The following is a 57,671-nucleotide window of genomic DNA, read 5'->3' as shown; positions in this document are numbered from 1 at the left end:
ATTCTATACTGGCCCTGACAGATGAGGCCGGTGAATACCCGGTATAGCCCCGGAACGCCTTCACCGGCTCAGCACGGACAACTTCAGGAGGATAGGATCATGGCCGCAATCGATCAGCAGGGAACCTCTACCGCGCAACGCAGAGAGCAAGGGCAGCAAGCGGCGGCGCATCGCGTCGTGATCGTCGGCGGTGGGGTCGGCGGCCTTGGGCTCGCCACGCGACTGTCCGAAACGCTCGGACGCGCCGGTCTCGCCCAGATCGTGCTGGTGGATCGCTGGCCGACGCATTTCTGGAAGCCCTTGCTGCATGAAGCCGCGTCGGGCCAGCTCGATCCGGCCACGCATCAATTGCAATACGCAGTGCAGGCACAACGGCATGGCTTCGAATTCGAACAGGGCGAGCTCGCCGCGCTCGATCGTACGAACCGGCACATCACACTGAATGCGCTCCACGACGCCGACGGCCGCGAAATCCTGCCGTCACGGCAGCTTGCATTCGATACGCTGGTGCTGGCCATGGGCAGCGTCACGCAATATTTCGGCGTGCCCGGCGCGGCCGAACATGCGTTACCGCTCGAATCGGTCGCGCATGCGGAAGCGTTTCGCCGCAAGCTGCTCGACGCCTGTCTGCGTGCCAACCATGCGCGACGCGCACGGACCGCGCAGGCGGACACGCCGGTGTCGATCAACATCATCGGTGCTGGAGCGACGGGCGTCGAACTCGCTGCTGCGTTGCGCGACACGGTGCGCCTGCTGAACCGCTATAGCCCGTTTTCTCTCGACCCCGTGCGCGACTTCCGCATCCGTCTGATCGAAAGCAGCGAGCGCGTGCTGCCCGCCCTGTCCGAAACGATCTCGGCGCGTGCGCAAAAGATGCTCGGCAGTCTGGGTGTCGACGTATTGAACGCCACGCGCGTCACCGAAGTGCGCGCCGACGCCGTGCTGACGAATGAAGGCACACCGCTCGCCAGCGACATCGCGATCTGGACGGCCGGCATCGCGGGGCCGCCGGTGTTGCGCACGCTGGACGGCATCGCGGTGAATCGCAACGCACAGGTGCAGGTGAGCCGCACGCTGCAATGCACGAACGACGCGAACATATTCGGACTGGGCGACTGCGCGGCCTGCCCTTCTTCTGAAAACGCGGACGCGTTTCTGGCGCCGCGCGCGCAAGTCGCGCATCAGCAGGCGCTGTTTCTGGCGCGCGCGCTGAAGTGCAGAATCGGGGGCGAGCCCTTGCCGGAGTTCGTCTATCGCGACGCCGGCACGTTGGTCGGCTTCGGCCGCGAAGGCACGATCGGCAGTCTGAGCAACAGCTTGCTGACGCAGCCGGTGTTCGTCGACGGCTGGCTGGCGACCGCCGTCTACAAGCTCATCTATCGCCGCCACGTGATGACATTGACCGGCTTCGCACGCATGGCGCTCGATTCGGCGAGCCACTGGTTGCGTCGACGCGTGCATCCGGTGATCCGGCTCCATTGAAATTGGCAAGCGCGGGCGGCGTCTTTCAGATTCCCAGATTCAGAAAACACCGCCCGCGCAACGCTCAATCGAGAAACTCCGTCGCCCGCTTGCGCAGCACCGCGCCGAAATCGTCGAGCCAGCCGATCGACAGGCGCCAGCTCTGCCAGTACAGATCCACATCGATATGCTTGCCGGGCGCCACCTCGACCAACTCGCCGCTGGCAAGATGCGGCGCGATCATCCGTTCGGGACACATGCCCCAGCCCATTCCCGTCACGCAGGCGCGCAAAAAACCGGCGACGTGCGGAATCCAGTGCAAGGGCGGATCCAAATCGGCCCGCGTGATGCGGCGCATGAAGCGCTTCTGCAACTGATCCTTCGGGTTGAAATCGACGCACGGCGCGCGCCGTAACGACTCGCGCGCGACGCCGTCGGCAAAATGACGCTCGCGAAACGCCGGCGTGCAGACCGCCAGATAGCGCATCCGCCCGAGCCGGGTCGAGCGGCAGCCCTGCACCGGCTCGGCCTGCGTGGTGACCGCGCCTTGCACGCTGCCGTCGCGAATCCTCTGCGCGGTGTGGTCCTGGTCGTCGATCACCAGATCAAGCAGCATCTCCCGTTCCACGCAGAACTGCGCCACTGCGTCGATGAACCAGGTGCCCACGCTGTCGTCGTTGACGGCCACGCGCAGCGCCGGCCACGGTTCGACCAAGGCGCCGGGCAGTGCCGGCAACCGGCCGGTCAGCTCCGCTTCCAGCAACAGCACGCGTTCGGTATGGCGGCACAGCAGCGCCCCCGAGGTGGTCGCGACGCACGGCTGGCCGCGCTTCACGAGCACGCTCCCCACCCGCTCCTCCAGCAGCTTGACCCGCTGGGAGACCGCTGAGGGCGTCACGTTCAGTTCGCTGGCCGCACGGTCGAACGAGCCGTGCCGCACCACGGCGGCCAGCGCGTCGAGCAATGCATAGTCGAGCATTAGCGTTCCTTAATCGGCATTAAGTAAATTAGCTTCTCTTATGAGCAGCAAAACCGCAGACTAGTCTCGTTCGCTTTCCCCGTCTACTGGATCGATTATGAATTGGCTGTCTTTTTCCCACGGTGCCGCCCTGTGCGCGTCGCTGATCGTGACGATCGGCGCCCAGAATGCCTTTGTGCTGCGTCAGGGCATCATGCGCTCGCACGTCGGCAAGATCGTCGCACTGTGCGCGCTGTCCGATTGCATCCTGATCGGCGCGGGCGTCGGTGGCGCGTCGGTCCTGGTGGAACGCTATCCGGTGTTCGTCCACGCGATGCTGTATATCGGGCTTGCCTATCTGGCGTGGTTCGGCATCAACGCGCTGCGCCGTGCGGTACGTCCGGGACATGCTGTGCTGGACGCCAATGCGGGCGGCGCCGCACCGGGCACGAGCGCAGCAGCACCCGTGCAACGTGCAATGCCGATCATCCTGATGACGCTGGCCTTCACGTGGCTCAATCCGCACGTGTATCTCGACACCTTCCTGCTGATCGGCACGGCCGGTGCGCGCGAACCGGACGGCGCACGGGTGGCGTTCGCGCTCGGCGCGATGGCGGTGAGCGGAATCTGGTTTATTGGTCTGGGTTACGGTGCCCGCGCGTTGGCGCCGCTGTTTCGCCGCGCGACGGCGTGGCGCGTGCTGGATGGCGCGATCGGCAGCATGGTATTGCTGCTGGCGGTGACGCAGTTGCGGTGATTGCCGGCAGGCGCCCTACTTCTGCACCTGCTGCATGCCGAGCAGATCCTGCACGAGTTGCGCCGACACGTAATGCGGCCCATCGAAGAGATAGGTCCGGTAACCGCGATACGCGAGCAATTGCGGCGACAGTTCAGCAGCCGTCGCCGCGCGGAACGCGCCGCCCTGGGCGGGACGAAATGCCTCGGCGATGATCCGCACACGGTCCTTGCCGAGCCGCGCCGCCAACGCATCCGCATATTCACGCGCAGCCGCCGGGCCACGCGCATAGACACCGCAGCCATCCTGCAGAAACACGCCGACATCGCGCGGCAGCCAGCCGTCCAGCCACGCTGCCAGCGCCGCACCGCCGATATTCGAGTTGTCGTAGACACTGATCCACAGCGGCCGCGAGAGCTTCTCGAGCAAAGGCGCGAGCGCGGCGGCATCCTTCCAGGTTGGGTCGACTTCCACCGGAAAGTAATAACCGTCGATGTGAACCGCCGGCCGCACGGCCGCCAACTGCTTCGATTGTTCGATCAGTTGCGCCGCCTGCGCACGGGCTGTGGTTTCGTCGAAACGTCCGGCGAGACCGACGATCACATTGCGCGCCCATGGTTCGCCGGCAATCCGCGTCCAGTCCGGCAAGCGTCGGGCTATTTGCATAGCGGTGCCAGGCAGAAACGACGTGCCGTCCACCGCTGTCCATTGCACGAGCAGATCCGTCACGCCGAGGCGATTCCAGTCGCCGTGCGGGTCGACATGATCATCGTCGATCTGCCAGACCACGCCCTGCGCCAACGCGCCGGCGTCGCTCGCACCAGGCGCCGAGCAGCCGTACACGAGCGCTGCGCACGCGCTCGCCGCCAGCAGCGCGCGGCGGCGCGGCGAGACCGGCTCGCCCTCCCGGGTCTGAACCTCGTGTGAACTACGCATTGTGCTGGCGCTGTGCTTTGAAATGAACGTCACGATAATCCTGAGCAAGTTGCGCGCGATCGATCTTGAAGTTGACAGATACCGGCAAGGACCGGCACGCGAGCAATTCTGACGGGATCATATACGACGGCAGGCGCGCGGCCAGCAGCGTCTTCCAGTCGTGCAACGCGTCGGGCAGCCGGCCATCGTCGTTGCCGGTTGCGACGAACGCGACGATCCGCGCGACCGAGCCGTCCGGCCGCCGCAACGGCACGGCTGCGGCACTCGCTGCAGCGGGCAGCGCGCGCAGGGCCGCGTCGATCTCCATCAATTCGATCCGGTAGCCGCCCATCTTGATCTGATCGTCGATACGTCCGTGGCAGAACAGCAGTCCGTTGCCGTCGATCGCGCCCAGATCGCCGGTGCGAAACGCCCGCTGTCCGTTGTGGGTGAACATGCGTGCCGCGTTCAGGTCTTCGCGGTTCAGATAGCCGCGCATCACATGTGCGCCGGCGATGCACAATTCGCCAGCGTCGACGAACACCTCGGCGTCGCGCTTGGCATGGCCGATCGGCAGGCGCGCGTGATGCGCGAGTACCGTATCGTCGACGACGATCCAGGTGGTCGCTACAGTCGCCTCGGTTGGTCCGTATGTGTTGATGATCCGTGCGGCCGGGAAGCGCTGGCGCAATTGGCGCGCGAGTGCGACTGGTAGCACTTCGCCGCAGAACAGGAAGGTCCTGAGCGCCGGCAAGCCGTCTTGCGAGAACTGCGGATTGAGGAGTTGCTGTTGCGCAAACGATGGTGTCGACACCCATGTGGTCATGCGGTGACGTGCGAGCGTGGCGAGAAACGCTGCGCCCTGCGTCGTCAGTGCACGCGAGGCGAGTACCACGGTGCCGCCGAGCGCGAGGGTGCCGAACACTTCGTACATCGACAGATCGAAGCTGAAGGGTGCCTGATCCAGGAACACCGGCGCGTCGCCGAGCGCGAAGTCGGCCGCCATCCAGTCGGCCAGCGCGGCGACGCTTTCGCGGCCAATCTGGACGCCTTTGGGTTCGCCGGTCGTACCGGAGGTGAACAGCACGTATGCGAGGTTTTTCTCGCGCAATACCGGCGGTGCTGATGCTGTCGAAGTCGAAGTCGAACTCACCGCCCCCTCTACCGCCTCAAATTCGACCCACGCGCCGTGCCCGTTCAAACTCACGAAGCGGCCGTCGCGCGCGTCGAAGTAAGTCTGCGCGCCGAGCGTGCTCGCGATGCGCTGCATCCGTTCATCCGGATAGATCGTATCGACAGGCACGAACGGCGCACCGAGCAGCAACGCCCCCACCATCGCCACAAAAAATTCCGCTTCCTTGTGACCGCGGATGATCACCGGCACATCCGCAGCGAAACCGTGTGCGCGCGCCTGGCTGGCCCACGCGTGGGCTTGTTCCTCCAACTCGTGCCAGCGCAATGCGCGATCGGCACCGATCACCGCCCACGTGTCCGCACGAACATCGACATCGGCAAAGCAGTTCGCGCTCAGATCGAATCGCATGGCGCGCCTAGCGATTGGCGGCGATGAATGCGCAAAGCGCATCCACGGATGCCAGGTGCTCGGCGATCTCGGTTGGCGGAATCCGCACGCCGAATTGCATCTCGACGCCCATTACGATTTCGACGGCCAGCACCGAATCGACCAGCCCCGTTTCGAGCAGCGGTTCATCACCGCGCACGAGGCGCAGCACGACGGATTCGACCAGCGCCGCCACGTCGGCGTGCAGCGTTTCGTGTTGAGTCATTGTGTACTCCTTGCGCAAACGTCGTTCCGGCAATCAGAACTGGAAATAAAGAAAACGCACTTCGCCATGCAACTGCGCGACGCAGAACACCAGCACGCCGAACATCGCGACGGTCCAGCGCAGCGAAGGCCGCCATGTCAGCGCAGCGGGCAAGCCTTCGACCGCGCGATCGAGCGCCGGCGAGAAGCGGCCCATCAGTTGATGTGAATTCGGCGTGCACCAGACGATCGCCAGCAGCGCGACGATCTGCAACGCGAGCGTCGAGCGGCCCGCGACAAGATGCAGCCATTCGCCAAGGCCCATGTTCGCCGTGCTCCAGGCGGGCCAGTCGAGCGCTTCGATACCGCGTAGACCGGCCATGCCCTGCAATAACGCGAGCGCATCGCCAACGCCATGTGCCCGGAAAAATGCAAACGCGACCAGTGCGGCCACGAAGGTCAGCAGGACCTTGCCCGCATGGCGAACGCGTGCTTTGAAGCTCAATGTGAACGCCGCGGCTGTTCCTGCTGTTCCTGTTGCCCGTGCCGTCCCCGCTGTAACTACTCCAGCTGCCGGCGCAGCCGCCGCCCGCCACGCGCGATAAGCGTGATTCACAGTGAGATACGACGCATGCAGCAAGCCGTAAATCAGATACTGCAAGCCCGCGCCGTGCCAGATGCCGGCCAGCGCCATCGTGTAGAAAGTCGGCACGGCCACCGTCGAGAGAAAGCCGCCCGTCGAGCGTTGCGCGAGGCGCCCGATCGGCAGGCCACGCAACGCACGGCTACGGTTGATCCGCATTGCCAGCGGGTAGTACAGGTAAGCCGTGAGATAGCGCGTGAGCGTCATATGCCAGCGCTGCCAGAAGTCGATGATGCTGGCCGCCTTGAACGGCGAATTGAAGTTCAACGGAAAACGCACGCCGAACATCTTCGCGAGGCCCACGGCCATATCCGAATAACCAGAGAAGTCGAAGTAAAGCTGCAACGCGTACGCGAGACAGGTGCCCCACGCGGCCAGCCACTGCAACTCGTGCGGCGCGGCGAAGCCCGCGTCGGCGAACGGTGCGATGGTGTCGGCGAACAGCAGCTTCTTCGCGAGACCGATCGTGAAGACGAACGCACCGATCGACAGATTTTCCGCGCGCAGCTTATACGTGGCCGGCTGCGCGAACTGCGTCATCATTTCCTTGTGATGCAGGATCGGCCCCGCGATCAGATGCGGAAAGAACGTCACGAACTGCACGTAGCCGAGCAGGTCGCGCTCCTTGACGATGCCCGCGTTGCAATCGAGCAGATAGCAGATCTGCGTGAAGGTGAAAAACGACACGCCGAGCGGCAGGATCATGTCCTGCATGCCGTGCGCGAGCCAGTCGGCCGGCGCGACCCCGCTTGCGTGCACGAGCGCGGTGAGCAGCGTCGCCAGATATTTGTAGCGCACCAGCAGCGCGAGGTCGGCGGTGATCGCGAGACCGAGTAACCAGCGGCGGCGAACGGACTGCGCAGGCGCCGCGACAATCGCACAGCTCATCGCGTAGTTGAACGCGATCGACCCCACCAGCAAAGCGACGAACGCCGGATTCCACCAGCCGTAGAACACGATCGACGCACCGCAGAGCCACGCCGCCGCGGCGCGTGGCATGCGCTGGCCGAGCAGGTAGTAGCCGGCCAGCGCCGGCGGCAAGAACAGCGTGAGGAAGATGAATGAATTGAATAGCATCGGGATCAGTCCTGCCTGGCTGGTGCGGGAGCGGTGCCGACCGGCATCGACAGCGCGTCTTCCGACATTTCCCAGATCACCACGCGCACACTCTTCGGCCACGTGGCACGCTCGCGCCAAACCGCCTGCATCGCGCGATCGAACTGGCCGTCGTCGAGGCTGACGTTCCACACTTCGCGGCCGAGCTGCTCGCCGAGGCGCTCGGCAAACGCGCTGCGGCGCGAAAACGAACTGCCCGCGAGCAGCACATCGGCGGCGGGACCGTCGTCGAGCAGGCCGCCTGTGCGTTGTGCCTGTAGAGTTTCAGCGGCGACGACATCAGGCGCTGGCCGCCACGCATCCGGCACGTCATTCAGATTGGAGAGCGTGAGCAAATCGCCGATGCGCGGCGCGGGTTGCGCCGTCGTGTGCGTGAATGTGGTGTCGCCGGGTTTACCGAGCAACGGCAACACCGCGGCGCCGACCACCTGTGCAGCCGCTTGCGCACCACGCGCATTCCAATGCACATCGGTACGGAAAAACGCGGGACGTGCAGCTTGCAACGCCGGCATCAATTCGACGTGCGTGACGTTGCTCGCGGTCAACGCGCGATTCCATACATTCAGACGCTGCGTCATCCGCGCGTCCTGCCGCAGCCCGCACAGCGCTTCGCTCTCCACGCGCGCTTTGTCGGGCACCGTCACCACCACCAGTTGAATCCCGGCGCTGCGTAGCGCATCCGCGTAACGATGCAAGGAGGCGATGCGCGCATCGGTCAGCGCGTCACCGCCATCGGCGCGTTCGACAGAATCATGTCCCGGCTGCACCGGCGCGCGCAGGCCGTCCGCATAGAACAGCCAGCCGGGACAGCCCTCGCGTACCTGATGCCCGAGGTCGCCGAACAACCGGTAACGCGCCGCGGCTTGCCAGCGATGCAGCGACCGCGCATACGGCACGTCGATTGCACGGTCGAGACTGCGGCCGAGGCTGCCGTCACGCCAACCATGCGCATCGAACGACGCGCCGTCGCGCGACTGCATGACAAGCGAGGCCAGCGCGCCTGCACAACCGAGGCCGAGCAACAGCGCGACCAGCCACGCGACGTGCCGATGCGCGCGAGCGAGCGGCCCCGGCGCCGCCGCAGCAGCGTGACCGTGCGCCGCACCGGTGTCGTTGCCCGCTGCGCCTGCCGCTGTGCGACCCACCGTACGCGCCGGCGTGCGTCCAACTGACTCGCTCATCAGGCGATAGCCTTGGTCAGGCGTGCGAGGAACGCATCGTCGGCCATGACCGAGGCTGCGTCCCACTGCCCGCCCGCGCTCGGCAGATTCATCATCTGCCCTTCGTTGAATTGCCAGACGATCGCTTGTGGCGGATTCACCTTGAAGGCCGGCGCTTCCACATAGTTGAGCAGCGTCTTCCACGGACCGGTGTCGCCGAAGGTCCACGTCAAACCAACCGGGCGATCGATTGCGTTCGAGAGCTTCTGCGGAAAACCGAGGTACGGCTGAACCATGCTGTTGCCGACCACCTGCACGACCGGCGGGCCACCATCGACGAGATCCGGCGACGCCACTACCGTGCGCACGATGAAGTGATCCTTGCCGACCGTTTTCTTGCGCTCCGGCGGCAGCAAGGTCGCGAGGTCGCCGTAGCGGACTTCCTCGTTCCACTTGCCAAGCCGGCTGCCCGCGCCCGCGGTGCCCTTCAGCGGACCGGCCGCCATGAGGCGTTTGGCGACACGCGCGGCGACCGCTTCGGCGGAATGGCCGCTCCAGTGGTAATCGGCGCGAATGTACTTTTCCTGCGAAGCATCGATCGCAGCGATCGCGCCGTCGCCATCGACTATCTGCAAGCCGAGCGAAGCGCCGTGCGCGCGAATCGCGGCATAGCGGCTCGCGACCCCTGCGGACATCGCGGTGCCGTCCGGCAGATTCTCCGGGCATGAACGGGCTTTTAGCGGCGCGATCACGATCACGCTATGGATGCCGCGCGCCGCAAGCTGATCCGTCGCCTGATGAATCAGATCGACGGCTTTCAGACACGCGGGCGTTGCGTGATCGGTGAGACTTTCCCAACCGGGATAGAGCCACAGATTGCGGCCCTCGATCACGCTGGTCGACGCCGCGGCAAACGCGCGGCGCGGCAGCAGCGACAGCGCGCCGCCGAGCGGGGCCGCGGCCAGGGCGAGCAGCAGGCGGCGGCGAGTGTTGTTGAGTGGCCCGGCCTGAATGGACGGTTGGAAGAGCGAACGGCAGGAGTCGGTCATGTCGTGTTCCCCGGACTGATTTGAAGCATCTCTCATGTGGCACAACATCGGCGGCGCGCGCTGAAGCGTGGCCCGCGTTGCGATCTTCTCTTGGTGTTCCCGCTACTTCTTACTGCTATTTCGTGTTGCCAATGCGTACCGCTCAATTCGCGGCCGGCGGCCACGCGAGCGCATCGCGTGCGCCGCTCAACACCGGCTTTGCGGCATCGCCGGTGACGAACAGGCTGTAGCTGTCACCGGCAGCGAGCGCAGGCAACGGCAGCACCGCGCTCGCCACCGCGCCGCACTGCCCCACCAGCTTCGCGCTGACCGGATTGATCGAGCGCGCGTCCTGCGCGCCAGCGGCCACTTGCGCGAACACCGTCGGACCGTTGCCGTCCACACCGATCTTCGCGCTGCAACCGGGCGCGAAATTGAACGCGCGCAAAGTCGCCTTCAATCCATCGACCCGCTCATAGCGGCCGGCGATCCGCGTCGCATGCCACCCCTTTGCATCATGACGTAGCGCGACGGTGACGGCGTCGCCTGCACGGGTCGTCGCATTCGCCGTCGCATTGCCCGAACCGGCGGCATCGGCCAGAGCCTTACCGTCGACCGTGACGCGTGCCGACGTGCCTTCCGTCAGCACGCTAAAGCGCGTGACCGCGCCCGGCGCGAGCGTCTGCGGCGCTTCGCTGCCGGCAAGCGCAACGCGCACCGCCTGCGACGATGCGTTCAGCACGCGCAGATACGACGCGTTGGCCGGCGGCTGCGGTCCATACAGACTCGCGACATCGTCAGCAGCCGCGTACGCCACGCCAGCCGACAGAAGCGCGGCTGAGGCCACGGCCGCTGCCATCACCGCTGCCACCTTCGATTTACCCAAGCGGTCTCTTTTCATTTGATTCGTCCGGAGTCAATACGAGTAGATCGCGCCGAAGAACACGCCGCGCGCACGTTCGTCACCCGTGATCTTCAGGCGGTACTGCACCGACAAATCGACATACGAGCGCGGTGCGTCATATTTGCCGTCGCGGAACCAGTAACGCGTCGAAACCCCCACGCCGGCACCGAGCGGAATGCTGTGGTTGACGCTCGAGTCGTAGTCCGCGCCGATCACCGCATACGGGAACACGGTCCACTTCGGGCTGTAACGGTCCATGCGGAAGGTGCGGCCCAGTTCGAGATTAGTGGTCGCGTAGACCGATCCGGCGTTCAGATAGGTGCCCGTTTCGGCGTAGACCTGCGCAGTCCACCACGACGGCACGTCCACCCGGCGCTCGGTGCCGTAGCCACCCGAATAGGCGAGCCGCGCGAGCCAGTCGGGATTGACCTGCGAGCCGATCGGAATGATCCGTTCGAAGGCGACGATCGCGTCGATCTGCGAGAACGGCTTGGCGCGCGCGCCGACGGTGGCCTGCAAGGTATCGATGCCGCTCGCGCCGCCGTTCTTCACGCCGAAACTTTCATAGCCGCGCGCGTAGAGTTCGAACATCCGGTCGCCGAGACTGCCGAACGGACGCCAGTAGGCTTCCACGCCGGCCTGCCAGTTGTTCGACGTGCCCGGCGTCGGCGACGACGCGTAGCCCGGCTGCATGCCCGCGCCGCGATAGTTGAGCGAGGCGTCGAAGCCCCAGTTGCGCGTGGCCTCGGCGTGGGCGCTGCGCATCTCGTTCAGTTGCGCCGGTGTGGCCGGCGGCGTGTCGTCCGTTGGCTTCGCGCTCGCGTCGATGGCGCGCTCGAAGTACTGCGCGGCTTCGCGATTGCGGTGCGCCTGGACCGCCGCATAGCCCGCGTCGGCGGCGGCGCTGGCCGGCATGGTGCCGGCCTTGTCGGCCATGCTGAAGCGCTGGTACGCGACCTTGTTGTTGCCGGCACGTTGCGCGATATACGCGGCCGTCATGTCGGGCATGGCGTCGAGCATGCCGGCATCGATCATCTTTTGCGCTTCGCGCGTCGCGGCAGAATCGTCGCCGACCGTGCTCAGCGCGTTGATCAGTTCCACACGATGCTGCGGATCGTCCGGGGCTGCCTTGACCGCTTCGCGTGCATAGCCGACCGCGCCGGTTTTGTCGTTCGCGGCCGCGGCGGTCGCCGTGGCGCGCGCCGCGGTGAAACCGGGATCGGCCGCGTAGACGTCGCAGCTTGCGCCGAACTGATCGACGACGCAGTCGATGATTGGGCGCCGGGCCGGATCGAATGAAGGCATCGGGGCGGCTACTGCGTTGGCTGCGTTGGCTGCGTTGGCTGCGGTCGTTGCGTTCGACGCATTCGGCCCCGCCAACGCATGCGCCAACAATTGCCGCGCCTGATAACGGCGCAGCGCGATCGGCGGATCGGTGTCATCGCGATTCGTCTTCAGAGGTGCCAGCAGATCGAGTGCGCGCTGCGGTTGCCCTTCGGCGATCCACACGTCGGCGATGATCACGCGCGCCACGCGCTGGTTGCGCTGGGTCGCGTCATTAGCCTGCAGCGCTTTGGCGAAGTCCGCCTCGGCTTGCGCCGTCTTGCCCTGCGCGGCCAGCGTGTAGCCACGCAGCGTGAGCGGCATGATTTCCGTATCGTCGGCGGCAATGGCCGCACTCGTCGCCGCTTGCACGCCTGGCAGATCGTTCGCGGCGAACAGCGCGTCGATCAACTGGATGCGGTAGCCGACCAGATCCGGCGCATAGGCGACCGCCTCACGCGCGAGCGCGGCAGCCTCTACGTAGTCGCCCTTCTTGCGCGCCGCGAACGACGCACCGGACGACTTCGGCGCCAGACGGCTGCCGATGAAGCTGCGCCTCACGCGCAGTTCGTCGTTGTCGCCGAAGCGCTTGCTTGCATCGAAATCGGCGTTCCATGCATCGGTGTCCTGACCGGCCGCGCTCGCCGCGTCGATCAGCAGCAAGCGCAGGCGCAGCAGATCGGGACGCAACGCGATCGCCTCGTTCGCGTACCTGACCGTGCCCGAAAAATCCTTCGCTGCATACGCCTTGTAGGCCTGCTGCGCGGCCTTCAACGCAGCGCCCGTCAGCGCGTCCGGGTCGCCCGGTTGCTGGCGGCCGGCGCGGGCGACCGCGCGGGTCGACACGTTCAGCGCGTCGATCTGCTTGCGACGCGAGACCAGCGCAGGATCGCGGCCGATCTGTGCGATCGCGTCGCCGAGCGAGCGGCTTGCTTCGTTATAACGGCGAAGCGCAGCGAGCGCGTTGGCGAGCAGCACGCGCAGCGATACGACGTCGGGGCGCTGACGAATCGCCTCGCGCGCCCGCGCGATCGCGCCGGTGTAGTCGCCGCGCCCATAGGCCGCATACGCTTCTTGCGCCACCCGATAGGCGGCGCCGCTCAACGGCAGCGCATTTTGCTCGGATGGGGCCGCCTGAGGCGCGGCCGGCTGCGGCGCGACCGCTGCGCTCTGCGCATACACCGCTGCGCTGCTCAAGCACAACGCGCCGACCACCATTGCAGCGGTGACGCCACGCAACGTGAATGCGGACGCCGCAATCGGAGTCGCAGTTGGAGCCGCAGTTGGAGTCGCAGTCGAAGCCGTAGTCGAAGCCGTCGCTGAAACCCTAGTTACAGCGCACGCGAAAGCGGACGCCGCCGTTGAGCCAGAAGCCGAAGCCACCAAAGAAGCGCGCCCCATCCACACACGCCGGGTGAAAAAAGAATCGCTCATTCGGATGCCGCCAGAGCGCCCTGAAGGCGGCGCTGTTGCTGGATTACGTTTTCGAGTGCGGCACGCGAGATCACACCGCGCGCCACCATGTAGTCGCCGATGCGGCCATGGCGATCCGGGCGGTAGTCCTGCATCGCCGCTTCGAAAGCCTCACGGCGGACGTGACCATGCTCGATCAGCAGATCGCCGATCAGCGGTACGCTGCGTGCCGGCACAGGCTCGGCGCCGCCGGCCGGCGATGCGCCCGCTGAAGCACCTTCCACCCCACCCGCCGTACCCGCCTGCCCGCTCTCGCCCGCCGGCGCCGCGATCTCGACGCCGCGCAACACGCGCAGCCCCGCGGCGATCTCGCCCTCACGAACGATCTCCTGCACGACCTGCCCCCCCACCAGCGCGCTCAGTTCCGCGAACACCGGTTCGGCGAGCGGACTCGCGCTCAGCAGAATCGTGCGGCCGCCCGCGGCGTCGGCCTGCGGCAACACGCGGTGGCGCACGATCGCTTCGAGCGGCAAGCGCTTCGCATCGTCCTTGATGCGTTCGAGCGCCACGCGGCCACGCGGCAAATCAGACTGGAAGGCAATGGCTTCCGCGAGGGTTTCCTCGTCGAGCCAGCCCTTGGCCATCAGCACGCGACCGAGCGGCGCTTCACGCGCATGGCTTTCGCCGAGCGCCTGTTCGAGTTTGTCCGGATCGATGGCCTGCCACGACAGCAGCAATTCCCCAAGACGCTGACGGCGATTGTTAAAGCCGTCGGCCGATGGAAAGTCATGCATGGTCTTGTCCCATGCCAGCCGCTTGCCGGTCACGAGATGCGTGAGGAACATCTTCCACGCACGCGAGACAGCCATGAAGTTGATGAAGTTGCCCACCACCATGCGCGGCACGGACAGCACCCCATGCTCCCAGCCGTACAGACGGGTCACGAAATAGATCCGCTGCACCACGCGCAACAGCAACGCGCAACCGTTGGCCCACAGCAGCGCTTGCAGCCACGGCGAATCGGCGAACGGCGAAGCGATCAGCTCCGGCATCCAGCCGAGCAGATCGGCGCCGGCGAAGAGCAGAAACTGGATCACCAGCGCATACGCGATGATGCCGACGAACGCGGTAACGATGCCTTTGCGGTCACGGAACAGCAGATAGCGATTGGCGAGCGAGCCGCTCCAGCCGGTCTGCTTCCACCCTTGCAAGCCGATGCCGAGCGTCCAGCGCGCGCGCTGCCGGTAAGCGGTGCGGAACGTATCGGGGAAGAATTCGCGCACGCAGAGCGGCATCGTCACGGTAATGTCGCGCTCGCGGCCAAGGCCGAACCACGCCTTGCGGCGTGTGGCGAATTGCACCGCAAAGCGCGCGAAGATCGACTGCATGCCCATCTTGCCGAGGCGCGCGCCGACGTCGTAGTCCTCGGTGAGGCTCTCGGTGTTAAACGGCTGGTTGTCGGTTTCGGCGTTCAGCGCGAGTAGCGCGCGCCGCGAGAAACACGTGCCGACGCCCGCCGAAGGCACCGAGCCGACCAGACTCTCGCGCACCACCAGATCCTTCGCGTGCCATTCGGCGAACTCGTCCATATAGGTGCCGGCCACGAGTTCGAACCAGTTGCGCTCGAGCGAGGCTACCGGCAACTGGATCATGTCCTTGCGCGGCAGCAGGTAATTGAAAAAGCGCAACTCGACCGGATGCAGCACATCCTCGCTGTCGTGCAGCACCACGCCGGCGAATTCGACGCCCGTTTCGGCCTCATACCTGAAGATCGCCTGGATCACCCAGTTCAGACAGTCGGCCTTGCAGGTCGGACCGTCGTGCGGCACTTCCACGCGTCGCAACTGCTTATAGCGGCGGCGCATCCGCTCGACTTCGGCGATAGTCTGCGGGTCGTTCTGATAGGTGCCGACGAACACCACATAGTTGCGGTAGTCCATCACCCGCACCATGTCTTCGATCATCGCCGCGACCACGTCGTACTCGTGCCACGCGGGCACCATGATCGCGATCGGCTGCTCGTCGCGCTGATACAACTGCGCGCTGGTGAGCGGCTTGTAGGCGCGCTGCACCGTGAAGCGGCGATAGAGCGTGCGGGTCCAGTACCAGAGGTCGATGAACAGATCGTCGAGGCTGGACAGCAGGATGATGAACGCCACCAGCGCCGCGCCGTATTCGAGCCCATGGTAATAGTGGGCTACCGCGTAGCCCGCATACCATTTGATTAGCGCGAAGCTCACGACTTGTCCTGATTCCTGCGGCGCGCCACGCTGGCCACCAGCAGCAACACGATCAGCAAGCCGACGAGGCCGGCCGGGATGCCCCAGCGTACCCAGCTCTGCATGAACCACGGGCCTTGCACGTCTTCTGCATCGACCACTTCGCCCGGATGACGCGTATCGAACTGGCGTAACGTGCCGCTGCCGTCGACGATCGCGACGTCGCCACGCGACAGTTGCAGCGACGCCGGCAGAATCGCCGCCGTGTCGCCCACCGTGCGATACACGATGCCCGATACGCTGCCCGACTTGACCGCTTCGATCACGCCGACGCGGTTCAAACCCGAAATATCCGCCAGCATCTTGCCGGATGCATCGGTGAGCGACAGACGGTCTTTCGACAGATGGGCGAGGCTCTTCTCATCGGCGAGCGTGACGTCGGCCGCGAGGAAGGCGCCCTTCGGGCTCGCCGCTTCGCCGTCGCGCGCGACGCTGAAAGTCGCACGGGTCGGTGCGATGCCGCTCGCGTTCGCCAGTCGCGCAACGCGCGGCAGCACTTGCGTGGCGTCGTTCAGATACGAGGCCGGCACAATCACATTCGCTTCCGACGCGAACCGCGCCACCATGCCGGTGAAGTCATCGCCGACTTTCGCATCGGCGAGCGTCAGATGGCTGCTCGGCAGCACGGCGATCGGATGACCCTGGCCGCGCGCCTGACAGCCGCCTTCCGGTTGACGCTGAAACACCACGCGCAGCAGGTTGTTCGGGGCGAGCGCGTAATGCGGCACGCGCGCGGCGATGCGCTGCGGTTTGCCGTTGGCGGTCAGCAGTTGCGAGCCGATCAGCACGTCGTTGAAATAGATCGAGGCGGTTTGCGCGGTGTTGTTCGGCGTCGGCGATGCGGCCACGTCGAGCACCACGGTGCCCGGTAACTTGCCGTTGCCCGATGCCGCGCCCAGATCGAAACTCGCGTCCCAGGTGGCGCGGCCCTGCACGTCGAGCGTGCGCGGCTGGCCGCCCAGCAGCGACAGTGCGATTTCGTCGCCGCGCGTGTTCGGTGCGGTGTCGATCTGATGGACCACGAGACGGCTCGTCACGTCGATCGGACGCCACGAGCGCGCGAGGACCGCCACGCCGTCGTTATCGCCGATCACGATCGCGGTCTGGCCACCGAGGTGAGCAAGGCGTACTTCGCCCGAGGCGAGCGACCTCGCGATCGGATCGATCGCACGGGTGCGCCATGCATCGAATGCCTCGCTTGCGCCCGGCGCGGTGCCGACGACCTGTTCGCGCAAGGCATCGAGGAAAGTCTTCAGCATGTTGCGCACCGTGTCGTCGGCGACGATCACGTCCGGCGCGAACGCCGAGCGCGGCGTCAGCGCAATCAAGGCGCCCGCTTCCGCCGGGTTCGCCAGCTTGTGCGAACCGCCCGCGGCCAACGCCGCAAAAGCCGGAACCGCGCGCAGCGGCGCCGGCACCTCGATGTCGCTCAGATCGACCGTGTCGCCCACCGCCGGCCACGTCCGCGTTGCCGGCGTGCGGCCTTCGCGTTGCAGCAGCGCTTCGACGCGCCAGCCTGCATCGAACGCCGGTGCCGCGAGCGTGCTCGCGCCGAGCATCACTACCGGCTTTTGCGGCAAGGCGCTCCACGCGCTGCGCAGATCGACGACCGCATCCGGATCGTAGCGATAGGTCAGGCGCGAAGTCGGCGCGATACGCCAGACGTTGCCGATCGCGGTCTGATCGGTACAGATGTTATCGCTGAGCACCGACGACCAGTCGAGGCCCACGCGCACGAAACCTCCCGGCCGTGCCGCGCCATCCACACCAAGACTCGCCGACGCATCGCCCTGGTCCTGTGTTGGGCTGCGCGAAAGCACCGGTGCGCCGTCGAGCGACACCAGCATGGTCGTGCGGCCGCCGTTGCCGCGCAGATAGCTGCCGTCGATCTGCAAGGCCGCGTCGCTCAAGGGCACGCCGGCCGGCACCGGCAGATACAGTTCCTGACGGCCGTCCGGCGCGCGCAACACGACCGGATCGCGCATTCCCAGTTCGGCCAGCGACACCGTGCGCGTCGCGAGACGGCCGCTGCCGAGTTGCGCGAGGCTGCCGGCGACATCGGCCGGCTGTTGAGCATGGGCCGTCGAGGCGAGCAACAGCAGCACGGCAAGGGCGTTCAGGCGAGGACGCGCGAGGCGGCGCATTGGCGTATGGGAGGTCACGTTGTCTTTTCTCTTAATTAGCGCGCAAACAGTGAAGCTGATTCGCACTGCATGGATTGTCTGGAACTGCGGCCCGCGCGGCGCTATTGCACGGCTTCCGCGCGCTGCACATTCGGAACCTGCCCCGTCCCACCGATGCCGCCACTCACGAATTCGTCGAACGGGCGCCCGGTCAACGCCGAAACGATCCGTTGCGACGCATGGCCGTCGCCGTATGGGTTGACGCGATGCGCGAAATCGTCGCGCTCGCCCGCGTCGTCGAGTAAGCCCGTCACCGCGCGTACGATCGCTTCGCGCTCCGTGCCGACGAGGCGCACCGTGCCGGCCGCCACCGCTTCCGGACGCTCGGTCACGTCGCGCATCACCAGCACCGGTTTGCCGAGCGCGGGGGCTTCTTCCTGCACACCGCCGGAGTCGGTGAGAATGATCGAGGCGCGTTGCATCAGACGCACAAAACCCAGGTAGTCCAGCGGATCGATCAGATGCACGTTGCGCGCCGTGCCGAGGGTTTCCTGCACCGGGCCGCGCACATTCGGATTCAAATGCACCGGATAGACGATCTGGACCCTGTTGGTCCTCGCCAGATCCGCGAGTGCCGCGCAGATATTCGCGAAGCCCGCACCGAAGCTCTCGCGGCGATGGCCCGTGACGAGCAACACCGGCAGCGCGCCGTCGAGGAACGGCAAGCGCGCGTCGAGCTCGGCGCGCAATGCCGCGTCGTTGTCGATGCGCGCGGTGGTGAGGTTCAGTGCGTCGATCACCGTATTGCCGGTCACGATGATCTTGCCGTGCAGCGCTTCGTGCGCGAGGTTCGCTTTCGAGCTCAGAGTGGGCGCGAACATCAGATCGCTCATTACATCGACCACGCGGCGGTTCATTTCTTCCGGCCACGGCTGCATCAGGTTGCCGGTACGCAGCCCCGCTTCGACGTGACCGATCGGAATCCGCCGATGAAACGAGGCCAGCGCCGCCGTGGACGCGGTGGTCGTATCGCCGTGCACCAGCACGCGATCCGGCTGAACGGTTGCGAGCACGTCGTCGAGCGAAGCAATAAGGCGCGACGCCAGACCGTTGAGCGTCTGGTTGCCGGTCATCAGGGCGAGATTGTGATGCGGCTTGATCTGGAACAGATCGAGTACCTGATCGAGCATCTGCTGATGCTGGCCTGTGACGCAGACCACCGACTCGATGCCGGCGTCAGCTTCCAGTTGTTTGACCAGCGGCGCCATTTTGATGGCTTCCGGCCGCGTGCCGAAAATCGACAGAATCCTCGTTGGCATATGCCCTCGATCTTTATTTGAATGTTTTATTGGCGGCAGGCAATGCGGAGCACGCGTTAATATCGCGCCCCGATATTTACCGATCCGACTTGCCCGTCGCCGATAATTAGCGGCAGTTCCCATATACGCCGGGAACGAATCGATCGGATGTAATAACTGCCGACTGGATTCACTTGAGCGTCGTTTGAACGAGCGGCCATTGATGGTGAATCGATGCGCATTCTAGCGCGTATTTCCGCCTATCTCACAATGGATTTTGCCTATGTGGCACGTCCGCGGCGGCGCCTCGCAGCCGGGAAACGGGATTTTTTGCCGACGAAGCCGGGTGATTAAGCCAGCGCAAACGTTTTCCGAATGTTTATGAAAGCGTTAAATTCAGGCTAATCATTTTCAAAATCCGTAAATGTTAAATCAGAATTAACATTTACTCCGCCTCATTCGCTCAAGTGGAATTGCCCGCTGATTAAGGCTGCGCAAACGTTATCGGCGGATTCGACGTGGTGCGGGCAATATCATGAACGACTCGTTCAAATTGACCGTGCGTCTCACTTGCTGGATTCGCGTTCGATTCCCGCTGCCAGTTCGGCGATCTGCGACTCCGCAAATACGCGGATGCCGTGTTGTTGCGGCAACGCGACAGTAACGCCGGTAGCGGGATGGGTTTGGTTGTTGAACGCGCCAGATCAAGCCAATCACGAGCCGAGCGAATCGGCATCGATCAATCGCTTCATAAGGGTTCCGAATTATATGAGGCGGCGGCAACACGACCAGGCACGTTTCCGGCACGCGTTCGAAGATCATCAGTTGATTGCGTTTCAGCTCACGGATCAGAAGCGCCCTGTTCGTCCCGCTGCTGGGCACACGTATTGCTCCATATCGCTCGCCGGCAACAACCCGTCAAAGCACGCAGTGCCCACAACGAGTAGCCGTTTTCAACTTCGATCCAGCAATCCATCGGTGGGAGGCCCCATGCTTCGATACGCAGTAATCTTCTTCATCATCGCGATCATCGCCGCGGTATTCGGCTTCGGCGGCATTGCCGCAGGCGCAACGGAAATCGCCAAGGTCCTGTTCTTTATCTTCGTGGTGATCTTCCTCGTCACCTTGCTGATGGGCGTGATGCGACGCTGACCTCCGCATCGAACAGGTAGGAAGAAACACCCGCACCGGTGCGAGGATCAGCAGCGGGTTGCAATACTTGCCACACGGTATTGCAATAGTTGCTGCCCGCATCGGGGGTTTTATCGCCAGCCCACCCACCTCACGCCGCGCGCGCGATCCTCGTCGGCACAGTCAACCTATGCGACCAGTTCGCGAGCGTGCGCGTCGCCACCGGTGGTTTGCTCAAGATCGCGCTGTCGTAGTGCTTGCCGTCAAAGCGCACGAAATCGACAATGCGAAACCCCTGCCCTCTGTAAAACGCAATCAGGTGTGCAGCCGGCTGCGGCGTATCGAGCGCGAGCTCCGCATAGCCGCGCGTCGCGGCCCAGTGGTCGGCGAAAGCGATCAACAGCGTACCGATGCCACGCGCCTGCCACACCGGCTCCACGCCGAACTGACGCAAGCTGGCAATATCGTCACGCCGGTAGAGTTCGCACGACGACTCGCGGTCCGGTGCATATAGCGTCATCGTGCCGACAATGCGTCCTTCGCAGACCGCCACGTAGCAATCGCCGCGCGTCGCGCGTGAACGTGTCGTCTCCACCGTTTGATCCACACAGGTGCAATTCAGCCCCATCGCACCGAGCCGTGTGAAAGCGCGATGCAGCAGCGCGGTCAACGCGACATACGAATCGCGCGACGGATCGAAGCGGCGCAGTTCGACACGGCCCACGCCGTGACACACGTAATCGATACGGACAGATTGCTGCGTCGTTGCACGTCGCTTCACGTTGAGCACCTCGCGCTATCAAGATGCACGAAGTGTAGATTTCGCGCGTAGGCGTCTCAAGAAAAAATGTCGTAAAAACTCACATGGGATGTGCGTGCCAGCATGTTGCTGGCACAGCTTGCCCACGCATTACGCCGCCGGCACCACAAGCGGCTCGCTCTCCCGCAAACCAAGATGCAATTCCTCGCAGAGGAACGTCTGCAATGTCTGCACGGCGGCCGCCTGCGCACCGGAGACCGGGCGCATGAAGAGTCCGAAATCGGCGGTCGGCGCATCGGGCAATCCATCGGCCTGACCGAGCACGCGCATCGACTCCGAGCGGATATTGCCGTCTAGCAGCACCGACACGCCGAGCCCCGCTTCCACGGCCGACTGCACTGCCGGCAAACTGGTGCTGGTGCACACAATGCGCCACGCAATCCCCGCGCGCCGCAGCGCCGTCAACACCTGTTGCTGCCACAGACACGCGCCGCCGAACGCAACCACCGGCAGCACGGCACCATCGTCGCGGCTAAACCCGCGTGCGCCGACCCAGAAGAGCGGCTGCGTCCACGTCAGCAGCGGCACCGAGTCGACCAGCGCGGGGTCCCCCACCACCACGTCGAGGCCGCCGTCCGCAAGCCGGTTCGACAACGCGGAACTGGTATCGACGACGATCTCCAGCGCCACCTGCGGATAAGCGATCGAAAAACGCCGCAGCGCACGCGGCAAGCGACCGACCGCGATGTCTTCCAGCATGCCGAGCCGCACCGTGCCGGACACCTGCCCGGCGCTCAACGCCCGCCGCGCATCGGCGCCCGCGCCGAGGATCGCGTGCGCGAACGGCAGCAGCAGATGTCCCGCTTCCGTGAGTTGCACGCCACGCGGCGAGCGGTCGAGCAAACGCTGCCCCAACTCTTCCTCGAGCCGGCGCAATTGCATGCTTACCGCCGCCTGAGTACGCGCAAGGCGGGCCGCCGCCACGCCCACCGCGCCGGTTTCCGCCACGGTGACGAACGCGCGCAGGAGACTGCTGTCGAGATCTCGGGTCATCACGTTTATTGAAGTGGTCATAAGAAATATCAACTTATCTTAATACCGCCTGCACCGATAAGATAGCTTCCACCCCATCCGAAAAGCGGTCACGAGGCCAAGATGCAGGACACCACCATCAAACCGGCGCTGAATCCTGTGCCAACGCCAGCTCCAGTGAAGCCCGTCAGTGCCGCAGCCGGCGCAGCGCTCCTGTGCGTGCTGTCGATGTCGAGCGTGCAGTTCGGCGCCGCGCTCTCCGCGCCGACAATGGCCGAGTACGGCTCGCTCAGCACCACCTGGTTGCGTCTTTGCTGGGCGGCCGTCGTGCTTGCGTTGCTGGTGCGCCCGCGTTTCTTCACCTACTCGCGCTCGCATTGGCTCGCGGCCGGTGCGCTGGGGGCCGCGATGGCCGGCATGACGTTGTGCTTTTTCGCGGCGCTTCAGCGGATTCCATTGGGGCTCGCCGTCGCGATCGATTTTCTTGGACCGCTCGCCGTAGCGACTTTCGCGGTGCGCCGCGCGCGAGCACTACTGTGGCCGGCACTGGCGATTACCGGCGTGCTGCTGCTCTCGCGTGATCGCGCCGGCTGGATCGGCGAACCGCTCGGCGTGCTGCTCGCGTTCGGGGCCGCACTCGGCTGGGGCAGCTATATCGTGTTGATGAAAAAGATCGGCACGGTGTTCGCCGGCCTCGAAGGATTGTCGGTGTCGCTGATCGCAGCGGCACTGGTCGCCACTCCGTTTGGCTTTGCGCAAAGCGGCATACACATTGCCGCGGGACAGATCGCCGCAACAGCGGGCCTCGCGTTGCTGGTCCCGCTGTTACCTTATGCGCTGGAAATGGTGGCGTTGCGGCACATGCCGGCCTCATCATTTGGAATCCTGATGAGTGTCGAGCCCGCGATCGGCGCGCTGGCTGGCTTCGTGGTGCTGCATCAGCCGATGGGCGTCTTGCAGATCGCAGGCACGCTGCTGGTGGTTGCGGCGAGCGTGGGCGCCGTGGTGGCGACACGCTGAACAGCGTTGAACCGCTGCGTGTGCTTGCGCAGCGCTCAGGCGATATTTTCCGCTTCGTAAAGACGCCGGCCCGCTGCGTCCTTCGCGCCGAGGACCGGCTCGATTTCGATCGGCCACTCGATGCCGATGTCGGGATCGCTCCACAAGATGCAGCGCTCGAGTTCCGGGAACCAGTATTCAGTGGTCTTCCACAGGCATTCGGCGACATCGGACAGCACGACGAAACCGTGTGCGAAGCCCGGCGGCACCCACATCTGCCGATGATTGACCGCGCTCAGGTGTTCGCCGCTCCACTTGCCGAAGGTCGGCGAATTGAGCCGCACGTCCACGGCGACGTCGAACACCTCCCCCACCACCACGCGCACGAGCCGACCTTGCGGCCGATGCACCTGATAGTGCAAGCCGCGCAACACGCCACGCACTGCCCGTAAATGACGGTCTTGCACGAAATTGAAACCTTGCGAGACGTCGTCGGTAAACTCATCCGCGCTGAAGCTCTCGAAGCAGAAGCCAAATTCGTCGCAAAACACCTCGGGCTCGATGAGTTTCACCTCCGGCAATGCTGTCGCCATTACCTTGTTGCCCATGGCCACTGTGCTCGTAAGAAGCCCGCCAGGAGAAAACGCGACCGCCGACGCGCGCACCGGTGCATACGCCGTTGCACACCCCGCTGCACACGCACCCATCCGCTCTGAGTCGCACCCTGAGTCGCACCCTGAGTCGCACCCTGAGTCGCACCCTGAGTTGCACCGTCTGCACGGCGCCTGCTCAAGCTTACGCCTCGGTCGCCACCCGGCTGCGCGCGCGATATTCGGTGGGCGACAGCGCCATACGCTTGCGGAATATCTTCGCGAGGCGGTCGCCGTTGCCGGTGCCGCTGCGGCGCGCGATCTTATCGACCGGTAATTCTGTTTCGGTCAGGAAGTTGCAGGCAATACGCAGCCTCACCTGGAGCAGATAGTCAGAAGGCGTGACCTGCATTTCATGCTTGAAGCGGCGCAGAAAATTGCGCTCGCTCATCGCCGCCACTTGCGCTGCGTCGGCAACCGACACCGGACGATCGCAATTCGCCTCCATCCAGCGCGCGGCGGCACGGATTTTCTCGGCGACGCTGAGTGTGCCGCCTTCAGCCTGCAGCGGCACCCAGGTGGCGGCCATGCCCGGCATCACCCGATCGGCGACGCTGCGCGCGAGTTCCGCACCAAGATCGCGCTTGATGAACATCAGCGCGCTGCGCGCGCAGTCGTTACGATCGTTGGCGGCGCTGCGCACGGCATCGGCCGTGGCGCTGCCCAGATAGCGATTCACCTGCAGACCGTCATGCTCCGCGGGACCCGCTGCTTCCAGAACGAGACGGCCCTCGCCGATCGTCTCGATCGCACGGGTTCGCGTTTGCACCGATCGCAACCAGCCCAGCAAGCGTTCGTCGAGTGCGGCCTCATGTGCGCCGTAGCCGCCGGCGATGAAGAGCACGTCGAAACCGCTGCCATAACGTGTGTCGATGCGGTCAGTCCAGATCCGCGCCGACGAAGAACTCGCAACGCTGCCTCCGTCCATCGACAGAAACTGCACTTCGTAAGGCGGCTCTTCGCCAGCCCGCGAGCCCGAGAGTTCGTTGGCGGTCTGGAACATCTCGACCACTGTGCCAGGCCCGAGCAGCCAGAAGCCGTCGAACAGCAACACGCCGATTCGCCGCGCTGCACTACGCACGTTTAGCGTCGGCGTATGTAACCAGGTAATCCTCGCAGTATCCAGATGCAAGTGCGGCATGATCTTTCCCCAAGCTGTCGTACATTGTGGACCCCGCTGCCCCGTCTGCCGGACGATATGGACGAATTGAATTACGGCGGATGAAAACCACCGGCAACGCCGCTTAACGGATTATGCGTGATGTTAGCCGAATGCCGCGCCATAGTAAATTTGAAAAACAAATCCGCATCGAGAAATTCAATGTATGACGAAAACCATTATTATGTGTTTCATATGACTTTCGGCACATGAGCCGGCATAGCGACAGGCCATAGCGGCCTGGCGACCGCCCGAAGACCGCAACACCTTGCACAGAGCCGCACTCAAGCCTACAGCGCCGTTGCGGCAACTCATCGTGAAGCGTCGAATTCGCGACGGCGATTCACCGAAATCACATACGAAAAATGTTTCAAACGTGAACTCGAAACCTCGCAAATAATGAACATTCAATCAGGCTTTATTCGCAAATCGGGAATTTATCGACAGTGCCAATGTGGCAAACCGCACATTTATTGAAACATTCAAGATTAAGCATTTCGACCCTGCATTCTCATTCGATTAAAAATGTTTCTATATTGAAACATCCGGCTTCTTATACGTATGACCAAATGCGCTTGTCATCGGCCTGCATCCCGGGAGAACATCAGACGATTCCATGCTGCAGCGCAAATCGTGCCAGGCGGTTTCCTTAAACAAAGTTTCATCCCTTGATCATGCTCTTTAAGACTTGGTTAAGAGAGGCGGCGCCATAATTTGCGTACCGTAAGAGCAGCAAGGAGCAAGAGATATGTCGCGCCCCATGAGCATCGAGAGAGTCAACGAATACGGACACAACGCGGTTCGCATCGCCATCGAGGACCGTGCGGTACTGCTCGAAGCGGCCGATCTGGATGCCGTGATCGAGCACCTCAGCGCAATGCGCGCCACGATGCGCCCGGAAGTGCCGAAGGAACCGCTGCGCACACATCAGTACGTGATTGAAATCGATCCGTGCTGGCACACCGAAAAGCATCCGCTGGACGACGGCGCCGTACTGTTCCTGCGGCATTCCGGTCTGGGCTGGGCCGGCTTCGCGCTCCCCACCGAGAGCCTCGCGAGGCTGCATCACGCGTTGACACAGCAACTGGAAGCCTCGCTCGAAGTACACGGCATGCTCAACTGAATCGGCTGAATCAGCCGATTCGCGAACGCTGGGCAGTACAGCGCCCGCGCAAGCAGTGAATCAGCCGGCCGGCTGAAGGCCGTGCCCGACACTGACGACGGTGGTACCCACGCGCGGCGTGAGCAGCGTAGCCCTATCGGCCGTTCGTCAACTGGCCGCTTTCGCTCGGCTGCCGCCGTGCGCGCCGCTCGTCACGCTTGCGACGCAGTTCCACGAGCCGCCGCCTACTGTACGTTAGCGAGGCGACCGCATGAAACGCGACCGGGGCGAACACGAGGCCAAACAGCGTGGCCGCCAGCACCCCGCCGAACACACCGGTGCCGATCGAGCGACGGCTTTCCGCGCCCGCACCGCTCGACACCACCAGCGGCACGACGCCCAACAGGAATGCTGCCGAAGTCATCACGATCGGCCGGAAGCGCGCGGCGGCCGCTTCGGTCACGGCGCGCGTCAACGGCAGGCCGCGGCGATACAGATCGCGTGCGAACTGCACGATCAGAATCGCGTTCTTCGCCGCGAGGCCGATCACCGTAATCATGCCAACCTTGAAGTACACGTCGTTTGGCATGCCCCGCAGCAGCATCGCAGCGATTGCGCCGATCACGCCGAGCGGCACGACCATCAGCACGGCAAGCGGGATCGCCCAGCTTTCGTACAAGGCAGCGAGCGCCATGAACACGGCCAGCAGCGACAGGCCGATCAGCAACGGCGTGAGCTGTGCCGCCGCGGTTTCTTCACGCGCCGCGTCGACCCAGTCATACGAGACCCCGACCGGCAGCGAAGCAGCGAGCCGCTCCATCTCCGCCATTGCCGCGCCCGAACTGTAGCCGGGCGCAGCGTGGCCGCTCACGTCGAGCGACGGATAGCCGTTATAGCGCGTCAGCATCACCGGACCGATGCTCCAATGACGTGACGCAATCGCGGATAAGGGCACCATGCCGCCGGACGAGTTCGGCACGGCGAGCGCCATCAGATCGTCCTCGGTCATCCGCGTGGCGGCGTCGGCGGAAATCATCACGCGGCGCATCCGGCCACCGGCAGGAAAGTCGTCAATATAGGTCGAGCCGAAGGTGCTGCCCAGCACATCGGTGATGCGGTCGAACGGCACGCCGAGCGCATACGCTTTCGCACGATCGATGACGAGTTCGACGCGCGGCGCATCCGGCAGATTCTCCGAATGCACGGAAGCCAGCACCGGGCTCGCCTTGGCCTGCGCGAACAGTTGCTCGCGCGCTGCCTTCAGCACATCCAGCCCGACTCCGCCGCGATCTTCAAGCCGGAACACGAAGCCGTCCGAATGCCCGAGTCCCGGCACGGAAGGCGGCAAGTGCGCCTCCACATTGCCGTCGAGAATCTTGTCGAACTTCTCGTTGAGCCGCTCGCGCAAGGCCATCGCATCGGTATTGCGCTTGCCCCAGTCTTTCAATTCGACGAAGCCCATCGCCACGTTCTGACCGCTACCGGTAAAACTCCAGCCGATCACACTGGTGACGTGCGCGACGGCGGGTTCGGCGCGCAGGATCGTTTCCATTCGCTGGACCACCGCGAGCGTACGCGCCTGCGTCGCACCGGCCGGCAATTGCACCATGACCTGCAGTTGGCCTTCATCTTCGCTCGGCAAAAAACCACCTGGCATCTGCCAATAGAGCGCGGCGCACACGCCGACCAGCACGGCATAGATCGCCAGCATCGGGCCGATACGGCGCAGCGTACGCGCGGTCAGCCCGCGATAGCCGCTCGCGGCCCGGTCGAAAGCGGTCGTGAAGCGGCTCGCCGCTCGCGCCGCGAAGCCGAGCAGGCCACGACGGGCATCGCGTTGACTCACCGGGTGCTTGTGCGCTTTCAGCAGATTCGCGCATAGCGCGGGCGTCAACGACAACGCCATGAACGACGACACCAGCATCGACGCGATCATCGACACCGCGAATTGACGGTAAATACCGCCAACACCGCCCGGAAAGAACGCCATCGGCACGAACACGGCGGTCAGCACCGCGGTCACGCCGACGATCGCGCCGCCGATCTGCGTCATCGCCTTACGGGTGGCCTCACGCGGCGGCAGGCCCTCCTCTTCCATCACGCGATGCACGCTCTCCACCACCACGATCGCATCGTCGACGAGAATCCCGATTGCCAGCACAAGACCGAACATCGTGAACACATTGATCGACAGGCCGCAGGCGTACATCGCGAGAAACGCGCCCATCAGCGTGACCGGAATCACCACCGTCGGCACCAGTGTGTAGCGCAGATCGCGCAGGAACAGCCACATCACGAAGAACACCAGCACCACGGCTTCCGCCAGCGTGACGAGCACCTCGCGAATCGCAATCTTCACGAAATGCGCGTTGTCGAACGGAATTTCGACGGCAACGCCCGGCGGCAAGCCTTTCGATAGTTCGGCAAGTCGCGCGCGGATCGCGTTGGACGTCTCGAGCGCATTGCCGCGCGGCCCGAGTTGAATACCGACAGTCGCCGCGGTCTTGCCGTTCAGGCGGGAGTAGAACGAGTAGTTGTCGCGTCCCAGTTCGACCCGCGCGACGTCCCGCAAGCGCACCGCCGAGCCGTCTGGCAGCGCCTTCAGCACGATCTGGCCGAATTCGGCGGGCGAGATCAGTTGTCCCTTCACGCTCACCGAGGCCGTCAATTGCTGCCCCGGAACGAACGGTGCGTCGCCCAGCGTGCCGGCCGTTACCGTGGCGTTCTGCGCAGCGATCGCGGCGTTCACTTCCGCGGCGCCGAGGCCGTACTCGCGCAGCTTCATCGGATCGAGCCAGATGCGCAATGCTTCGTCGGCGTCCCACAACTCTGCCGCGCCCACGCCCGGCGCGCGCTTCAGTTCGCGCAACACGTAACGGCTCAGGTAGTCGCTCAATTGCACGGAATCGCGCGAGCCATCCGTGGATGTCAACGCGACCAGCATCAGAAACGTATTGGCCGCCTTGAAAACGCTGATGCCCTGCTGCACGACCTGTTGCGGCAAGCGCGGCTCGACCTGCTTGAGACGGTTCTGGATGTCGACCAGCGCGAGATCCGGATTGGTGCCCGGCGCGAAGGTTGCGTCGATCTCGAGATTGCCGAGGTTGTCGCTGGTCGTTTCGTAGTACAGCATATTGTCGGCGCCGTCGAGACTCTCCTCGATGATGCTGCCGACGTTGGCATCGACCACTTCAGTGGCAGCCCCCGGATAGATGGCGCTGATCACGATGCGCGGCGGCGCAAGACGCGGATACTGCGCTACCGGCAGTTGCGGAATGGCAAGCGCGCCCGCCACGACAATGGCGAGCGCAACAATCCATGCGAAAACCGGGCGGTCGATGAAGAAAAATGGCACGCAAGAAATCCGTTCAGATTGTCTGGAGACGCGGCGCGTCAACGAGGCGGGCCATATGCAGCATGTCGGCCAGTATGCCGTCGCGCAATGCAAAACCGCGCGAGCGGCCTTCTTCGACAAAGCCGAACTTGCGGTACGGCGGGATTGCCGGCCAGTTATCGGCCAGATCGATCAGTTCGGTCATCAGCGCACTACCGATGCCGCGCCGGTGCCATGCGTCGTGTACACCAATGCCGAGCGACGCGCGCAGCGTCAGGCCCTCGGGCAAGCTCTCAGAATTTGATTTTGTTCTTATGTCTTGATTCATAGGCTCATAACGTCAATTCGAATGACCTCGTCAGAATGCCGGGTAATTGCATGCCGCCCGTGGCACGCTCGCCCCATGTCGAGTCGCTCAATAGCAATTCCGCTTGCGCGCCGAGTTGTTCAAGTTCACTACCGAGCACGCGGTACAGGCTATCGTCGAAACGCATGGCTTCGAGCGGCGCGACGATCTGCCCGTTCTCGACCCAGAAGGTTGCAAAGCGCGTCATGCCGGTCAGGCGGCAATTCATCCGGTCCGAGAAATTCACGTACCAGAGATTGCCGATGTAGAGACCGGTATCGAGTTTCGCCAGCACGTCCTCTTCCGGCAGATCGCCCGCTTCCATCGAGAGCGCCGCCGGCGACTCGTTCGCCAGCGCGCCGTTGGGCGTCAAACCGTACTCGCGCGCGCTGCGCGCATTGGTCAGGCGTTCGGCACTGCGGCCGGCCTGAATCAGCGGGACGCTCTCGCGCAAATAGCCGTCGTCGTTGAAGCCGGGTGTAATGCCGAGATTCAGATCTTCGCTGATCGTGACGCGCGGGTCGACTACGATTTCTCCCACATGCAGCTTGTACAACTCACTGCGCGACGTGGCCTGGGCACGTGCGGAGAAACCGCTCCATGCCGCCACGCCAAGCAGTTCCGCGAGCGCTGCGGGCGCGAGATACGAACGATAACGCCCCGGCGCCAAGGTGCGCGGCGTGCGCGCGAGCACCGGGAGACGCGTTGCGGCCTGCTCGACCTTGTGCGCGAAAACAGCGTCGCTCCAGTCGTCGCCAGCGTATGTGGTTTTGATCGCGCGACCGCTCGGGTCGTATAGCGACCAGCTAAAATTGAAGTTATCGACTTCGTACCAGCCGCGGCTGCCCCCCGTGGACGCGAAACCGCGCACGATCGTGCCACCCGCGTAAAAGCCCACGAAATCCAGCCCTTGCGCGCATTCGGCAACGGTGCGCAACAAGCTGTCCGGCTCCGGCAGCTTGCCCGAACGTTGCGTGGTGCGCTGCCATTGCGACGTGTCGAACAATAGATGCGGATCGTCCGCCGCACCGCGCAGGCTTTCACGCAAGGTGGCGAGCGCCGCGCTCACGTCGTCCAGGTCCTGTTGCAGATCGCCGCAGACGGTCAGCGTCGAATAAGCCTGGCGCGCGCCGTCGATCAAACGCAAGGTCAGCTTGCCTTGCGACACGCTGCCGATCTGCCGCACCTTGCCCGAGTTGAAGCGGATGAAGTCCGACTGTTCGCCGGCAAATGAACTCAGCGTGATTTCCGCGCCTTGCTGCAAGCGTTCGATGGCATCGGCCAGCGACGTGAAATGCTGCTGCCAGTCGATCGACGTAGCGGCGCGCGAGGACATGAATTGACTCATCAGGCGCCTCCAAACACGTCGATATCGCTGAACACGCAAGCCGGCGAGGCATGGCCGACCCGAATGATCTGTGCCGGTTCACCCTTGCCGCACATGGATGTGCCGTACACCTCGCGCGTATCCGCATTCCCCACCGCGTTCAGGCTGCGCCAGAAATTCGCCGAAATGCCGCGATAATTCGGCTGTTTGACGACCTGGGTGAGCTTGCCGTTTTCGATCAGTTGACCGAACTCGCAACCGAACTGGAATTTGTTGCGATGGTCGTCGATCGACCAGGAGGTGTTGGTGCGCATCAGAATGCCGTGTTCGATGTTGCCGATCATTTGCGCCAGAGAACTCTCGCCGGGCTCGATGTTCAGATTCGCCATCCGGTCGATCGGCGGGCGGTTCCAGTTCGACGCGCGCGAATTCGCCACGCCCGCCATATGCGCGCGTTGCTGCGAAAGCGCGCCGCCGAGCGGACGTTCGAGCACGCCGTCGCGGATCAGATATTGCTTTTTCGCTTCAGTGCCGTCGTCGTCGAATGCGTACGCGGCGGCTTCCTCGTGCAGTTCCGGGTCGAAGGTCACGTTCAGTAATTCCGAACCGTAGCGGTACGAGCCGAACATTTCTTGCTTGACGAAGCTCCAGCCGGCAAAGTTGCGCTCGTCGCCGAGAATGCGATCGAGTTCGAGCGGATGGCCGATCGATTCGTGAATCTGCAGCATCATCTGATCGGGCATCAGCAGCAAATCGCGCTTGCCTGACGGGCAATTCGGCGCGGCCAGCAATTGCAGCGCTTCGTTGGCGACACGCGCACCCGAGCCGTCGAAGCCGAAGCGCGCCAGCACTTCCATGCCGCCCTGCCCCAACGTGCCGTAGTTGCCACCGAGGGTACGCACCTGCGTATCGCCGTCCGCGTGGGCGGCCACGCTCAATTGCGGCATCACGAACTGGAACTGTTGATCGATCCGCACACCGTCGCTGGTGATGTAGAGCTGATCGGTATGCGTGATCTGCACGGCCGCGACGCGTTCGACAATGCGTGCATCGAGATTTGCGCCCGCGCACTCCACGCTCAGGCGGTCCAACCATTCGGCGCGGCTTGGCAGCGCAAGCTGCGCATTCGGCGACACATAGTGGCCGCTCACGGCAGGACGCACCACCTCGCGATGGTCGATCAACGACAAGGCTGCGCTCGCTTCAGCACGGGCCGTGGCGAGATCCAGCGCTTCCTGCAAGCCGGCGGCACTCAGATTCGCGGTGGCCGCATAGCCTGCGCCCGCGCCCACCCATGCGATCAGCATCGCGCCGCGATCACGCACCGTGCGCATAGGTTGCGCGATGTCGTTGCGGATCTCGTGATCGTCGATCTGTTCATCGACAATGCGCAGTGACCAGAACGCCGCGCGGCTCGTAAGCGACCCGGCGGCTTGCGCCCAACGTTCGTCAATCATTAACGGTTCCCGTAGGAGTCTTTGCCGCACCCGCCGGCGACACGATCAGCGACGACGCGAGCAGCGACTGGGTATAAGGATGCGACGGCGCGTGCAACACATCGAGTGTGTCGCCGGCTTCGACGATGCGTCCTGACTTCATCACGATCACACGATGCGCCATAGCTCGCATCACCGCCAGATCGTGCGTAATGAACAAATAGCTTAGCTTGTACTTTTTCTGCAGATTTGTCAGCAGATTCAGCACCTGTTTCTGGATGGATACATCGAGCGCACTGGTCGGTTCATCGAGCACCAGCAATTCAGGCTCGACCGCGAGCGCACGCGCAATCGCTATACGCTGGCGCTGGCCGCCGGAAAACTCGTGCGGATAGCGCAGCATTGCGTCAGCGGGCATGCCCACCTCTTCCAGCAAGCCACCCACACGTGCGCGCCGCGCCTTGGCGTCCATGTCGGGCTGATGCATGGTCAGGCCTTCGCCGATGATCTGCTCCACCGTCATTCGTGGCGACAACGAGCCGAACGGGTCCTGAAACACGACTTGCATGCGCGAATACAACGCCCGGCGGGAACGCGCCGTTTTCAGCGTGGAAAGCGGCAAACCGTCGATATGGATATGCCCGGCGGCCGGTTGCTGCAGACCGAGCACGGTCGCCGCCAGCGTCGATTTGCCCGACCCCGATTCGCCGACGATGCCGAGCGTTTCGCCGCGCCGCACGCTCAGGTCGACGTCGTGCACTGCGCGGAACGTAGAGCGCCCGAACATGGAGCGCCAGCCCTTCGCAGAGGTGCTGTAGTCGACGGCGAGCCCTTGCACTTCGAGCAAACGCCGCGCATCCGGCTCAACGGGCTCCACCGCACGTTGCGGCTCGCTGTCCAACAGGCGCTTCGTGTAGGGATGCTGTGGGTTGGAGAACAGCGCTTCAGTCGTATTGGTTTCGACTAGCACGCCCTTTTCCATCACCGCGACGCGCTGCGCGAAACGCTTCACCAGATTCAGGTCATGCGTGATCAGCAGCACGGCCATGCCACGCTCGGCCGCTTCCTGCTCCTGCAACGCGATCAATAGATCGACGATCTGCTGACGCACGGTGACGTCGAGCGCGGTGGTCGGTTCGTCGGCAAGCAGCAGACGTGGCCGGCACGCCAGCGCCATGGCGATCATCGCGCGCTGCCGCTGGCCGCCGGACAGTTGATGCGGAAAACTGTCGATGCGCCGCTCCGGCTCGGGAATGCCGGTGCGCCTGAGCAACTCGATGCCGCGCTGGCGCGCCGCGTTCGGCCGCAAACCTTCGTGCAGGCGCAAACTTTCGGCGATCTGCTTGCCGATCGTGAAGAGTGGATTAAGCGCCGTCATCGGCTCCTGAAACACCATCGCCACGTCGGCGCCGCGCAGACCACGCATCTGCTGCTCGGTTTTCTGCAGCAGATCTTCACCGTCGAGCAGCATGCGGCCGCTCAGATCAGCGTGCTCGACCAGACGCAGAATCGACAGTGCGGTGACGCTCTTGCCGGAGCCCGATTCGCCAACAAGGGCGACGCGCTCACCACGCGCGATCGAGAGGCTGAGTTCATGCACCGCGATCTTGTCGCCGAACCGCACGGAGAAGCGATCGATTTCCAGCAACGGCCGGTTTGGTTTGGCTTCGCTCATCGCGGACCTCCGCCGAAGGCCGAACCACGTTTGCGCGTATCGAGCGCATTGCGCAGCGCGTCGCCCATAAAGGTCAACAGCAGCAGCGTAATCACCAGGGCGGCGAAAGCCGAAATCGAAATCCACCAGGCGTCGAGGTTGTTCTTGCCTTCCTGAAGCAGTTCGCCGAGGCTCGGCGTGGGCGGCGGCACGCCCAGCCCCAGGAAGTCGAGACTGGTCAGCGACAGAATCGCCGCGCTCATGCGGAACGGCAGAAACGTGATCACGGGCGTCAGGCTATTCGGCAACACATGGCGCCACATGATCTGCCAGTTCGAGAGACCCATGGTGCGTGCCGCCCTCACATAATCCAGCGAACGGTTACGCAGGAATTCGGCGCGTACGTAGTCGGAAAGCACGAGCCAGCCGAACATCGAGAGAAGAATAAAGAGCAGCCATAGCGTGGGCTCGAAGATCGACGCGAAGATGATCAGCAGGTACAGGTCAGGCATCGAGCTCCATATCTCGATCAGACGCTGGCCGATCAGATCGGTGCGGCCGCCATAGAAACCCTGCACCGCGCCGGTCAATACGCCGATAAGAACGCCGGACACCGTGAGCGCGAGCGCCATCAGCACCGAGAGCCGGAAACCGTACAGCAGCCGTGCAAGCACGTCGCGTCCGTACTGATCCGTGCCGAGCCAGTTGCTTCGGGTGGGCGGCGCCGGATACGGATGGGCGGCGAAGTAGTCGATCGTGTCGTAATGGAAATGATTCGGCGGATAGATCGCGAAGTTGCCATTCGATTCGAGCCGCGAACGGATATACGGATCGAGGTAATTCGCACGGGCCGGAAAATCGCCGCCGAAAATCTTCTCCGAATAGTCTTTGGCGATAGGAAAGTAATAGTGCCCGTCATAGCGGACGATCAACGGACGATCGTTGGACAGCACCTCGCCGAACAGGCTGATGACGAACAGCGACACGAAGATCACGAGGCTCCAGTAACCGAGCCTCTGCCGCTTGAAACGCAGCCATGTGCGCCGCCGGGGAGACGGCGACGCCACGTGCGCCGCGCCGGACTGATCAGCGGTCCAGGCGGTTGAATTGGATGCGGGGGTCGACGAGGACATAGCAGACGTCAGCAATGAGTTTGGTTACGAGGGCGATCAGCGTGAACAGAAACAGCGAGCCGAGCACGACCGGATAGTCACGGCGAATCACCGAGTCATACGAAAGTTGGCCCATGCCGTCGAGCGAGAACAGGGTTTCGATCAACAGATTGCCGTTCAGGAAGGCGCCGACGAAAGCCGCCGGCAAACCAGTCAGCAGCGGAATCGCGGCATTGCGCAGCACGTGTTTCCACAGCACGTCGCGCTCCGGTGCCCCTTTGGCGCGTGCAGTCAATACGTATTGACGTCCTATCTCCTCGAGGAAGGTGTTCTTGGTCAGGATCGTGACGATCGCGAAGTTGCCCACCACCGAAGCGGTAACCGGCAACACGATGTGCCACAAATAATCGAGTAGCTTGCCGAACGCACTGAGGTCGTTGAAGTTATCCGAGGTCAGGCCGCGCATCGGAAACACCTGCCAGAAGGTGCCGCCGCCGAACAGCATCAGCAGCAGCACGCCCAGCACGAAGCCGGGAATCGCATAGCCGGCAAGTACCAGCACACTGGTCACGGTATCGAAGCGCGAGCCGTTGCGCACCGCTTTCGCAATGCCCAACGGCACCGATATCAGATAGGTGAGCATCACGGTCCATAAGCCGAGCGTGATCGACACCGGCAGCTTCGATTTGATGACCTCCCACACGCTGTCATGCTGATAGTAGGATTGGCCGAGATCGAAGGTCGCATAGCGCTTGAGCATCAGGACATAGCGCTCGAGCGGTGGCTTGTCGAAGCCGAATTGCTTCTTGATCTGTTCGAGTTGCTGCGGATCGACACCCTGGCTGCCGTGATAGCCCCCGCCACCCGACCCCGCCTCTCCGCCACGGCCAGCGCCGTGGCGGAGTTGCGTCATCACCTGTTCGACCGGCCCACCCGGCACGAACTGCGTGACGACAAAGGTCAGCGTGACCACGCCGAGCAGCGTCGGCACCATCAACAGCAATCGTCTGAGAATGTAGGCGAGCATGGTGTTCCTCAGTGGGCCGTTGCCGTGGCTGAACTCGCGGATTGCGCGGCCTGGAGTTTCTGTGTCGCTTGTGCGCCCGGCGCTTTTACGTACCAGTAGTCGATGACCCAGTCTTCGTACTGGTAGGAATTCGGCACGGTCTTCGGGAAGCCGAGGGTAGTCTTGTAGCCAATGCGCGCGCCCGGCGCGTAGTACTCCGGAACCAGGTAAAACGAATAGATCAACACGCGATCCAGCGCACGGGTCGCGGCTTCCAGATCGTCGAGATTGGTGGCGGTGAGCGCGGAGTGAATCAACGAATCGACCGCCTTCGAACGGATGCCGGGATAGTTCTCGGAGCCGACTTCGGATGCCGCCGCACTGCCGAAGCGGCGCGTCAGTTCTGCGCCCGGAATCGTGACCGGCGGATAGATGAAGGTGGTCATGTCGTACTCGAAATTATCCAGACGCTTCTGGTACAACGCGCTGTCGATTTCGCGCATATGGGCCTGAATGCCGAGCATGCCGAGCGCCTGCATATACGGCAGGATCAGTCGATCCATGCCGGGCTGGTCGTCCATGATCTCGATTGTCATCGGCGTACCTTTGGCGTCGCGCAACGCACCGTCGCGATAGTGCCAGCCAGCTTGTGCGAGCAGATCGCGCGCGACGCGCAAATTACCGCGCAGGGAATTCGGTGGAATCGTGTCGGGTTGTTTGAGCATGGGACCGAACACTTCTGGCGGCACGCTGCCGCGCAGCGGTTCGAGCAGCGCCAGTTCCTTCTCACCCGGCATACCGGTTGCGCCGAACGGACTTGCCTCGAAGTAGCTACTGGTGCGCCGGTATTGACCATAGAACATCATCCGGTTCATCCAGTCGTAGTCGAATGCCAGCGTCAGGGCATGGCGCACGCGGGGGTCCTGGAACATCGGCTTGCGTATATTCATCAGCATGCCCTGCATCTGCGCGGGACCGTCGGCGAATTCGCCTTTCTTCAGCAGTCCGTTGTCGAAGTTCTTGCCGACATATTTGCGCGCCCACTGCGTCGCGCTGTATTCGACGACAACGTCCGCATCGCCCGCCTTGAAGGCTTCGAGTTGCGTGTAGTGGTCGCGGTACAGGTTGAACGTGATGCGCTCGAAACGGAACATGCCGCGTCGCGACGGCAGATTCGCCGCCCAGTAGTCAGGGTTGCGGCGATACGTGATCTGCTTGTCGTTTTTGCGTCCCTCGATCAGATAGGCACCGCTGCTGATCGGTGGCATGGAAGAGATCTGGTCGAATGGCAGACGCTTGCCGTTGGGCTGCACGCCCCACTTCGGAGAAAAGATCGGCAGGTCGCCGGCAATCAGCGGCGCATCGCGTTCGGCATGCTTGAAATCGAAGCGGATCGTGCTCTTGTCGATCACCGTCGCGCTTTTGATGATCGAGAACTGCGCGTTGAAAAGCGGCGACGCCTGCGGACTTGTCAGCGTGTCGTATGAATATTTGACGTCCGCAGCGGTGATCGGGTCGCCGTTCGAAAAGCGTGCGGCAGGATTGATATGGAACGTCGCTGACGTCAGATCCGGCGCCACCTCTACGTCGTTCGCGATTAACGGATATTCGGAGGCCAGCTCGTCCCAGCTACGCTGCATCAGCGTGTCGAACATCAGGTTGAGGATGTCGGGCGCGGGCGCTCCACGCACCAGAAACGGGTTCAGCGAATCGTAGGTCTGCAGTTCGTTATAGTTTTCGAAACTGAGCGAGCCCGTGGCCGGCGCGTCGGGATTCGCGTAGTCGAAGTGGCTGAAATCAGCCGGGTATTTAGGCTCGTCGTATTGCGCGATCGAAGGCTTCGCCTGCACCGAAGCCGCATTCAAACTCAGGCACAAGCTCAGCGCGGTCAGCCATGCGGCGCCGGCCGTCAGCGCCGGCTGGCGCGAAACCGACCACACGGTGCGTGGCAGGCGAAACTTCACAAGTCTCATCTTCGGAATGCGTCAGAACGCGCCGGCCTCAAGCCGCGCGCGGTAAGTCGAATCGGCGCGGGCGGCGGCTTGACGCCGCCGCCTGCGTAGTTTTTCCCGCTAGCGCTGCGCTGCGGCTTACTGGTCGTCGTCGTTCGCCGTGATCTTAAACGAGCATTGAGCACGGGGAACTCCAATATACATCTCTAACAAAATTGAGCCGCTCCGGCACCGATGACCGGAAGCCAGAGCGGCCGACCGACTAGACAGACTGCGGGTGAATCGCAAACATCAAAGGCTTCAGAAGCGGTACGTTGCACCGACCTGGAAGAAGCGGCCGATGTTGGTATAAAGCGACTGGTCGTAGCCCGTGATATCCGGGGTGGCCTGCCACTCGACGTCGAACGGCGGCTTGCGATCGAAGATGTTGTTGATGCCGCCGTAGATCGTCCAGTTCTTGAAGCCGCGATACGTGGCCACCAGGTTGAACTGGCTGTACGACGCCACCGACAGCGTGCCGCCGTCGCCGAATTCCGCCGCTACCGCGTTGGTGTACGGGCCCGTGTATTGCCAGGTCAGCGTCGTGGTCAGCTTGCGGTAATCCCAGCTCAGGCTCGTGTTGCCCTTCCAGCGCGGGTTACTGGCACCGAACGGTTGCAGCAGCGCGAGGTTGTTGCCGGCGAAGTCCTGCGTCGGCGCGCCCGGGGTGTTCAGCTTGAAGTGCCACACGTAGACCCAATCGCCTGCCAGCGTGAACGTGCCGTACTTCGTACCGACCGACTTGCGGAAGTTCATGTCGAAGCCGTCGGTGTCGAGCGAACCGAGGTTGATGAACTGTTCCTTGATGTAGGCCACGGTACCGTCCGGATTGCGGATCACGGTCGACGGGTTGTTCGCATCGATCACCGCGTTCGGATCGTTCGTGCCGATCACGCCGTCGATGTGAATCTTGTAGAACGCCGCACCGATATCCGTCGACGAATCCGGCGAGAGCTGGAAGCCGATGTTGTAGTTCTTCGTATGCTCAGGCTGCAGCGCCGGATTGCCGTTGACCTGTTCCGTCGTGAAGTGCTTGGTCGGCACGCCGCTCGGGTCGTTCGGGTCGACCAGGTTCTGGTGGGCCAGATACGTTGCCTGCGAGTTCTCGACCAGCGTCGGCGCACGGAAGCCGCGGCTATACGATGCGTAAGTCGTGAGAGACTGCACCGGCTGGAAGCGCAATGCGAAGCTCGGCGAGAACGCACCACCGAAGTCGCTGTAGTGGTCGTAACGGCCCGCCTGCGTGAACGTCAGGTTCCGGATGATCGGAATATCGACCTGATAGTAGACGGCGGCCACGTTGCGTTCGCCGTCGACCGTCTGCACGTTGGCCGGCGCGGTAATCCCAAGCGCGCTATCAGTGCGCGAGTTGATCAGGTTGCTTTCGTGACGGAATTCCGTACCGAAACCGACACCGACCGGGCCGCCCGGCAGATTGAACAGGTTGCCCGTCGAGGTCTTCGCCGTCACGCTATCGAGCTTGGAGATCGCCTGCTCGTAGTCGTTCTGGAACACACCGTTCAAGCCGTTCGGCGTGGACGACGGGTTCGAGAAGTTGAACACGCCGTTCTGCAGAATGTTCTCGACACCTGCAACATTCAGCGCGTTGCGGTAGGTCGTGTCGACCGTGCTCTGCGAATGGCCGTAATCCGCGGACCAATCCCAGTCGCCGAACTTGGCGGTGGTGAACGAGCCCTTCACACCGGTCATCGCGCGCCAGAAGGTCGACACCGTATCGGCCGAAACCGTGTTCGGGAAGGTGTAGTTGATCTGCGCCGGTGCGCCGAACGGGTTGTACGGGTTGGTTGCCGAGACGGTGCGGTTCAGTGGCAATGCCGAGCCGGTGGCGGGATTGAATGCGTTGGTCTGACTGCTCAACACAGCCGGACCTTCGTTCTGCACCGTTTCGTTGCGGCTCACCCACAAGTCGCCATAGGCCTGGATGTCGTCGTTGATCTTGAACGTGCCGCGCACTTTCGCGTTCAGGCGCGTCGTCGACGGGACCAGCGAGGTCTGGCTGGCTGGATTCGACTTACACTCCGCGCCGCCGTCCGCCGACACGCTGCCCGGAGGGCATGGGCTGAGTGCCGTCTTGGTGCCGTCCGGCGCGGTCCAGTACGATTGCTGATTCGGGCCGAGCGGGCCGGCGAGGCCGCCAGGGAACTGACTGAAGTCCTGATTCGCCGTCATGGAGCGATCGGCGAGCGAGGAGCCGCTATCGCGGTAGTAGCTCGCTGCAGCGGTCACGTTGAAGCGGTCGCCATTCAGATCGCCGATACCGCCGAGCACGCCGAAGTTGCCCTGCGCGTCGCCCGGATGCTGCGCCTTGCCGAGCTGGCCATCGATCTGCAAGCCCTGGAAGTCCTTCTTCGTGATGATGTTTACAACGCCTGCAATTGCATCCGAACCATACACCGAGACCGCACCGGTCTTCACGATGTCGATGTGGTCGATCATGTTGAGCGGGATCGAATTCACGTCGAAGAACGTGTCGGTGAAGTTCACCGCCTTGCCGTAATTCGCCACCCGTTGCCCGTCCACCAGCACTAGCGTGTACTTCTCGCTCAGACCGCGCAATGCAATGCCACCCCCGCCTTGCGCGGAGCTGTTCATGTTCGTTTGGCCCCAGCTGCTCCCTGAGTTCACGGACGTGCCGCGCAGGAAGTCGGCCACGGTCGTATAACCGCTTTGCTCGATTTCCTTTGGCGTGATGGTCTGGACTTCCGTGTTGCCGACCTTGTCCGACGTGCGGATCAGCGAGCCGGTCACTTCAAATTTCTTAAGTTGCTGAACCCCTTTGCCCGCAGGCGTCGCGGTGTTGCTATCCGCGGACGGTGTTGCGGCGGTGCCCGATGCCGGAGCCGCAGCCGGCGTGCTTTCCGTAGTCGTCGCGCCTGCCTCGGTTCCTGCCGTGGCCGGCTGGCTTTGTGCAAACGCCGGTACGGCGATTGCGGCCAACGCCAGTTCAGCCCAGATTATTCTTTTGATGGCCAGCGCCAATGCCCTTTGTTTCATTTTTCCCCTTCTCGCTCGTCAATTAAGGCCACTGCTGTGTGTGTGAAGAGAGGTCTTGTGAACCTCCCCACTCGATATACGGCGATCTTGCGCCGCGCTCCGTTAAAGCTGCCCCGTCCTCCCATTGCCCAGCAAACCGGTCAACTGCGCACCGGTTTGCAAATACAGACAGGAAGACGGGACACTTCAGATACTTCAATATCGGACTACTTATTTATTACAAACGAAATGCGCAGCGCTTTCTAATTGTTTTCACTTCTACTACCTCGGGCTCGGACCATTGGGCAATACACTCCCAACCGGACTCATTTCCGACTCACCATAAGTAATGCTTACAAATACGACGTGGCCGCTTTCGACGAAAGCATGAAGCAAAGGCACCTAAAACAATCTTGGTGTGCCCACCCACACAACCACCGCTTCTTCGCGAGCGGTATTGCACCAGGCGTGAGGCACGGTTGACTCGTAATGCGCGGTGTCACCCGCCTGCAATACGAACGTTGTACCTTCTAACGTGAGCGATATCTGGCCGCTCATCACGTACAAGAACTCTTCCCCTGCGTGCGTCGTGACTTCCGACGGGTTCTGCCCCACCGGCATCCTGACGAGAATCACTTCCAGCTTGCTGCCAACCGACAGGTTCGTCAGCCGTCCAAAAAGATTCGCGGTTCCGTCGAACCCGAAGTACTTCAATTCACTGCCTCTGCGCACCGACTTGTCTTCAGTTGGTGTGTCGACGAAGTACTGCACAGTGACGCCTAAAGCCCGCGCAATGCCCACTAGCGATGTGATCGACGGCGTTGCATGTCCTCGCTCGACCTGCGACAGAAAAGGTTTGGAAATTCCCGCAGTGGTTGCCACTTCATCCAGCGTGCGCTTGAGGCGTTGGCGAAGCGCGCGGATTTTGTTTCCTATAGAGACTGCAACGTGTGCCTTGTTATCGAGTGGCAAAACCATAGCAAGACAGAATCCCGTAGTCAAAATTAGTTTGATAAAACCAAACTATGTTTCGTTGAGTGCAACATCCTCCCTGGGACATGTACCGTATGTCTGGCCGGTTGCCGCGATGCATGGCTCGATCGCTGCGATCGCCGCGATACTTCCGACCTTGCTGCGAACTGGGCGATGGTTGCGCACGCAACCATCGCCTTCAACTAGCGCAGGTCTGCGTTCCAAACGGTGAGAATGTGCCGCCCGGTTCGACGCAGCGGTACCTCGGCAGCAGTTCGCAAAATCGGACATATCGGGAACAGGATGCCGTTACTTCGACGCCACCAGCACCCACAAACGGGCGAGGTCGGCCGAACCGTCGGCACCCTTCACTGCGCGGAAGGTTTGCACTGCACGCGCCTTATCGCCCGCCATGTAGTACGCCTCGCCCAGATGCAGTTGTGCCTGGTCCGGATGATCGATTCCGCCCTTTGCGATCGCAGCGTCCATGGCGCTCAGGCCCTGCTTCGCTTGTCCCGCAAAGACCTGGTTGAAGCCAACGTTGACCGGCGCGACGGGGTTCGCGGGATCCGCTGGTGCTTGCGCCCGTTTCGCGGCGAGTGCCTGCAGCCGCTTCTCGCGATCGGCCTGCGCATCGTGGCCCAGAACGCCTGACGCAAAGCCTTGATCGATGACCTGCTTGCCTTCGGCCGTGGTGCCGGCCACGATTGCGAGCTGTGTCATTTCCATGTAATCGTCGGCGGTACTGAGCGAGCCCGTCGCACGGCGCAGACGGAAGGTGTCGATATCCAGTGCCGACGAATAGCCGGGCTTGCTGCGAATCGCGTTGAACAGATCGTCCCAGTAAGACTGCTTCGGATGATAGGCAACCAGCTTTTCGAGCGTGCTGCGGTACGTCGCATCATCTTTCACGCGTTGCGCGCACGTGCCGAGCAATTGCAGTTGCGACTCGTCGGGCGCGTGACCGGCGCGCACTTGCGCATCGACACCCGGCTTGAGCAGGCTCACCACATTGGCGCAATCGTTTGACAGGTAATAAGACTGCACGAGCAAAGTGCGCATGTCGGGATCGCTGCCGCCCGACTTCAGATAACGTTGCGCGACCTTCGCAGACTGTGCGTAGTTTTTCTGCTGGAAGTAAATGCCTGCAAGCGCCGCCGTGGTGCGCTGCTCGTCAGCACCGGTCAGGCGTCCTGAACCCAGCAAAGTTTCGTAGGCCTGGGCAGCCACACCGGATTCACCGGCTGCCGCTGCCGCGGCGCCGCGCATCTCCTGAATCATGTAGCTTTCATAGGGCGTTTTGCCCGGCACCGCGTCGGCCTGATCGATCTTCGTCAACGCGTCCTTGTACTTGTGCGCGCGATACAGATCCTGCGCGGCGTTCAGCGGCTTCGCCACGTCCGGCCGCAGCGTGTCCGCAGCATGAGACGTGACCGGCAGCACGACGAGCGCGGACAGCCCTCCGATAGCGGCCGCGATGACGGCGCGCTTGAAGCGATGATGGATCGTTAGCATTCCACTTCCCTATTGCATGTACTGCTCGTTGCCGATCAGGCCGATTTTCGTCGCGCCCAGTCGTTGCGCGGACGCCATCACCTCCGCGACATCCTTGTACGGCACCAGCTTGTTAGGCCGCAGATGAATTTCCGCCTGAACCGGTTCGGCCGCCACCTGTGCAAGCCTGGATTCCAGCGCCGCGCGGTTAGGCACCGGCTGGCCGTTCCAGGTCGTGGTGCCGTCGAAGTCGATATCGATCTGCACCACTTCAGGCTGCGTGATCGGTGGCGGCGGATTGCCGACCGGCAAGTTCATCTTGATGGCATGCGTCTGAATCGGAATCGTGATGATCAACATAATCAGCAACACCAGCATCACGTCGATCAGCGGCGTGGTGTTGATATCGACCATCACATCCGGTTCGGAGCTGCCACCACCCGAAGATACGTTCATTCCCATGATCACCTCCTGTCGACCAGAGTTGGCGCTTTAGCTGTCGACCAGAGTTGGCGCTTTAGCGCTTACTCTGGTCCCATGCAAAGCTCTTACTCTGGTCCCATGCAAAGCTGTCGACCAGAGTTGGCGCTTTAGCGCTTACTCCGATCCCATGCAAAGCTACCCCCCGCGCGCGGGCGGCTCAGTAATAAACGAAACCTTGGCAATACCGGCGCGCTCGCACGCAGTAATGACCCGGCCGATGAATTCATAACGCGCGCTCTGATCGCCGCGAACGTGCACTTCCGGTTGCGGCGTCATGACCGACACGGTTTTCAGGCGTGTCAGCAGCGTAGGCCCATCCACCTGCTTCTCGTTCCAGAAGAAATCGCCGTCGTGGTTGATCGCAATGACGATACTTTTTGGCGTGGTCTGCAGCGGCTGGATCGTCTCCTTCGGCAGTTGCACCGGCACCGTATGCGTCACCACCGGAATCGTGATCAGAAAGATGATCAGCAGAACCAGCATCACATCGACAAGCGGCGTGGTGTTGATACTGGAGATGACCTCGTCGTTATCATCCTGCCCAACGCTCATAGCCATGACAGACTCCGCTTATTGGACCAGCGATGCTTCACGAGCCGAAGCGCGTGCCGAGCGCCGGCTGCCGGCGAGCAGGACGGTGTGCAGTTGTGCGCCGAACGCACGAACACGCTCCATCACCGACTTGTTGCGGCGAACCAGGAAGTTGTAGCCAAGCACTGCCGGCACGGCGACGGCAAGGCCGATCGCGGTCATGATCAGCGCCTCGCCCACCGGGCCCGCGACCTTGTCGATCGAAGCCTGGCCGGCGATACCGATTGCCGTCAGCGCGTGATAAATCCCCCACACCGTACCGAACAGACCGACGAACGGCGCGGTCGAGCCAACCGTGCCCAGGAAAGCCAGGCCGTCTTGCAGACGGTTCGACACGTTGGTGATCGCACGCTCGACCGATGTATCGATCCACGTGTTGCGGTCGACGGCTTCGAGCAGTGCTTCGTCATGATGCTCGCCTGCCTCGATGGCCGTTTCGGCGATGAAGCGGAACGGCGACGATTCGTCGAGCAGCTTCGTGCCTTCAACCAGCGACGGCGCGGTCCAGAGTTGTTCGTCGGCGCTCTTCGCACGACGGTTCGCGCGGAACTGCTCGAGGAATTTCGTGATCATGATGTACCAGCTACCCATCGACATGAGCACCAGCAGAATCAGCACGAAGCGTGCAACGAAGTCACCGTTCTTCCAGAGCGCGCCGAGACCGTACGGGTTGTTGACGGTTTCGGACGTAGCCGGCGCCGGTGGCGGCGTTGCTTCATCTGCGGCCGGGGCGGCCGTTTGCGGTGCGGCGGTGGTGGCAGCGGCAGCGGCCGACGCGCTCGCGTCGCTCGCTTGCGCGTGGGCCATTTGCGGTGCCACAAAGGTATCCACCGTGGTTACGGCGAACAACATGGTTGCCGCCAATGCGGCGAGAGTACGCTTCTTCATGCCTGCTCCAAGTTCATTAGTACAACTTCTAAACCAAGACTGATAAATCGCTACCGGTACCGAACAGCCCGTGGGTTTCAGTTCAGGTTAAACGAGAACGGAACTTGCACACGGACAGCCTGGCCTTGGGAAACGCACGTGAACTGCTTGACCGCGTTGAAGGCCGCACGATCCAGTGAGGAATCGTCCGCCGACTTGGCAACACGTTCATTCGTAATATGGCCCTGCGGGTCGACTACAAATTCAATCAGCACATCACCCGTCACGTTGTTCTCCTGCGCTTCCTTCGGGTAGCGAATCGACGAACGGATCTGATCCGAGTTCGGGCACACGACCCCTACTTCAGCGCTCACGGGCTTGCTCGGCGCAGGCGGCGCCGGCGGTGCGGGGGGCGCGACAGCGGGCGCCGATACGACCGGTGCGGCCTGGTGCGTGATGGTCGGCTGGGGCGGCGCTTGCACCTGCACTTCCGGCGGCGGCACGAACGGCGGCGGCGGCGGTGCGAACTTCGGCGGCGGCAATTGCACGGTAGGCAACGGCGGCGGCGGAGGCGGCTTCACCGGCTCGATGATCTTGGTTTCGATAGGATGCTGGATGACCTGCACGACCTTGGTGGCAAGGCCATTGATGAGTGCATAGATCAGCACGATGTGCAGGAGCAGAACAACTGCGATGCCGCCGAAGCGGCGTACTGGATTTTGCTGCTTGCGCCCAAACTCACGCGGGCGTCCTGGCCTCTCCATACGGGCCGTTGCTGCCGGAAATTGCCCTTCGACTTTCGTACCCACCTTTACTCCTCCGGCGTGAACCGTCCATTTCTGTCACTGCAGTGCGCTTACATACGGCAAACAACGTTCACTTCAGACAATCACACTCATCACCCATGTCCTTGATTTGCAGTCCAAACTTTGTGCTGCAATGCCCAACCCTGGTGCAATGGCACGGGTACGGCTGTGAGACACCACGACGGCACTTCACACCAGGCGAACGCCCATCTAAGTAGAACTACTAATGGATAAAATTCGACCCGCCCATTTCGGTCTGGCATGAACATGCTGAAGACAATTTGATCGAAGCGCGCTGCGGCTCGTGAACTTTTTGCGCGTTTGTCACCTGCATTTCATGGGAGGCAACAATAGCAGGACAAAAAATACGGGGTCAAACTTTTTTTGATGGGAGCATACTAAGTTTAGAGAGAACACTCTAACTATTGCCCTATTCGCGTCGCTCTAAAAGAATAAGCGCGTGTCGAACAGATGCGAGCGCGCCTTTCGTGGCTCGCCAATTGGGATGCAGCCGCTATTGCGGGCTTCCATGGCACGCGATGAACTGCTGACGGGTTACTGGCGATACGTGGCGCAAAAGCCTGCTGGGTGTGCGTTGCGCGAGGGCTGCGCGGCAACCTAGACGGATCCCGAACAGGTCACCCAACGTACGTTTCAAGCGCTGACCAGAGGTCTGCGTCAAGGGCGGGAAGATAGCAGAAGAAAAACACTGTTTCCAAATCTTTTTAGCGGTATTTACGACACTCTAAATATACATTTCAATTACGCCATTTATATAATTACAAATTAGTTTCAATCAATTACATATAGCCGACGTTGACGATAATGCCCGACTCGGGCATGCCGGGCGTCTCGACAACACGCGTCCATGGAACCCCAGTGGCCAGTTGGCTTAAGCGTGACCCGCCACGTGCTGCTCTCCAGACCGGACGAACAAACCGGAGCGGCGCAAAGCCGACTGCGCCGCTCCGATGCTTCAACCGTTGGTTCCTTCGCTCGCGACGACTGCGGTGTCGTTCCGCGTACGCGCGAGCACGGGACGCAAGGCCGCACCGGTGTGACTCGCCGCAACACGGGACAATCCTTCGGGATCCGTAGCAGCGACAATCGTGCCACCACCCACACCACCTTCCGGACCGAGGTCAATGATCCAGTCCGCCTCGGCAATCACGTCGAGATCGTGTTCGATGACGACGACACTATGACCACCATCCGCGAGACGATGCAGCACGCGAATCAGCTTCGCGACGTCGGCCATATGCAAACCGACAGTCGGTTCGTCCAACACATAGAGCGTGTGCGGCGGCTTCTGACCACGCCGCGTGATGTCGTCACGCACCTTGCTTAGCTCGGTGACGAGCTTGATACGCTGCGCTTCGCCGCCCGACAAGGTAGGCGACGGCTGACCGAGCGTCAGATAGCCGAGCCCGACATCTTTCATCAATTGCAATGGATGCGCGATGTTCGAAATCGGCGCGAAGAACTCGACGGCTTCGTCGATTTCCATGGTCAGTACGTCACCGATATTCTTACCCCGCCACGTAACCGCCAGCGTCTCGGGATTGAAGCGCTGCCCGTGACAAGCGTCGCACGGCACCTTCACGTCGGGCAGGAAACTCATGCCGATGGTGCGCACGCCCTGCCCTTCGCAAGCGGGACAGCGTCCTTCGCCGGTGTTGAACGAGAAACGCGATGCTGTGTAGCCACGCGCGCGCGCTTCGAGCGTGCCGGCGAACAGCTTGCGGATCGCATCCCACACACCGATGTAGGTCGCCGGACACGAGCGCGGTGTTTTGCCGATCGGCGTCTGATCGACTTCGAGCACACGGTCGATGGTTTCCCAGCCGGTGATCGCATCGCACCCTTGCCAGGCATGTGTGACGTTCAGCGGCGCTCGCGGCGCCGTGCGCGCCAGCACGCTTGAGCGCCGGTTCGCCGCCGGCTGGGTCTCGGCCGCCGCACGCGCACGCCGTGTGGCCGGCGACGACAGCACCGAGCGCCCCACCGCATCCAGCAGATTGGCCATCAGCACGTCGCGCGCGAGCGTCGATTTGCCCGAACCGCTCACCCCTGTCACCGCCACCAGCCGTGAAAGCGGAATGCCGACGGTGACGTTCTGCAGGTTGTGCAGCTTGCCGCCATGCACCGTCAGCCAGTTCTCCGGCACCGCGGCGGCGCGCTTCGTCGGCGCGGCCACCTCGCGGCGCGGCTGCAGCGGATGCACGATCGGATTGGCGAGAAACTGCCCGGTCAGCGAATCGGGCTGCGCCGACAGATCGGCCACGCTGCCCTGCGCGACCAGCGTTCCGCCGCGCTTGCCCGCGCCCGGCCCGATATCGATGATGTGATCGGCACGCCGGATCGTGTCCTCGTCATGCTCGACCACCACCAGCGTATTGCCCTTTTCGCCCAGCTTGCGCAAGGCATTGAGCAGAATCTGGTTGTCGCGCGGATGCAGGCCGATGGTCGGTTCGTCGAGCACGTAGCACACGCCTTGCAGGTTGCTGCCCAGTTGCGCGGCGAGCCGGATGCGCTGCGCTTCGCCGCCCGACAGGCTCGGTGCCGCGCGATCGAGGCTCAGATAACCGAGCCCGACTTCTTCCAGAAATTGCAGGCGGCTGCCGATTTCGCTGACCACGTCGCGCGCGATTTCCGCGTCCCGACCGCTCATCTCCAGGGTGTCGATCCATGCACGCGTATCGGACACCGTCCATTGCGCTACGTCGACGATGGCCTGCTCGCCGAAGGTGACTGCGCGTGCAGTTGGGTTCAGACGCGTGCCGGAGCAATCCGCACACGGTTCGTCGACGAGGCCCTCCGGTTCCTGCTCCTCGGAAGGCAAGCTCTGCTCGCGGCCGCGGTTGTCGTCGACGATCACGGTGTCGTCGTAGGCCGCGCGTTGTTCGCGCGTCAGTGCGAGGCCCGTGCCGACGCATGTCGTACACCAGCCATGCTTGCTGTTGTACGAGAACATGCGCGGGTCGAGTTCGGGATAACTCGTGCCGCATACCGGACAGGCGCGCTTGGTGGACAGTACCTTCACCGCGCCGAGTTTCGCCGTGGGACGGCCGCCGCTGATCGCGTCGTGCAAACCGTCGAGCGGCGCCAGCAGATGCATGACGCCCTTGCCGATTTCCAGCGTCTGATCGAGCGCCTGCCGCAGTTCCGCTTCCTTATCCGGCGATACGACGAGGTCGGTCACCGGCAACTCGATCGTGTGCTCGCGGAAACGATCGAGCTTCGGCCACGGGTCCACCGGCACGAACTCGCCGTCCACACGCAGATGCGTATTGCCGCGCGCTTTCGCCCACTTCGCGAGATCGGTATAGACGCCCTTGCGGTTCACGACCAGCGGCGCGAGGAAACCGACGTGCTGCCCTTTGTGATCGCGCAGCAATTGCGCCGCAATCGATTCGACGCTTTGCGACGTGACCGGCGTGCCGTCGTGGATGCAGTGCTGCAGACCGAGCTTCACATACAGCAGACGCAGGAAGTGCCACACTTCGGACGTAGTCGCCACGGTACTCTTGCGACCGCCGCGCGACAAACGCTGCTCGATCGCGACGGTGGGCGGAATGCCGTACACCGCGTCGACCTCGGGTCGACCGGCCGGCTGCACGATGGACCGTGCGTATGCGTTTAGCGATTCGAGGTAACGGCGCTGGCCTTCGTGGAACAGAATGTCGAAGGCCAGCGTGGACTTGCCCGACCCGGAGACACCAGTAATCACGTTGAATTTGCCGTGCGGAATATCCACATCCAGCGATTTCAGATTGTGCTCGCGCGCATTGACGATGCGCACCACGTCCTCGCCTTCGATCGCCCGCCGCGCACGCGCCGCGCTCAACGCCCTTTGCAACGGCACACCCTGCGATTCCGGTTCGGCCGCCGCGTTCATGGCGCGGTCGTATTGCAGCAATGCCTCGCCGGTATGCGATTCCGGACAAAGTTTGACGTCTTCCGGCGTGCCCGCGCACAGCACCCTGCCACCGCCGTCGCCGCCTTCGGGACCGAGGTCGATCAGCCAGTCGGCAGCACGGATCACGTCGAGATTGTGTTCGATCACGATCAGCGAATGTCCGCTCGCCAGCAGCTTGCCGAACGCCTGCATCAGTTTGGCGATGTCGTCGAAATGCAGGCCGGTGGTCGGCTCGTCGAACATGAACAGGCGTTTTGCGACCGGCTGCTTCGCGCTGCGCGCGGTGCGCGCCTGTGCTGATTCCGCGAGGAAGCCGGCGAGCTTGAGCCGCTGCGCTTCACCACCGGATAACGTGGGCACCGGCTGGCCAAGCTTCACATATTCGAGACCCACGTCGACGATCGGCTGCAGCACGCGCAATACTTCGGCATCCTTGGCGAAGTAGGCGGTGGCTTCGCTCACCGTCAACTCCAGTACGTCGGCAATGCTCAACGCACGCGCCGGTTCGCCGCGCTCGATTTTCACTTCGAGCAGCTCCGCGCGATAACGGCGCCCATCGCAATCTGGGCAGCGCAGATAGACGTCGCTCAGGAATTGCATTTCGATATGCTCGAAGCCCGAGCCGCCGCAGGTCGGGCAGCGCCCATCGCCGGAGTTGAAGCTGAACATGCCGGGGCCGTAACCGCGTTGCTGCGCGAGCGGCGCCTTGGCGAAGAGCTTGCGGATTTCGTCGAAAGCACCGACATAGCTGGCCGGATTCGAGCGCGCGGTCTTGCCGATCGGCGACTGGTCGACAAATACCACGTCGGTGACCTGGTCGGCGCCGGTCAGGCTCCTGAACGAGCCGGGCGTTTCGGTGGCGAGACCGAAATGCCGCGCCATGGCCGGATACAAAACGTCCTGCAGCAAGGTCGACTTGCCGGAGCCCGACACGCCCGTCACGCAGACAAGCCGCTGCAGCGGGATCTCGACCGTGACGTCGCGCAGATTGTGTTCGGTTGCGCCTTCTAGCACGATGCGCGGCGTGCTGTCATCGACCGGACGTTGTGACCAGTGCGCCGCGTCCGCCACATGTCGGCGCCCACCCAGGTACTCACCAGTCAGCGTGCCAGAAGAGCGAATCGCCTCAGGCGCGCCGTCGTAAATAATCGAACCGCCCCGTTCGCCTGGCCCCGGACCCATGTCGATCAGCCGATCCGCCGCGAGCATCACCGAGGGATCGTGTTCGACCACCACCAGCGTATTGCCCGCATCGCGCAACCGATGCATCGCCTCGACGATCCGGTTCAGATCGCGCGGATGCAGGCCGATGCTCGGCTCGTCGAGCACGAACAGCGTTTTGGTCAGCGACGTGCCGAGCGCCGTGGTCAGGTTGATCCGCTGCACCTCGCCGCCGGACAGCGTGCGGCTTTGCCGGTCGAGCGTCAGATACCCAAGGCCGACGTCGCACAGATATTTGAGGCGCGTGCGTACTTCGGCGAGCAACAGCTTGAGTGCGTCGTCGAGCAAGGCGCTAGGCAAGCTGATCTCGTCGAAGAAACGCCGGATGCGCTCGATCGGCATCAGCATCAGATCGTGCACGGTCAGACCCGGCAAGGCTTCGAGTTGTGCACGCTTCCACTCGACGCCACGCGGCATGAAGCGCTTTTCGGCCGCCAGCACCTCGTCCGCATTCTGCTTGCTGCCGAGGCGCCACAACAGCGATTCCGTTTTCAGACGCGCGCCGCCACAGGTCTCGCACGGCGTATAGCTGCGGTACTTCGACAGCAATACGCGGATGTGCATCTTGTACGCTTTCGATTCGAGATACTCGAAGAAGCGTTTGACGCCGTACCAATGGCTTTGCCACTTGCCGTTCCAGTCCGGCGAACCGTTGATGACCCAGTCGCGTTCGGCGTGAGTCAGCTCGCCCCACGGCGTGCCGCGGCGGATATCGGCTTTCGCCGCGTAGCGCATCAGGTCGTCCTGGCATTCTTTCCAGGCCGGCGTTTGCATCGGCTTGATCGCGCCGTCGCGCAGCGTCTTGCGCGCGTCGGGAATCACCAGACCGAGGTCGACGCCGATCACGCGGCCGAAACCGCGGCAGACTTCGCACGCGCCGTACGCCGAGTTGAACGAGAACAGCGCCGGCTGCGGATCCGCGTAACGAAGGTCGCTCTCCGGGCTGTGCAGACCGGTGGAGAAACGCCAGATTTGCGGCTCGGCTTCTTTGGCTTCCGGTGCCTCGGGCGCGGCCGGCAGCACGTAAATATTGACGCGGCCGCCGCCGCGCTTGAGCGATGCCTCGATCGCTTCGACCACCCGTTGCTTGTCGACCGAACTCAACCGGAAGCGGTCAGCCACCACGTCGAGCAGCTTGCGCTTGCCGGTGGGTGAGTCGACTTCGCGCTGCGCCTGTACACGCGTGTAACCGCTCGCGGAGAGCCATTGCTCCACTTCCTGCTCGGACGCTGTCTCCGGCAACTCGACCGGGAACGTGACGACCAGCCGCGGATCATGCTCCGCGGTGCGCTCGAGCAGTTCGGCGTAGATCGTTTCGGGCGTGTCGTGGCGCACCTGCAGCGCGGTCTTGCGATCGAACAGTTCGGCCGCGCGCGCGTACAGCAGCTTCAGGTGATCGTTGAGCTCCGTCATGGTGCCGACGGTGGAGCGTGAACTGCGCACCGGGTTGGTCTGGTCGATTGCAATGGCGGGCGGTACGCCGTCGACCCGGTCGACTTGCGGCCGGTCCATGCGATCGAGAAACTGCCGGGCGTAGGCGCTGAAGGTTTCGACGTAGCGCCGCTGCCCTTCCGCGTACAACGTGTCGAACACGAGGCTCGATTTGCCGGAGCCGGACGGCCCGGTGACGACTGTCATTTCGCCGGTTCGTACATCGAGATCGACGTTCTTCAGGTTGTGCTGGCGCGCGCCGCGAATGCGGATAATTCCGTTAGATGCCAATTTTTCCGACCGTCTGAATGAGTGGACCACCTCTCACGGACGCCTCGCGACCGCGCAAGTTCGGGATACCAGGCTGGCGGAACGACACGCCAAAGGCCGGGTTGTAGGGGGATACTATACTGTATATTTATACAGGTGCGACCTGAAGGTCGCTATCGCAACTGTCTTGCCGATAGCAATCGGACAAGACCTGCTGTTCTGCCAGCAGTAGCCTACTCGATCGTGCGTCGCCGGTAACGGCGGGGTGCGGAGCATCGAGGACACCAACCGGGGTCGAGAGACCTAGTCCGAGCCGTGAGGCAGAGGCGACACCTGCAAGCATCAATGCGGGAGCTGGAAGGGCTCGGGTGGCATGGTTAATGAAAGTGAATTCTCGCAAGCGTCGTGAATACAGTCCAGCCAAAGACGCTGTCAGGCTGAGGGCAAAAGCTATGCGATCGGGTGCGGACAGTCTGTTATGGACGCACGCAGAACATTGTGTCGCCGGCGTAAAGAGGGAACCGTCGCCATCCCGTTGCGATAGCGGAACAGGGTAAGCCCATCTCGCCGCCCCCTGGGCAGGCCGACCGCAAGGAAAGCTGTTGGCGGAGTGGGTAAAGGAGGTTGGAGAAAGCGAATGCCGGGCTGTAATGGCGTGGATACGGGTTGAGATATTACCCGACACGAAAGTGGGCAGACTTCCAACTGGTCTCTCATCACGAGATAACCGGCATGATCCTTGAGGGCTGGAAAGCAAATGAACGGGCAGTCGACGTGTGCACTGGCCGACCACGCACTGTCGTGGCACAGCATTGACTGGGCCAAGGCATATAGCGTGGTCAAAAGAATGCAGGCGCGTATCGTGAAGGCAACCAAGGAAGGCCGCTGGAACAAGGTGAAAGCCTTGCAACGGTTGCTGACCTGCTCGTTTCACGGCAAAGCTTTAGCCGTGAAACGCGTGACGGAAAACCAGGGCAAACGTACCCCGGGTGTAGATGGCGTGCTGTGGTCTACCCCGGATGCCAAATACGAGGCAATAGGCTCGCTACAGCGACGCGGCTATAAGCCGCTGCCGCTTAAACGGATCTACATTCCAAAAAGTAACGGGAAGCTGCGCCCGCTGAGTATCCCGACGATGCAGGATCGGGCGATGCAGGCGCTTTACCTGCTCGCGCTCGACCCTGTGTCGGAAACGATATCCGACGCGCAGTCCTATGGATTCCGCAAAGAGCGATCCACGCACGATGCGATAGCACAATGCTTCCTGAACGCGCGATACCACGGCAACCCAAAGGATCGGGGCGCACGAGTATCAGCTCAGTGGATACTCGAAGCTGACATCCGCGGCTGTTTCGACAATATCGACCACACGTGGCTTTTACAGAACGTGCCAATGGACACGGCTGTGTTGAAGAAATGGTTGAAGGCCGGTTACTTGAAGGATGGCACCCTCGCACCGACTAACGATGGAACGCCGCAGGGCGGTATCATCAGCCCTGTACTGGCAAACCTGGCTTTAAACGGGTTGGACAATGCGTTATCGTCCGCCTTCAGGAATGCGTCACAGCGGGCTATCAACAAAGTCAACATGGTGCGATACGCCGACGACTTCGTCATCACTGGGGCAAGCCGGGAGGTGCTGGAGGAGAAGATCACTCCAGTCGTCACGGCCTTCCTTGCTTCACGAGGGTTAGAGCTTGCTCCAGAGAAGACGAAGATCACTCATTTGACTGAAGGCTATGACTTCCTCGGCCAGCACATCCGGCGATATGGCAGCAAACTGCTCATCAAACCGGCGCGCAAGAACGTTCACTCGTTCCTACAAAAGGTCAGGAGTCTGATTCGCAAACTGATGGGCGCCCCGCAAAGGCAACTCATCGATACTCTCAACCCGGTCATCACTGGTTGGGCGATGTACCACCGGCACATCGTAGCGAAGAAAACCTTCAGTTATGTGGACAGCCAAATCTGGTACGCGTTATGGCAATGGGCGCGACGACGCCATCCGAAGAAACTGGGACACTGGGTGTACCAGCGTTACTTCCACCAGTTCGGGCTGCGGCACTGGGTGTTCGCCGCACGCACGGACGAAGTGGATGACACTGGCTCCCCGATCTACCGGGAGCTTCGAAAAGCGTCGGCCACGCCGATTGAGCGGCACCCGAAGGTCCAATCGGACGCCAACCCTTACGACACCGAGTGGTTCACGTACTTCGCGCAGCGCGCTGCGATCCGAAGCCGCAAGTCCCGCTCCCGCAGAACGTTACCCAAAAGCAACGCGCATGCGGTCGTCTGGCCCTAACGCCGGTACACATGCTGGTCGAACGTCGTTGACCGGGTTGGCATGAGCCAGCCTTATTGAGGCTTGAGCCGTATGCGGGGAAACTCGCACGTACGGTTCTTAGGGGAGGACGCGACGGCAACGTCGCGTCCTTACCCGACTTTTCCATGACACGGCACGACTGCGCGTTCGCAGCGCCTCGGGCCAGGAATGGCGGCGCCGAGCGCGCCCCGATCGGCCGACCAGCAAGCGATGTGCCGTTTCAGAGGAACCGCGCAGTCGTCAGGAAATGGCGGCGGCGGGAGGGAAATGCAAGGTTTTCCGGCGCAGCGCGGGGCCGCGCGCAAGCCGGAACCAGCCGGGTCTGCCCGACCCTAGCCGAAGACGCTTTCCATGTTAAACCGGCCCATCACCGGCTCCGCCGGTTCCGAAGCGGCCTGCGCCACTCCGCTTCCGCCCAGCGCGTAAGCCACGCAGCGTTTTGCCAGCACCTCGGTCGGATCGACAAGCTGCACCACCAAACCATCCGGCCGCTTCAGCGTCGAACCGCGCAGCAGCAGCGGCAACTCGGTGCAGCCCAGCACGATGACCTGCACGCCTTGCGCGACCAGATCATCCACCGCAGCGGCGAGGTCGTCACAGCACTCACCCGACGTGTAGCCCGCCTTGGCGCCACTCGGCCCATAAATCGCGTTCATGAGCCGGGCCTGGGCGGTCGCGGCTGGCGCGATCTGCACGAAGCCGCATGCTTCGAGCGCCTTCTCGTAGACCCGGCTCGCCAGCGTGCCCGAGGTGGCCAGCACACCGACTTCGCGCAGGCTCGGGAAAGCCTCGCGCAGATAATCGGCGGTACAGGTCAGCATATTGACGATCGGAATGGTCAATGCCGGCTGAATCCGATCGACGAACGCATGCGCCGTATTGCACGGAATCGCGATGAGATCGGCGCCGCCCTCTTCGAGCGTCTTGCATGCGGCATAGAGCGCGAGCGTCGGATCGTCGCCGTTGCCGAGCAGCGCTTCAGTGCGATCCGGAATCTGCGGATTCTGCTCGACCATTACCTTGATGTGGTCCTGATCGCGGGCGGCCGGCGTGTTGCTCACCAGTTTCGCCATGAAATCGACAGTCGCCGCCGGGCCGACACCGCCCAGCACGCCCACCTTGAAACGCCGCTCCGGCTGCACATATTGCGCCGCTGCGACGTAGCGCGCGTAGACGAGATTGGTATCGACGAAAGGCACTTCCAGCGTGCCGAGTGCGCGCGCCACCAGGGGGATTTCGGCGAGTCCGGGTACGATGATCTCCGCGCCTTGCGCAATGAGGTCCGCGCAAGCGGTGCGCAACAACTCGACTGGCCGGCCGTACAGATGCCCGCATTTGATGCCCTGGTCGCCGTACACGGCGCTCGTTACGCAATCGACGCCCGCTTCGTCACGTGGATGCAGCACGTCGAACCGCGCATTGTCGAAATAGCGTTCGAAAAGGCCGTGGCGGCGGATCGTGCCGGAAGTCAGCACGCCGATACGGCGGACCGATGGGAAAGCCTGTCGCACGTGCGCTGAGAGCGCAGCCATGATGTTGGCGATCGGCGGCGCCACGTTCGCCGAGAGTTCGTCGATGAAGGTGTGGCTGAGGAAGCACGGCAGGACGATCGCGTCGACACCGCGTTTCTCGAAGGCGCGAATCGTGTCGAACACGTGGATCTTGAATGGCGCGCTCGCGGCGCCGGGCGTCGCCGGTCCTTGCCACGAATGCTGCTCGAGGATGAAGTCGAACGGCTTGGCCGCGCCGGGCCGGCGCCAGGCCGCGGTCATCCTGCTCAACACGTCGACGCTTGCGAGCGGCGACGCGCCCGTCACCACACCCAGCGAACGATGACGATACATGATGGCTTTCCCCTGTCGTTTTTTCAGTTCGCCTTGATATTAGGATGCTTTCGGGGATTCAGGATGTTGTTAATCACGAAATAGCGGGTTTATGCCTGGCTGAGTGCTTACTGAAGGTTTTCCTGCGGTGGCGCCTGTCCGTATTTTGTAATGGGCTGATTGGTGTTGCTCTTGTTCGGGGCATATGGAACTCAGTTGCCTGCGCGGCGCTTGTTGTCAGTGTTCTTAGGGCTTTGGCCGTTCCTTGATTTGTTAGTGGTCTATTAGTGTTGCCCCTGTGCGGGGCGGCACCTAC

General features: G+C 62.8%; 38 protein-coding genes and 1 pseudogene. 6 read left to right on the top strand and 33 right to left on the bottom strand.

The window, feature by feature from the left end:
- Positions 1–99 precede the first annotated feature (99 nt).
- Entirely contained in the window at positions 100–1,482 is a 1,383-nt protein-coding gene (locus tag M0D64_RS38660) for an NAD(P)/FAD-dependent oxidoreductase (protein WP_266261533.1), read from the top strand.
- Positions 1,483–1,546: 64 nt separating this feature from the next.
- Here the strand turns inward: M0D64_RS38660 and M0D64_RS38655 are convergent, their stop codons facing one another.
- The gene (locus M0D64_RS38655) at positions 1,547–2,440 is read right to left on the bottom strand and encodes a LysR family transcriptional regulator ArgP (RefSeq protein WP_266261532.1); all 894 of its coding nucleotides are present in this window, start codon (positions 2,438–2,440) and stop codon (positions 1,547–1,549) included.
- 97 nt (positions 2,441–2,537) lie between these two features.
- Here M0D64_RS38655 and M0D64_RS38650 point away from each other — a divergent pair, with 97 nt between their 5' ends.
- Positions 2,538–3,176 (top strand): LysE/ArgO family amino acid transporter, encoded by a 639-nt coding sequence (locus M0D64_RS38650; protein WP_266261531.1) that lies wholly within the window; start codon positions 2,538–2,540, stop codon positions 3,174–3,176.
- 15 nt (positions 3,177–3,191) lie between these two features.
- On the opposite strand, the gene M0D64_RS38645 is transcribed toward M0D64_RS38650, so the two are convergent.
- The 11 genes from M0D64_RS38645 to wecB form a co-directional block, all read right to left on the bottom strand.
- Positions 3,192–4,091 carry a hypothetical protein gene (locus tag M0D64_RS38645; protein WP_266261530.1) on the bottom strand — a complete coding sequence of 300 codons (900 nt, stop codon included), beginning with the start codon at positions 4,089–4,091 and terminating at the stop codon, positions 3,192–3,194.
- Positions 4,084–5,613, bottom strand: coding sequence for an AMP-binding protein (locus M0D64_RS38640; protein WP_266261529.1), 1,530 nt, complete (start codon positions 5,611–5,613; stop codon positions 4,084–4,086). Before M0D64_RS38640 ends, M0D64_RS38645 begins: the two co-directional genes overlap by 8 nt.
- Before the next feature lie 7 nt (positions 5,614–5,620).
- Entirely contained in the window at positions 5,621–5,857 is a 237-nt protein-coding gene (locus tag M0D64_RS38635) for an acyl carrier protein (RefSeq protein WP_154564227.1), read from the bottom strand.
- 33 nt (positions 5,858–5,890) lie between these two features.
- Positions 5,891–7,555 (bottom strand): MBOAT family protein, encoded by a 1,665-nt coding sequence (locus M0D64_RS38630; protein ID WP_266261528.1) that lies wholly within the window; start codon positions 7,553–7,555, stop codon positions 5,891–5,893.
- Positions 7,556–7,560: 5 nt separating this feature from the next.
- Positions 7,561–8,775: a cell division protein FtsQ gene (locus M0D64_RS38625; RefSeq protein ID WP_266261527.1), complete on the bottom strand. Its 1,215-nt coding sequence runs from the start codon at positions 8,773–8,775 to the stop codon at positions 7,561–7,563.
- The gene (locus M0D64_RS38620; protein ID WP_266261526.1) at positions 8,775–9,803 is read right to left on the bottom strand and encodes a twin-arginine translocation pathway signal; all 1,029 of its coding nucleotides are present in this window, start codon (positions 9,801–9,803) and stop codon (positions 8,775–8,777) included. The genes M0D64_RS38625 and M0D64_RS38620 overlap by 1 nt, the downstream gene beginning before the upstream one ends.
- A 142-nt stretch (positions 9,804–9,945) precedes the next feature.
- On the bottom strand, positions 9,946–10,683 hold the full coding sequence (locus M0D64_RS38615) for an alginate O-acetyltransferase AlgF (protein ID WP_266261525.1): 738 nt from the start codon (positions 10,681–10,683) through the stop codon (positions 9,946–9,948).
- Between the two features lie 15 nt (positions 10,684–10,698).
- A complete protein-coding gene (locus M0D64_RS38610) occupies positions 10,699–13,206 on the bottom strand; it encodes a bacteriophage N4 adsorption protein A (protein ID WP_308102543.1) in 2,508 nt (835 codons plus the stop codon).
- Positions 13,207–13,439: 233 nt separating this feature from the next.
- Complete coding sequence (locus M0D64_RS38605) at positions 13,440–15,662, bottom strand: glycosyl transferase family protein (RefSeq protein WP_266261524.1); 2,223 nt, start codon at positions 15,660–15,662, stop codon at positions 13,440–13,442.
- Complete coding sequence (locus tag M0D64_RS38600; RefSeq protein ID WP_266261523.1) at positions 15,659–17,863, bottom strand: cellulose biosynthesis cyclic di-GMP-binding regulatory protein BcsB; 2,205 nt, start codon at positions 17,861–17,863, stop codon at positions 15,659–15,661. Before M0D64_RS38600 ends, M0D64_RS38605 begins: the two co-directional genes overlap by 4 nt.
- A gap of 83 nt (positions 17,864–17,946) precedes the next feature.
- Positions 17,947–19,143 (bottom strand): non-hydrolyzing UDP-N-acetylglucosamine 2-epimerase, encoded by a 1,197-nt coding sequence (gene wecB / locus M0D64_RS38595; protein ID WP_266261522.1) that lies wholly within the window; start codon positions 19,141–19,143, stop codon positions 17,947–17,949.
- A 969-nt stretch (positions 19,144–20,112) separates the two neighbouring features.
- Here wecB and M0D64_RS38590 point away from each other — a divergent pair.
- Positions 20,113–20,274 carry a DUF1328 domain-containing protein gene (locus M0D64_RS38590; RefSeq protein ID WP_035551387.1) on the top strand — a complete coding sequence of 54 codons (162 nt, stop codon included), beginning with the start codon at positions 20,113–20,115 and terminating at the stop codon, positions 20,272–20,274.
- Positions 20,275–20,404: 130 nt separating this feature from the next.
- Here M0D64_RS38590 and M0D64_RS38585 read toward each other — a convergent pair whose 3' ends face one another.
- Positions 20,405–21,034, bottom strand: coding sequence for a GNAT family N-acetyltransferase (locus M0D64_RS38585; protein WP_168435861.1), 630 nt, complete (start codon positions 21,032–21,034; stop codon positions 20,405–20,407).
- Positions 21,035–21,163: 129 nt separating this feature from the next.
- Positions 21,164–22,087 (bottom strand): LysR substrate-binding domain-containing protein, encoded by a 924-nt coding sequence (locus tag M0D64_RS38580; protein ID WP_266261521.1) that lies wholly within the window; start codon positions 22,085–22,087, stop codon positions 21,164–21,166.
- Positions 22,088–22,168: 81 nt separating this feature from the next.
- Between M0D64_RS38580 and M0D64_RS38575 the strand changes: the two genes are divergently transcribed.
- Positions 22,169–23,065, top strand: a complete 897-nt coding sequence (locus tag M0D64_RS38575; protein ID WP_266261520.1) for a DMT family transporter — start codon at positions 22,169–22,171, stop codon at positions 23,063–23,065.
- A 35-nt stretch (positions 23,066–23,100) separates the two neighbouring features.
- Here the strand turns inward: M0D64_RS38575 and rfbC are convergent, their stop codons facing one another.
- Positions 23,101–23,652, bottom strand: a complete 552-nt coding sequence (gene rfbC / locus M0D64_RS38570) for a dTDP-4-dehydrorhamnose 3,5-epimerase (RefSeq protein WP_154564243.1) — start codon at positions 23,650–23,652, stop codon at positions 23,101–23,103.
- 187 nt (positions 23,653–23,839) lie between these two features.
- Positions 23,840–24,835: a GlxA family transcriptional regulator gene (locus M0D64_RS38565; RefSeq protein WP_154564245.1), complete on the bottom strand. Its 996-nt coding sequence runs from the start codon at positions 24,833–24,835 to the stop codon at positions 23,840–23,842.
- A 766-nt stretch (positions 24,836–25,601) separates the two neighbouring features.
- Here M0D64_RS38565 and M0D64_RS38560 point away from each other — a divergent pair.
- Positions 25,602–25,976 (top strand): hypothetical protein, encoded by a 375-nt coding sequence (locus M0D64_RS38560; protein ID WP_266261519.1) that lies wholly within the window; start codon positions 25,602–25,604, stop codon positions 25,974–25,976.
- A 133-nt stretch (positions 25,977–26,109) separates the two neighbouring features.
- Here M0D64_RS38560 and M0D64_RS38555 read toward each other — a convergent pair whose 3' ends face one another.
- From M0D64_RS38555 to uvrA, 16 genes and pseudogenes are all read right to left on the bottom strand, one after another.
- Positions 26,110–29,310, bottom strand: a complete 3,201-nt coding sequence (locus M0D64_RS38555; protein WP_266261518.1) for a multidrug efflux RND transporter permease subunit — start codon at positions 29,308–29,310, stop codon at positions 26,110–26,112.
- 13 nt (positions 29,311–29,323) lie between these two features.
- Positions 29,324–29,554, bottom strand: a pseudogene (locus M0D64_RS38550) (GNAT family N-acetyltransferase); the annotation flags it as partial.
- Between the two features lie 67 nt (positions 29,555–29,621).
- Complete coding sequence (locus M0D64_RS38545; RefSeq protein WP_266261516.1) at positions 29,622–30,983, bottom strand: TldD/PmbA family protein; 1,362 nt, start codon at positions 30,981–30,983, stop codon at positions 29,622–29,624.
- Positions 30,983–32,419 carry a TldD/PmbA family protein gene (locus M0D64_RS38540; protein WP_266261515.1) on the bottom strand — a complete coding sequence of 479 codons (1,437 nt, stop codon included), beginning with the start codon at positions 32,417–32,419 and terminating at the stop codon, positions 30,983–30,985. The genes M0D64_RS38545 and M0D64_RS38540 overlap by 1 nt, the downstream gene beginning before the upstream one ends.
- Positions 32,412–34,073, bottom strand: a complete 1,662-nt coding sequence (locus M0D64_RS38535; protein WP_266261514.1) for an ABC transporter ATP-binding protein — start codon at positions 34,071–34,073, stop codon at positions 32,412–32,414. The genes M0D64_RS38540 and M0D64_RS38535 overlap by 8 nt, the downstream gene beginning before the upstream one ends.
- Positions 34,070–35,185, bottom strand: a complete 1,116-nt coding sequence (locus M0D64_RS38530; protein WP_266261513.1) for an ABC transporter permease — start codon at positions 35,183–35,185, stop codon at positions 34,070–34,072. The genes M0D64_RS38535 and M0D64_RS38530 overlap by 4 nt, the downstream gene beginning before the upstream one ends.
- Positions 35,139–36,191, bottom strand: coding sequence for a microcin C ABC transporter permease YejB (locus M0D64_RS38525; protein WP_097391967.1), 1,053 nt, complete (start codon positions 36,189–36,191; stop codon positions 35,139–35,141). The genes M0D64_RS38530 and M0D64_RS38525 overlap by 47 nt, the downstream gene beginning before the upstream one ends.
- 8 nt (positions 36,192–36,199) lie before the next feature.
- Positions 36,200–38,143: an extracellular solute-binding protein gene (locus M0D64_RS38520; RefSeq protein ID WP_266261512.1), complete on the bottom strand. Its 1,944-nt coding sequence runs from the start codon at positions 38,141–38,143 to the stop codon at positions 36,200–36,202.
- A 279-nt stretch (positions 38,144–38,422) separates the two neighbouring features.
- Entirely contained in the window at positions 38,423–41,176 is a 2,754-nt protein-coding gene (locus tag M0D64_RS38515; protein WP_154564263.1) for a TonB-dependent siderophore receptor, read from the bottom strand.
- 381 nt (positions 41,177–41,557) lie between these two features.
- Positions 41,558–42,133 (bottom strand): helix-turn-helix domain-containing protein, encoded by a 576-nt coding sequence (locus tag M0D64_RS38510; protein ID WP_154564265.1) that lies wholly within the window; start codon positions 42,131–42,133, stop codon positions 41,558–41,560.
- 303 nt (positions 42,134–42,436) lie between these two features.
- On the bottom strand, positions 42,437–43,642 hold the full coding sequence (locus tag M0D64_RS38505; protein ID WP_154564267.1) for a lipopolysaccharide assembly protein LapB: 1,206 nt from the start codon (positions 43,640–43,642) through the stop codon (positions 42,437–42,439).
- Between the two features lie 9 nt (positions 43,643–43,651).
- On the bottom strand, positions 43,652–44,083 hold the full coding sequence (locus M0D64_RS38500) for a biopolymer transporter ExbD (protein ID WP_115782443.1): 432 nt from the start codon (positions 44,081–44,083) through the stop codon (positions 43,652–43,654).
- A gap of 156 nt (positions 44,084–44,239) precedes the next feature.
- Complete coding sequence (locus tag M0D64_RS38495; RefSeq protein WP_266261511.1) at positions 44,240–44,662, bottom strand: biopolymer transporter ExbD; 423 nt, start codon at positions 44,660–44,662, stop codon at positions 44,240–44,242.
- Between the two features lie 12 nt (positions 44,663–44,674).
- A complete protein-coding gene (locus tag M0D64_RS38490) occupies positions 44,675–45,583 on the bottom strand; it encodes a MotA/TolQ/ExbB proton channel family protein (RefSeq protein ID WP_266261510.1) in 909 nt (302 codons plus the stop codon).
- 77 nt (positions 45,584–45,660) lie between these two features.
- Entirely contained in the window at positions 45,661–46,326 is a 666-nt protein-coding gene (locus M0D64_RS38485; RefSeq protein WP_154564285.1) for an energy transducer TonB, read from the bottom strand.
- A gap of 1,018 nt (positions 46,327–47,344) precedes the next feature.
- Positions 47,345–53,230: an excinuclease ABC subunit UvrA gene (uvrA, locus tag M0D64_RS38480; RefSeq protein WP_266261509.1), complete on the bottom strand. Its 5,886-nt coding sequence runs from the start codon at positions 53,228–53,230 to the stop codon at positions 47,345–47,347.
- A gap of 736 nt (positions 53,231–53,966) precedes the next feature.
- Here uvrA and ltrA point away from each other — a divergent pair.
- Positions 53,967–55,511, top strand: a complete 1,545-nt coding sequence (ltrA, locus tag M0D64_RS38475; protein WP_054043695.1) for a group II intron reverse transcriptase/maturase — start codon at positions 53,967–53,969, stop codon at positions 55,509–55,511.
- Between the two features lie 353 nt (positions 55,512–55,864).
- Here the strand turns inward: ltrA and M0D64_RS38470 are convergent, their stop codons facing one another.
- The gene (locus M0D64_RS38470) at positions 55,865–57,376 is read right to left on the bottom strand and encodes an aspartate/glutamate racemase family protein (RefSeq protein ID WP_266261508.1); all 1,512 of its coding nucleotides are present in this window, start codon (positions 57,374–57,376) and stop codon (positions 55,865–55,867) included.
- Positions 57,377–57,671: the final 295 nt, after the last annotated feature.

This window comes from Paraburkholderia sp. WS6, assembly GCF_030464835.1.
Lineage (GTDB): Bacteria > Pseudomonadota > Gammaproteobacteria > Burkholderiales > Burkholderiaceae > Paraburkholderia > Paraburkholderia madseniana.
The sequence above is the reverse complement of the archived record's forward strand: the minus strand, read 5'-3'. Positions and strand labels throughout refer to the sequence as shown.

Bases quoted from the DNA above. Each gene is read 5' to 3' on its own strand.
- M0D64_RS38660 (WP_266261533.1), top strand. From the start codon at position 100: ATGGCCGCAATCGATCAGCAGGGAACCTCTACCGCGCAACGCAGAGAG.
- M0D64_RS38655 (WP_266261532.1), bottom strand. From the start codon at position 2,440: ATGCTCGACTATGCATTGCTCGACGCGCTGGCCGCCGTGGTGCGGCAC.
- M0D64_RS38650 (WP_266261531.1), top strand. From the start codon at position 2,538: ATGAATTGGCTGTCTTTTTCCCACGGTGCCGCCCTGTGCGCGTCGCTG.
- M0D64_RS38645 (WP_266261530.1), bottom strand. From the start codon at position 4,091: ATGCGTAGTTCACACGAGGTTCAGACCCGGGAGGGCGAGCCGGTCTCG.
- M0D64_RS38640 (WP_266261529.1), bottom strand. From the start codon at position 5,613: ATGCGATTCGATCTGAGCGCGAACTGCTTTGCCGATGTCGATGTTCGT.
- M0D64_RS38635 (WP_154564227.1), bottom strand. From the start codon at position 5,857: ATGACTCAACACGAAACGCTGCACGCCGACGTGGCGGCGCTGGTCGAA.
- M0D64_RS38630 (WP_266261528.1), bottom strand. From the start codon at position 7,555: ATGCTATTCAATTCATTCATCTTCCTCACGCTGTTCTTGCCGCCGGCG.
- M0D64_RS38625 (WP_266261527.1), bottom strand. From the start codon at position 8,775: ATGAGCGAGTCAGTTGGACGCACGCCGGCGCGTACGGTGGGTCGCACA.
- M0D64_RS38620 (WP_266261526.1), bottom strand. From the start codon at position 9,803: ATGACCGACTCCTGCCGTTCGCTCTTCCAACCGTCCATTCAGGCCGGG.
- M0D64_RS38615 (WP_266261525.1), bottom strand. From the start codon at position 10,683: ATGAAAAGAGACCGCTTGGGTAAATCGAAGGTGGCAGCGGTGATGGCA.
- wecB (WP_266261522.1), bottom strand. From the start codon at position 19,143: ATGCCAACGAGGATTCTGTCGATTTTCGGCACGCGGCCGGAAGCCATC.
- M0D64_RS38590 (WP_035551387.1), top strand. From the start codon at position 20,113: ATGCTTCGATACGCAGTAATCTTCTTCATCATCGCGATCATCGCCGCG.
- M0D64_RS38580 (WP_266261521.1), bottom strand. From the start codon at position 22,087: ATGACCACTTCAATAAACGTGATGACCCGAGATCTCGACAGCAGTCTC.
- M0D64_RS38575 (WP_266261520.1), top strand. From the start codon at position 22,169: ATGCAGGACACCACCATCAAACCGGCGCTGAATCCTGTGCCAACGCCA.
- rfbC (WP_154564243.1), bottom strand. From the start codon at position 23,652: ATGGGCAACAAGGTAATGGCGACAGCATTGCCGGAGGTGAAACTCATC.
- M0D64_RS38565 (WP_154564245.1), bottom strand. From the start codon at position 24,835: ATGCCGCACTTGCATCTGGATACTGCGAGGATTACCTGGTTACATACG.
- M0D64_RS38560 (WP_266261519.1), top strand. From the start codon at position 25,602: ATGTCGCGCCCCATGAGCATCGAGAGAGTCAACGAATACGGACACAAC.
- M0D64_RS38545 (WP_266261516.1), bottom strand. From the start codon at position 30,983: ATGAGTCAATTCATGTCCTCGCGCGCCGCTACGTCGATCGACTGGCAG.
- M0D64_RS38540 (WP_266261515.1), bottom strand. From the start codon at position 32,419: ATGATTGACGAACGTTGGGCGCAAGCCGCCGGGTCGCTTACGAGCCGC.
- M0D64_RS38535 (WP_266261514.1), bottom strand. From the start codon at position 34,073: ATGAGCGAAGCCAAACCAAACCGGCCGTTGCTGGAAATCGATCGCTTC.
- M0D64_RS38530 (WP_266261513.1), bottom strand. From the start codon at position 35,185: ATGTCCTCGTCGACCCCCGCATCCAATTCAACCGCCTGGACCGCTGAT.
- M0D64_RS38525 (WP_097391967.1), bottom strand. From the start codon at position 36,191: ATGCTCGCCTACATTCTCAGACGATTGCTGTTGATGGTGCCGACGCTG.
- M0D64_RS38520 (WP_266261512.1), bottom strand. From the start codon at position 38,143: ATGAGACTTGTGAAGTTTCGCCTGCCACGCACCGTGTGGTCGGTTTCG.
- M0D64_RS38515 (WP_154564263.1), bottom strand. From the start codon at position 41,176: ATGAAACAAAGGGCATTGGCGCTGGCCATCAAAAGAATAATCTGGGCT.
- M0D64_RS38510 (WP_154564265.1), bottom strand. From the start codon at position 42,133: ATGGTTTTGCCACTCGATAACAAGGCACACGTTGCAGTCTCTATAGGA.
- M0D64_RS38505 (WP_154564267.1), bottom strand. From the start codon at position 43,642: ATGCTAACGATCCATCATCGCTTCAAGCGCGCCGTCATCGCGGCCGCT.
- M0D64_RS38500 (WP_115782443.1), bottom strand. From the start codon at position 44,083: ATGGGAATGAACGTATCTTCGGGTGGTGGCAGCTCCGAACCGGATGTG.
- M0D64_RS38495 (WP_266261511.1), bottom strand. From the start codon at position 44,662: ATGGCTATGAGCGTTGGGCAGGATGATAACGACGAGGTCATCTCCAGT.
- M0D64_RS38490 (WP_266261510.1), bottom strand. From the start codon at position 45,583: ATGAAGAAGCGTACTCTCGCCGCATTGGCGGCAACCATGTTGTTCGCC.
- M0D64_RS38485 (WP_154564285.1), bottom strand. From the start codon at position 46,326: ATGGAGAGGCCAGGACGCCCGCGTGAGTTTGGGCGCAAGCAGCAAAAT.
- ltrA (WP_054043695.1), top strand. From the start codon at position 53,967: ATGAACGGGCAGTCGACGTGTGCACTGGCCGACCACGCACTGTCGTGG.
- M0D64_RS38470 (WP_266261508.1), bottom strand. From the start codon at position 57,376: ATGTATCGTCATCGTTCGCTGGGTGTGGTGACGGGCGCGTCGCCGCTC.